The organism is Mesorhizobium sp. WSM4810, assembly GCF_055811235.1.
Genome location: NZ_JBVVQV010000020.1, coordinates 1 through 55,950 on the forward strand (window position 1 = coordinate 1; position 55,950 = coordinate 55,950).

A 55,950-nucleotide genomic window follows, 5' to 3' on the forward strand; every position below is an offset into this window, starting at 1 on the left:
AAGATGCTGCATCTCAAGGGCATCTATGGCCGCGAAATGTTCGAGACCTGGTACAAGATGATCGCGCTGGTGCAGGGTCCGCTCGATGTCGGCGGCCTGATCACCCACCGCATCGGCGTGGACGACTATATTTCCGGCTTCGAGGCGATGAAGAGCGGCAATTCCGGCAAGGTTGTCATGGATTGGTGAGGGCGGCCTTGGGGCTGGACTACAGGGCTCGCCATTCGCGGCGTGAACGCCCGGGAATAGCGCGATTTTTGAGTTCGTGAGGGCGATGATGACGCTTCTTTATCATTCAGGGCTATCGAATCCAGGACTTGATTGCCATCCGGCGCACCAGCCGTTGACAGGCGGTTGGTCATGTCGAGAAGCATTCCGCTACGGACCGGGCAAGCACGAATGAAGACCCAAATTGTCGTCGTTGGCGGTGGGGCTGGAGGTCTTGGACTCGTGCGCCGGCTCGGAGCACGTCTCGGCCGCAAGGATTTCGATATCGTTCTTGTCGAGCGGAACCACACCCATGTCTGGAAGCCGCTGCTCCATGAGGTTGCGGCCGGATCACTCGACGCAAATCTTGACGAAGTGGGCTACCGCGGCCACGGGCACCGTTGGGGCTACCGCTTCTTCTACGGGTCGCTGGAGGCCATCGATCGCACCGCGCGGCAGGTCACAGTGGCGCCGATATTCGACGATGACGGGTCGGAACTGGTCGGTCGACATCGGCTCCGATACGACTACCTCGTTATCGCAATCGGGTCGGTTTCAAACGACTTCGGCACTCCCGGAGTCAAGGATCATTGCCTTTTCCTCGAAGACCGTCACCAAGCGGATCGCTTTCGATTGAAGTTGTTGAATCATTGTCTTCGAGTTTCCAGGACAATGTCAGCTGATTCAACCGACGACGCCTTTGTTGATATAGCTATCGTAGGTGGCGGCGCGACAGGCGTCGAACTCGCTGCTGAACTCTACAATGCTGCATCATCTCTCAGACATTATGGCCTGGAAGTCTTCGACGAGACCCGGCTGAGGGTCACTTTGATAGAGGCCGGGCCGCGGATTCTTCCGGCTCTCCCAGAAGCTTTAGCAAAGGCCGCGCATCAGGAACTTGAGGCCCTCGGCGTCCGGGTGCTCGCAAACACGGCTGTATCCGAAGCAACGGAACAGGGACTGCGGTGTGCTACCGGGGAGCAGATACACGCCAATATTTGCGTCTGGGCTGCAGGAGTGCAGGGGGCAAATATTCTGGGAGAGCTCGACGGACTTGAGGTGGCGCGCAGCAGGCAACTTGTCGTCCTTCCCACCCTCCAAACGAGCCGGGACGAGCGCATCTTCGCTATCGGCGATTGCTGCTTTTTCAAGCCGGAAGGGGCGGGCGGCCCGGTGCCGCCACGCGCTCAGGCCGCCCACCAGATGGCATCGACCGCTTATCGCAACATTCTTCACTTGATTGCCTGGGAAACGCCGGAAGCATTTGTCTATCGGGACAAGGGCTCGCTCGTGTCGTTGAGCCGGTTTTCCACCGTCGGCAGCTTGATGGGAAATCTCGTCGGAGGGCGGATGGCGATCGAAGGGCGGCTGGCCAGGATGATCTACGTGTCTTTGTACCGCATGCACCTGGTGGCCATACATGGCTGGATCAAGGGCCTGGCTCTTATCCTGGTCGGCCATGTCAACCGGGTTGTCCGTCCGCGTCTCAAATTGCATTGAGGTTGGTCAGGCGAGTGGCAGGCTGCGACCGAAAGATGCCGCTGAGGTCTGCATTGCACCTCGCCTGACGACGCCCGAGTGGTCTTGCCGCGTTCCTCGCCCGATTTGCGCCATATGGCATGCCGACGGACGGCTCAAAACGAATGATCCCGCTGAATTGAAGGGGCATAACAGCAGCGAAATCTGCCCGCCGGTCGCCACTCTAAGGTCCGACTACAAATGTGACTTTGGATCAAGCGACAGCGTTGCACCTATGGCCGTTGATCATGACAGGGATAGCGTCAGCGCCCCGACCGAGCTGATGAAATTCGAGACCCGCCATGTGCCGGGCGCGCTGAAGCTGTCGCAGGAGATGGGCTGGCCTTATCGCCAGGAGGACTGGGAATTTGCCGTGAAGGTCGGCAATGGCCTGGTCCTCGAGCGGGCAGGACAGGTGATCGGCACTGCCATGTCCTGGAATTACGGACAGGCCTATGCGACTGCCGGGATGATCATAGTCACTGGCTCCGCGCAAGGCGGCGGCAACGGCTCCCGGCTTTTTGACGGGTTGCTTCAGGAAACGGACGGGCGCAACGTGCTGCTCAATTCGACGGAAGAGGGGCTCGCGCTCTACAAACGACGCGGCTTCAATGCCTGGGGCACGGTGATTCAGCACCAGGGCCCGCTGACCGTTGCCGTGACGCAGGGTGCGCGCGACGACATCCGTCAGGCGACGGTCTCCGACCTCGCGGCGATCCAGGCTTTTGACGAGCGGGCGACAGGCATGCCCCGGCCGTCGATGATGGCTGCGCTCGCTGATGCTGGCAATGTTTCGGTCATCGAACGCGCGGGGCGTATTGCAGGCTACGCCATCGCCAGGCGGTTCGGCCGCGGCTACGTGGTCGGCCCTGTTGCAGCCGAAAGCGCCCAGGACGCGCGGCTCCTGATCCTGGCGCAGCTTGCGACGCTTCACGGCCAATTCGTGCGCATCGACGTCTATGCCGAACACGTATTGGGCGACTGGCTGGAGAGCCTGGGCCTCGCGCGTGTCGGGGATGTGATCGCGATGGTCAAGGGGCGACGGCCGGTCTGCGACGGGACGGCCCGCATGTATGCCTTGGCAAATCAGTCGTTCGGTTAAGGAATGAGGTAGGGTAGCGATGGATACGAATGTAAATATCCGTGAGGCGGCACAAACGATCGATGCCCTCATCACCCCGTCGCTGCTTCTGGACCGGGGGCGGATCGAGCGCAACATCCAGCGTCTGGCCGAGCATGCCAGAGAGCTTGGCGTAGTGCTGCGCCCGCATATGAAGACGGCCAAAAGCATCGACGTCGCCCGACATGTGTTCCCCGGCGAACCCGGCCCGATCACCGTCTCGACCATCGCCGAGGCGGAGTATTTCGCCGGCCACGGCTTTCGCGACATCACCTATGCAGTCGGCATGTCGCCGGCGTCGGCCGTCCGCGCCATGGAACTTTGTCGCCGCACCGGCGCTGATGTGAAACTGCTGCTCGATTCCGTGGAGCAGGCCGACGCCCTGGCCGGTGTACGCGAAGCCACCGGTATGATGCCGTCCGTCTTCATCGAACTGGACTGCGACGACCATCGCGGCGGATTGAAGCCGGACGATCCCAAGCTGCTCGAGGTGGCCGACAGGATCGTCGCAGCTGGCGCCAACCTGGTCGGCGTCCTCGCCCATGCCGGCGAGTCCTATGGCTTGAACACTCCTGATGCACTGGTCAAGGCAGCCGAGGACGAGCGTTCGGCCACCGTGGGCGCCGCCGAAACTTTGCGCGCCAACGGCCATGCCTGCCCGATCGTCAGCCTCGGCTCGACGCCGACGGCGCACTTCGCCGAGAACCTCGAAGGCGTCACGGAGCTGCGCGCCGGGGTCTACATGTTCTTCGATCTCGTCCAGCACGGGGTAGGGGTCTGCCGTCTCGACGATATCGCGATTTCCGTGTTGGCCACGGTGATCGGGTCCAAGCCGGAAAAAGGATGGGTGCTGGTCGACGCGGGCTGGATGGCGCTTTCGCGCGACCGCGGAACCGCAAACCAGCAGGTCGACCAGGGTTACGGTGTCGTCTGCGATGAAAAGGGGCGGGTGCTTGAAGATGTGATCGTGGCGCAGGCCAGCCAGGAACACGGTATCCTCGCCATTCGTGCCGGTTCTGGAAAGTCCATGCCCGATTTGCCGCTCGGGGCTCGGGTCCGGATTCTGCCCAACCATGCCTGCGCGATGGCCGCCCAGCACCACTTCTACAGCGTCGTCAACGGGGACAGTCCCCGGATCGAAGCCCGTTGGGAGCGGATCCGCGGATGGTAGGGGCTGCAATCGCAACGCTTTGCATGGCGCCCGTGCAAACTGACGCACTGGTGGTGCAATCATGAAGTTTACATCTTATTGGCTGGATACCTCTCAGCCGTTCAATGAGGGCGCGTCCAAACCGCTCGAAGGCCACTACGATGTGGCGGTTGTGGGCGGCGGCCTGACCGGATCCTCCGCGGCGCTTGCCCTCGCCAAAAAGGGCGCCCGGGTTGCACTGTTGGAGGCCGAAACGATCGGCAACGCCGCTTCCGGCCGCAATGGCGGGATGTGCAACAACGGTTTTGCCCAGAACTATGCAATCATGGCCGGCAAGCACGGCAAGCCGGCCGCAAACGCCCTCTACAAGGCTTTCGACGCCGGCGTCGATATGGTCGAGCGGTTGGTGCAGGAAGAAAAGATCGACTGCAGCTTCTCCCGGGTCGGCAAGCTCAAGCTTGCCGCCAAGCCTGAGCACTACGACATGCTGGCGCGCAGCCAGGAACTCTTGGCGGCAAATGTCGATCCCGGGACGAGGATGATCGCGCGCGCCGACCTGCGAACTGAAGTCGGCACCAGCCGCTACCATGGCGGGCTGCTGTTTCCCAAGAGCGCCAGCATGCATGTCGGCCGTTTCGTCCGGGGCCTGGCGACCGCCGCCGCACGGCGGGGCGCAGAGGTCTATGAAAACGCCCCCGTCATGGCTCTGCGCAAGGTCGCCGACGGGCATGAGGTCGAGACCCCGCGAGGCAAGATCGTCGCGCGTCAGGTCCTGCTGGCGAGCGGCATTTCCCAGGTCGGTCCGCTCGGATGGATCCGCCGCCGCATCGTGCCGGTCGGCGCCTTCCTGGTCGTGACGGAACCGCTGTCGCCTTCGCAACTCGAGCGCCTCATGCCGACCCGACGCAATGTCGTCGACACGCGCAATCTCGTCGTCTACTGGCGGCTGACGCCGGACAATCGCATGCTGTTCGGCGGGCGGGCCCGGTTTGCAGTATCCAACCCGCAGTCCGACGAGAAGAGCGGCCGGATCCTGAAAGCGGCGATGGTCGAGGTCTATCCGGAACTGGCCGACATCCGCATCGATTACTGCTGGGGCGGCATGGTCGACATGACCCGCGACCGCCTGCCGCGCGCCGGGGAGCGCAACGGAATCTACTACTCCATGGGCTATAGCGGCCACGGCACCCATATGTCGACGCTGATGGGCAGCATCATGGCCGATGTCATGGACGGGCGCCCCGACCTGAACCCCTGGAAGGATTTCGACTGGCCGGCGATCCCTGGATACTTTGGGCGTCCCTGGTTCCTGCCGATCCTCGGCGCCTATTACCGCATGAAGGACCTTGTCACATGATTTCGCCCCTCGAACACCTGTCCCGCAACGGCCGCCTCGACAAGTTCTTCATCGACGGTCAATGGGTCGAGCCGAGAGGCACCGCCCAGAGCGTCGTCGTGAATCCCGCCACCGAAGAGATCGTGGCCCGGTTTCCGCTCGGAACCAGCGCTGACGTCGACGCGGCCGTTGCAGCGGCCCGCCGGGCGTTCGCCACCTGGAGCCGTACCAGGCCGGAATACCGCGCGGGTCTGCTTGATCGCCTGCAGGCGCTGCTCGAAGCGCGCAATGAACTGCTTGCGCAATGCTTGAGCCTCGAAATGGGCGCGGCGATCGGATATGCGCGCACCGCGCAGGTGCCGCTCGCGATCGCCCATGTGCAAGTCGCTCGCGATGTCCTGAAAACCTTCCCCTTCGTCGTGCAGCGCGGCCACACCGCCGTCACCCACGAACCGATCGGTGTCTGCGCCCTGATCACGCCCTGGAACTGGCCGCTCTACCAGATCACCGCCAAGGTTGCGCCGGCGCTCGCCGCAGGCTGCACGGTCGTGCTGAAGCCAAGCGAACTCTCTCCTTTGGACGCCCTGCTGTTCGCCGAGGCGATTGAGGAAGCCGGCTTCCCTGCCGGTGTCTTCAACCTCGTCAATGGTGACGGCCCAGGCGTGGGCATGGGTCTCGCCTCCCACACGGATGTCGACATGATCTCCATCACCGGCTCCACCCGTGCCGGCATCGCGGTGGCCCAGGCCGCCGCGCCGACGGTCAAGCGCGTCGGACAGGAGCTCGGCGGCAAGTCGCCGAATGTGATTCTGCCCGACGCCGACCTCGATCGTGCCGTTTCGCTGGGCATAGCCGCCGCCTTCCGCAATCTCGGCCAGTCATGCAGCGCGCCGACGCGTATGATCGTGCCGCGCGAGCGGCTGTCCGAGATCGAGGCGGTCGCCAAGAGGGCCGCAGCCCAGATCATCGTCGGCGATCCGCTTTCAGAAGCCACCACTCATGGTGCAATCGCCAACCGTTCCCAGTTCGACCGCATCCAAACCATGATCGGCATCGGCATTTCGGAGGGCGCCAGGCTCCTCACCGGCGGGTCGGGTCGCGCGAACGATCTGAGCGTCGGGTTCTATGTCAAGCCGACCATCTTTTCCGACGTGCGCACAGGCATGCGCATTGCCCAGGAAGAGGTTTTTGGGCCAGTTCTGTGCATCATCCCCTACGACACAGTCGAGGAGGCCGTCACTATCGCCAACGATACGGTCTACGGCCTGGGCGCCCATGTGCAGGGCGCGGATATGGGCGCCGTCAGGGACGTCGCCTCGCGGATCCGCGCCGGTCAGGTTCATCTCAACTACCCGGCCTGGGATCCGCACGCCCCGTTTGGCGGTTTCAAACAGTCCGGAAACGGACGCGAATATGGCATCGAAGGCATGTCGGAGTATCTCGAGGTCAAATCCATCCTCGGCTATTTCTAGGCGACATTTTTGCAGGGCGCAGAGGGCGCAGCTGCCGTCTACGCCTGTAGGCTGAGCGGATCGCTAATCAGTTAGAACATGTCGATTGATGACTGAATCGGATTTGGTGACGTCTGCGTCGGTTTGACTCATCAGGTTGCGATTCTATTCGGTCGCTTTGTGGGTTACCGATCGGGCATGATCGACCGACGCGGAATCGAGCAGCGGTGGAGGCGGACCGCTCGAAGCGGACGAGCGTGGCCGCCGGGTATTCGCTGCGAGTGAGGCTCGTGCTGCGGGTTGTGGGCTTGCGGTGGTGTCTGAGATCACCGGTCTGGCCCGTTCGACGATCGGGCGTGGCATCAAAGACCTCGATGTTGCGACGGCGCGCGGGCAGGTGCGTCGACAGGGCGTTTGTCTATGCGATCGAATGGAGTGGCAGAGAACTCTGGTCTGGAGCTTCCTCGATTGTTCGAAGCTCCGCCGTGCTGGGTTCAATTTGTGACTATTTTGACCAGGACTAACCTCCCACGCTCTCTTGATGTCCTTCGAGGCACGCCGAAATCGCCCGCAGCTGGAATTCCAGTGCGGGACCCTCCGCCGGGAACCGGCCGTCCATCGCGGAGGTGCCGACGGTAAATCCCGCTGCGCCACTGTTGCGAATGGTGTTGATCTGATCCGGCCGGTCCACCGATCCCGCGACGATAACGGGCTTGGGCACGGCCCGGCACACAGCGTCGATCAGAGACGGCGCATTGCCTGCCGAACGGTAGGCGAGAAGGTCGAGACCGGCGACACCGGGATGGCTGGCGAGCGCGACGGCGCTTTTGACGATCTCGGCCTGCGATCCTTCCAAAATGCTCGGGTGGCCGACGATGCGACCTGGAAACGGATAGTAGCGGATGGGCGTCCCTTCCAGCAGCGGCAGCACGTCGTCGGCATGGGTGCCACCGAGAAGATAGTCGACGCCGAGGTCGATCGCCGCCTTGACCGAGCGGATCTCGCTGTCGCGGTCGAGCGATACGACTTCGAGATAGGTGCTGGCTCCGCCCTCGCGGATCTGGCGGGCGAGGGCGGCGAGCGGCAGGCCGATGTCCTTGAAGCCGATGTGGCGGATTCCGGCCCCGAGCGCCGTTTCGGCGTGGACGGCGGCGTCGGTCACGGTGCGGTCGTTGCGTGTCAGCATGAAGATGAAGTCGAATTGGGTCATGGGGTGTCGGCTTTCTGGTTCGGGAGGGAAGCCTTCAGCCGAAGGGCGTAGTCGAAGGCGGTCTCCAGGCTGGAGGGGTCGGCAACGCCGGACCCCGCGATGTCGAAGGCGGTGCCGTGATCGGGGCTGGTGCGCACGAATGGCAGGCCCAGCGTGACGTTCACGCCATGGTCGAGGCCCATATATTTGACCGGGATGAGACCCTGGTCGTGATACTGGGCGACCACGATGTCGAACCGGCCCTTGCGGGCCTGCATGAACACGGTGTCGCCTGGCCATGGGCCGGAGGCGTCGATGCCTTCGGCACGGGCCGCCTCGATCGCCGGCCGGATGATGCGGATTTCCTCGTCTCCGAAGAGACCGCCTTCGCCGGCATGCGGATTGAGGCCGGCTACGGCGACGCGCGGATGGGAGATGCCGAGCGCCTTCGCACCGGCATCGGCCAACCGGATGGCATCCATCTGCGCCGCGAAATCGCCTTTGCGGATCGCCTCGGACAGCGAACAATGGATGGTGACGAGGACCGTGCGAATGTCCTCGTTCGCCAGCATCATGGCGACCTTGGGAGCCCCGCCATGATCGGCCAGGATTTCGGTGTGGCCGGGATAGTGCAAACCGGCTGATGCGAGGGCCTCCTTGTGAATCGGCGCCGTTACGATGCCGCCCACCCAACCGTCCCGCGCCAGTCCGATCGCGACAACGATGGCGTCGAACGCCGCGCGTCCACTGACGGCCGAAACCTGCCTGACCGGTGGCAGGGCGGAAAGCTGCGAGGAGCAAAGCACGTTGAGGGTTCCGTCATCGAGCACGGTCTCATCGACGGAGGCGATCGGCCGGATCCGCACATCAGAATTGAGTGCGCAAAGGGCGTGGGTCATCACCAGCGGATCACCGACGACGATCCAGTGTCGCTTGTCCGGTCGACGGAGATACATTTTTGCGATGATCTCGGGGCCGATGCCGGAGGGATCACCCATGGTCACGGCGAGAGGAGCGTCATGGGCGGTCATCGATCAGAGCCTTTCGTGAAAGCGGTTTGCCAGCAGGTCGCGGGCGGCATCAAGGAGTGCAGAGGGTGAGCCGAAGCCTCCCGCCTTCATGGCGATGGTGAGCGGCTCTCCATCCGCCCGTTCGGCGCGGCCAACCGGAAAGCCGGGCTCCAACTCGCGGGTGAGAAGGAACCGGTTGATGCCGAGGCGGTCGAGGATCGCCGCCATCGTCTCGCCGCCGGTGGCGATCACCGCGTCATAGTCGCGCCGGGCGACCGCTGCGGCTGCTTGTCCGGCGAGGTTCGTCATCACCGCGCTGGCATTCTCCTGCCGTTGCAGCGGTGCCCGAAGACAAATCACACGGGCGTCGCCGGGAGCGTCGGCAAGGTCGCCGACGACGGGAACGCCTCGTACACACAAGGTCTCGCATTGGACGCGCGTCACCGGATTGGCGCTTCCTGCGACGATCACCACCCGCCTGGCGGTTTGGTCGGTTACCGGGCGTCCATCCGGCACGGCAGGGACCAGCAATGCCAGCGCGATGGCGAGACCAGGAGAGCCCACCCAAAGAACAGTCTCAGGATCGGGGATGCTGGCGACCTGTCGGTTCAGTATGTCCTGGCTGTCGGCGTCGAGGATCAGAATGGACGCGTTCGTCGCCGCATCGCCGGAATTTTCTGGGGCGATAACGATCGGTCTTCCCAGGGACGGGTCGACCAGATCGGCAATGTCCGAGGTGCCTGCGGGATGGACTGGATCACGGCCGTAGACGCTTTGACTCACGGGAATGCCGTTCACCGTCTGGATCCCGCCGACGGTGAGCCGCCCCGCTGCTGGAAAGGCTGGAGCGATGACAAGCCTGCTCCGGCCGCTGGCGCGAAAGGCGGCGGCGACTTCCACGCGGATATGGCCGCGTAGGGTCGAATCGATCGTTTTGAACAGAAGGCGGGCATGCGAGAGGGCCGACACGGCGTCGGCGATAGCCCTTGTCGCCTGCCAGATGTCGGAGGCGCGGCTGTTGGTATCGATAGAAGTGATAGCTCCATTCTCCGCGCCGTCGACCTGTCGCTTGATCACAGGTGCATAGCCTCTCGCGAGAAAGGCCGCCGCGCCGTCGGTAGCGCTGGTCAGGTCGTCGGCGATTATCCCGACCAGGAGAGATGTGTTCCGTTTCATGTCGGTGATAATAGCAGAACGATCGGCAACGATTATCCATATGATCTGACGATTAGCAGTGATAAATAATCACCAATGAAACGATCTGAAGTACCTTCTTTGGACGATCTGCGTGCCTTCCAAACAGTGGCGCGTCTGGGATCTGTTCGTGCTGCGGCCGCCGAACTCGCTCTGACGCATGGTGCAGTCAGCCGCCGCGTCTCCAAGCTTTCCGCCGATCTTGGTCTGCGTTTGCTCGAAGCGGACGGGCGAGGGGTGCGTCTGACCTCCGATGGCGCGAAGCTGGCAGAGGCAACCGGCAAGGCGTTCCATTTAATCACTGATGCCTTGGCAGAAATCAGAACCAGCTCGACGCCGATTCCGATCATCCTGTCCTGCGAGCGCTCGCTGGCGATGCGCTGGCTGATCCCGCGTCTGTCTGGGTTTCAGGATCGATATCCGGATGTCGAGGTGCATCTGTCGACCGGCGGCGGAGGGCTCGACTTCGCGCGTGACCGGGTGACGCTTGCGATCCGCCGACTCGATTTTCTGGTCGACCCGGAATGGACCATCATCAGGCTGATGCCCGAGCGCGTCGGTCCGGTCATGCTGCCATCCCTGCGCAAACGGTTCGAGAGTGGCGACTATGTGGCGCTCGGATCACGGACGCGACCGGATGCCTGGGAAGCGTGGCTCGACGCGCACATGGATGCGCCGCGTCCTCGAACGACCCGATTGCTGGATCACCATTTCCTGATGACAGAAGCGGCCCTGGGTGGTCTTGGCGTTGCTCTTGCCCCCCAGGCGATTGCCACGGATGACGTCGCGAATGGGCGATTGGAAGCACCACTCGGCTTTGATCGCGACGGGACGGACTACGGCCTGATCCATCCGAAGTCGATCATTGTTTCAACCGGCCTCTCCGCATTGCGCGATTGGCTGACCGCAGAGTCCGAGAGATCGTTCAAGCGGCAGGTGCTTGAGAACAGCTAAACCAGGAAAATAGGTCGCCTTTGCGCACGTATCGGCTCAGGCGGGGCGAAAGAGACAGCACTGCCAAAGGGCGTGCTGGTTTGGCGGTCGACCTGAGGGCCTTCTGCTGAATGACCATGCATTGCGGCACATTCTGCCAAACGCCTGCGATTATGCTCGGGCAATAGGGCAGATTGACAGGAACCAGGGACATGGATCGCTTCCGGCCGAAATACGTGACTTTTGATTGCCACGGCACGCTCATCAATTTCCAGATGGCGGACGCCGCCAGGGATTTGTTCGGTCATCTTCTGGATGGGCCGCGCATGGACGAATTCATCAAAAACTTCCAGGGCTACCGCCTCGACGAGGTGCTGCAGGACTGGAAGCCTTATGCAGATGTCGTTCACAACGCACTGGAACGCACCTGCCGCCGCAACAGCGTCGCATTCCGTGCCGAAGACGCCGAAACGATCTACAACCGCATCCCCACCTGGGGGCCGCATCCGGACGTGCCCGAGGGATTGGCCAAACTGGCCAAGGAAATTCCGTTGGTCACCCTGACGAACTCCATGGTGGCCCAGATTCCGTCGAACGTGGCAAAGCTCGGTGCGCCGTTTCATGCCATCTTGACCGCTGAAGAGGCGGGTGCCTACAAGCCGCACTTCAAGGCGTTCGAGTACATGTTCGACACGCTGGGTTGCGGCCCGGAGGACATCACGCATGTGTCCTCGTCTTTCCGCCACGACCTGATGTCCGCCTATGATCTGGGGATCAAGAGCAAGGTCTGGGTCAACCGCGGCCACGAGCCGGCCAATCCCTTTTACGAGTATACGGAAATCCGTGACGTGACGCAGCTACCGGGCGTTTTCGGACTCTGAGGGCGAGGATAGGCCGGAGACCCGCAGAGCACTGCGCCCATTTTGCGAGGGCGGCCAGCGGCGCCGTCTGAAATACCGCGAGAAATAGACCTGCGGGGCGTCATCGCTGGAGCGCTCCATCTGTCGAAGCATGAAGAACAACCGTCTCAACAGGCGAGGATCTTTCGAATTGGGTGCTTATGGTGATCTGGTCCCCGATGAAGAAGCTGGTCAGCTCAATGGCTCTATGACGGCAGGATGCGACCATCTGCCTAACGCGGCAGCTTCAACCGAAGCCTATTTTCGCGCTGCCGCTGCAAGCCTGGCGATGCGGCCGGGCGCTTCCGAACCGGACATGTCGGCGGCACTACTGAAGCGCCACTACGGATTGACGGGATCGATCGCGACATTGTCCTCCGAGGTTGAGCGCACCGTTGAGGTCAACCTGCCGGATGGCCGCCGGTTGATCCTGAAGACGTCGGCAACAGCGGAGGCGGTCGACAGCTTTCGTTTTCAAACCGCCGCCATGGCCGGATTGCAAGGGTTCACGGGCTTCGTTGCACCCGAAGTGCTCCGCACGACCAGCGGCGCATTGATGTTTGAGCAAGAGGGGACATGCGGGTACTTGCAGACCCGGATCGAGGGCATTCCGCTGCACCAGGCGACACCAACTCCCGACCTGCTTTTTCGAACCGGCAGTGCTCTCGCCCGGCTAGACCTGGCTCTTGAGCTGGTCAGTGTGCCGGCGGCTCGCCGTCCCGTTCTTTGGCATGTCGGTTGCTGGTCGAGGTTGATGGAACTGGAGCATTACCTGCCATCCGGGAGCATTGCCAATAGCGTACGCGTCGCGATGGCGGAGTATGCGGAGTTCGTTGAGCCGCAACTCTCTGATGTGGCGTGGCAGGTAACGCATAATGATCCCAGCCCATTCAACATGATGGTGACCGGCCAGGGAATGGGTTTCATCGATTTCGGCGACGGCTGCTGGAGCCCCAGGATCCAGGACCTGGCGATCGCAGCAAGTCACGTCGTAGGGGATTCGACACTTCCTTTGGGTGGAGCCGAGCATCTGATTGCCGGCTATGCCTCTGTCATTGCACTTTCGGCACTGGAAGCAAAACTGCTCGTCGGACTGATGCGGGCGCGACAAAGCGCATTGATCCTGGTCAACTACTGGCGGTCCCACCTTTTTCCGGCCGATGCCCAGTACATCAAAAAGAATGTCGCGCGTGCCGAGCACGGACTGTCCATCCTGGCGCCTCTTGGTGTCGCATCGGGCGAGGCGGCCGTCCTGGCGGCAATGTCGTCGTTTCAGCCCTAACGCATTTCGGTTTGCCTCGACCGGCACGCTAACCCAAAGACGAACCGCGAAATGATCAAGGTAACTCTTTCAGATAGGCAGCAGCACATGTCCACAGATCTCATGCCTAATCGCTACAGGCCCGGCGAATCCGACCTTCCGAGGCGCGAGTCCGAGCTAATTGCTCGCCGTGACGAAGTACTTGGGGCCTCCTATCGGCTCCAGTACCGCCGGCCTGTGCACTTCGTTCGCGGCGAAGGCATGTGGCTCTACGACCCTGACGGGCATGCCTATCTTGATTTCTACAACAACGTGCCGTCGCTCGGCCATTGCCACCCTGAAGTAAACGCCACAATGGCTGAGCAGGCGGGCCGGATAAGCGCCAACACGCGCTATCTCGAGCCAAAACTTGTCGACTATGCCGAGCGACTGGTCGACACTTTCCCAAGCGAGCTCGACCGGGTGGTTTTTACCTGCACGGGAAGTGAATCCAACGATCTGGCCCTGCGTATCGCGCGATTTGCGAGCGGCAATGAAGGCGTGATCGTCTCGAGCTACGCCTATCACGGCACCAGCGCGGCTGTCGCCGCGGTTTCCCCGAACCTGGGCGACGCCGTCAAGCTCAGCCCATTCGTGCGCATGGTTTCCCTGCCGGGGCCGGAGGGTGTGCCGGAAGCCCAGGCTGCGGACTTTTTTGAGGCGCAAGTACGCGCGGCCATCGTAGATCTGAACCGTCGTGGCATCGGCGTTGCGGCCCTGCTCATCGACAGTATTTTTTCCAGCGATGGCGTATGGGTCGATCCCCCCGGCTTCATCGCCGGCGGAGTTGCGGCGGTGCGGGAGGCAGGTGGTCTCGTCATCGCCGACGAGGTTCAGCCGGGTTTTGGGCGAACCGGCGCTCATATGTGGGGCTTTGAACGGCACGGGATCGTTCCCGATCTCGCTACCCTCGGCAAGCCGATGGGCAACGGATTTCCAATTGGCGCGGTCGTTGGTCGCAAAGCACCGATGGAGCAATTTGGCGCAACCGCTCGCTACTCCAACACGTTCGCCGGAAATACGGTTGGCATAGCGACCGCCGACGCCGTGCTGGCGATCCTGCAGCGCGACCAGATCCCCCAGAAAGCGCTTGCCATGAGCCAGCGCCTCCGAGCCGGGCTGGAGAAAATCGCACAGCAGCCATATGGAGTTCGCGCTATCCGAAACGCCGGTCTGTTCTTTGGCATCGACATCGGGCGTGAGGGTGCCCCGGCGGCAAGCCGGCGGGCAATGGCGCTGGATGTCGTGAACGCACTGCGCGACGACGGCGTCCTTGTCAGCACGACAGGGGCCAACGAGGATTCGCTCAAAGTGCGCCCGCCGCTCGTTTGCCAGGCCGAGCATGTCGACATCTTCCTTGCAGCCATGGAGCGGGCGCTCATCAAGATCGCAGGCTAGACCGCATGCCTGCGACCAGGTGGCCAGGTCCTGGTTGCCAGCTGCGGTAACCGACCGGGATCGTCACGCCATAGATCGGCGAGGCTTCCGCGTTCTTAGCTCGAACGCTGTCGATCTCAACGCAGCCGATAGCGAAAGCGATCGACACGGCGATGACGGCTGCAATTGCAAGATTGCGTCTCATGCGCTCGCTCCGTCCGCGTTCAGAACTTGTCGACATCGATGATGGCCGTGGCGAAGGCATCAGGCGCCTCCTGCGGCAGGTCATGCCCGATGCCGCCGGTGATCAGCCGATGCTCGTACTTGCCGGAGAATTTCTTCGCATAGGCGTCGGGATCGGGATGTGGCGCACCATTCGCGTCGCCCTCCAGCGTGATCGTTGGCACGTCGATCTCCGGGCGCTTGGCAAGCTTTTCCTCCAGTTCGTCATAGCGGCGCTCGCCTTCAGCAAGGCCGAGCCGCCAACGGTAGTTGTGGACGACGATGTCGACGTGGTCGGGGTTTTTGAACGCAGCGGCGCTTCTGGCGAAGGTCGCATCGTCGAAGTTCCAGCGCGGCGAGGCGAGCCGCCAGATCAGTTTGGCGAAGTCGTCCGTGTATTGCGCATAGCCGGCACGGCCACGATCGGTCGCGAAATAGAACTGATACCACCATTGCAGTTCGGCCTGTGGCGGTAGCGGCGCCTTGTTGGCCGCCTGGCTGCCGATTAGATAGCCGCTGACCGAAACCATGGCCTTGCAGCGCTCCGGCCAGAGCGCGGCAAGGATATTTGCCGTCCTCGCGCCCCAGTCGTAGCCGGCGACGATCGCTTTTTCGACGCCCAGGGCATCCATCAGGTCGATGATATCGACCGCCAGCGCAGCCTGCTGGCCGTTGCGAAGAGTGGCATCCGACAGGAACCGCGTCGTGCCGTAGCCGCGCAGATAGGGCATGATGACCCGATAGCCGGCTCCTGCAAGCAGCGGCGCGACATCGACATAGCTGTAGATGTCGTAGGGCCAGCCGTGCAGCAGTATGACGGGTGGCCCATCCGCCGGGCCGTCCTCGGCATACCCGACGGTGAGCAGACCAGCCTCGATCTGCTTCAGCGATGCGAATGAGTTTCGCGATCGTGTCCCGCCGGCTAATGTCGTCTGCGTCCCGCCCTGAGCAGTGGAGGTTCGGACCGCTCCTAACTGAGCCAACGCCACGGTCGCGGCCGCGATGCCGAACAGGCGTCGGCGATGATGGTCGACGACTTCCGGAATTTTGATTGCGTTCATGGGACTACTACCTTTGTTCATGTTTCCAGGGCAGTCGCGGCAGTGCCGAAACCGAGGGACTAGATCAGGTTAATTTCGACTTCGATGTTGCCGCGCGTGGCCTTCGAGTAGGGACAGGTCTGATGAGCAGCATCGACAACGGCCCGGGCGTCGTTGCGATCCATCCCTGGCAGGCTCACATTGAGCCGGGCGCTGAGAAAGAAGGCGCCGTCGCCGCTGTTGAGATCAACCTCCGCATCGATCGAAAGGTCTGCTGGCAGCACGACGTTCATTTTGCGCGCGGCGATCGCCATCGCGCCCTCGAAACATGCCGACCAACCGGCAGCAAAAGGCTGTTCGGGATTGGTGCCGCTGCCCGCGCCGCCGGGCGTCGAGAGCCTGATGTCCAGCCTGCCGTCGGAACTGCGTGAGCCGCCCTCCCGGCCGCCCGTTGTGTGCACCTTCGCTGTGTAGAGTCGTTTTGCTTGGGTAGTCATGGCATGCATCCTGTATGACATCGGATCTTCGATCAGCGCAGCGATCTGAAAGCTGCACGGACCTCCTGCGTGAAGATTTCCGGCTGTTCCCAGGCAGCGAAATGCCCGCCGGCCTTGGCCTCATGGAAATAGATGAGGTTGTGGTAGCAGCGCTCGGCCCAGCTTCGCGGCGCGCAGTAGATTTCGCCGGGGAATACCGTCACGGCGACCGGAAGATCGGCAATGTCCACGGCATTGAAATTGTTGGAGTGGTCTTCCCAGTAGATCTGCGCCGCGGAGGTTCCGGATTCAGTGAGCCAGTAGAGCGAGATGTCGTCGAGCATCTCGTCCTTGGTCAGAACCCGCTCGGGGGTCGCCACCGCTATAGGTCCACTGCGCGAACTTTTCGTAGATCCAGGCGGCAAGACCCACAGGTGAATCCACCAGGGAGTAGCCGATGGTCTGTGGCCGCGTCACCATCATGGCGGCATAGCCGGAACTGTCCTTGTAGAAGGTGTCGAGCGCATCGAATGCCGCACTTTCCTTCTCGGTCAGTCCGCTCGGCGTCGGCCCGCCGGCCGCCAGCACCGATGCAATTTCCGGCGGCACGGTCCCCGGCATGTTGACGTGTATGCCAATGAGCCCAGGCACCTTCTGCAGCGCCATGCGATGGGAGATGACCGAACCGCAGTCGCCACCCTGCGAGACGTAGCGGTCGTAACCCAGCCGCCTCATCAGCACGCCCCAGGCACGGCCGATATGGTCTGAGCCCCAGCCAGCCTCCGTCGGTTTCCCGGAGAAGCCGAAGCCAGGTATCGACGGCACGACGAGATGGAATGCGTCTTCCGCCGCGCCGCCATGGGCCGTGGGATCTGTCAGCGGACCGACGACCTTCATGAATTCCAAGATCGAGCCGGGCCAGCCATGCGTCATGATCATCGGCATAGCATTCTCATGGCGGGACCGGACGTGGATGAAGTGGATAGCGAGGCCGTCGATTTCGGTGACGAACATAGGCAGAGCGTTGAGCTTCGCCTCGACCTTCCGCCAGTTGTAATCGGTCATCCAGTATCGAAGGAGATCCTGGAGCTTTGCGAGCTGCACGCCTTGGGACTGATCCGTAACTGTTTCCCGCAAGGGCCAGCGCGTCGTTGCCAGACGTCGGCGGAGATCGACGATTGCCTCCTCCGGAATGCCGGCGCGGAAGGGACGGACGGCTTCACTATCGACGCTCGCGCGCGCCATTGCTGGAAGCAGGCTCAAGGCGCCTGTGGCCGCTGATGCGGCAAGCAGGCTTCGTCGCGTGAGCGATGGCGATGATGCGGGCATGGTCGTTTTCCTTGGGTCCGTCGGCAGAGAGGTTCTTGCTGCTTTCGACACATAGAAGGAGATCGCCCGAAGCGCCCGTTATGCATTATGATGCAACGTTAGCGCTCGTCGGCGAATGCAGGCTTGCAGCGAAGCCCCCACTTTTGTTGTTCTCATAGGTGAGTGGTCGCCTGCATGAGCAGGCTGCGAAGGGAGTGTCATGACAGGGCCTGCAGCCGACACGATATCATTTGGTCCCTTTACGCTTGCCGTCCGCGAACGGCTGCTCTTGCGGCAAGGCACCACCGTCGATCTGGGCGGGCGCGCTTTCGATATCCTGGCTACTTTGGCTGCCCGCTCCAACGAGGGTGATCAGCAAGAGGGATTTATTGGCGAACGTCTGGCCCGACGTCACCGTCGAGGAGGGTAGTCTGCGGTTTCATATGGCCAATCTCAGAAAGGCGTTGGGCGACGGCAAGGACGGCGCGCGCTACATCGCTACCTTGAAGGGCCGGGGCTATTGCTTCGTGGCGCCGGTCTCGCGATCGGGTGGTCGCAACGATGCGCGAAGCGAGGCTGCCGCCAGCTACCCGCAGGCCAACCTCCCGAGCCGACTAGCTCGCATGGTTGGGCGAACCGACGACACGGCCGCGCTTTCCGCGGAGCTGGCGGCCGCGCGCTTCGTCACGATCGTCGGCACGGGTGGGGTCGGCAAGACCACCGTTGCAGTGGCGGCCGGGCATCACGTCGTCGATGCGTTTGCCGGCGCTGTGCATTTCGTCGATCTTGGCGCGCTGAATGATCCCAACCTGGTTGCGCCGACTGTAGCCTCGATGCTGGGCTTGTCGCTTCAGTCTGACGACGCCACGTCCGCTCTCATCACATACCTGGCTGACAAGAGAATCCTCCTGATCCTGGATACCTGCGAGCATGTCATAGACGCGGCGGCAGACCTGGCCGCCCGTATCTTCGCTTCCGCGCCGCAGGCCCACATCCTGGCGACGAGCCGGGAGGCTCTCCAGGTCGAAGGCGAGCACGTCTACAAGCTGGCGCCGCTTGCTTACCCGCCGGACGATCTGGAACCCACCGCGGCAGTCGCGCAGGCGTTCCCTGCGACCGAGCTGTTCTTGGAGCGCGCAGCAGCGAGCGGTGCTCGTCTTGACCTCGACGATTCGGATGCGGGGGTCGTGGCGCACATCTGCCGGAAGCTTGATGGCGTACCACTTGCCATCGAACTGGCAGCAGGACGGGTTGCGAGCTACGGCCTGCAGAAGACCGCGATGCTTCTCGACGAACGCCTGGCCCTCATGTGGCCGGGGCAGCGCAGCGCACCGCCGCGCCAGAAGACACTTCAGGCTACTCTGGACTGGAGCTTCGGGCTTCTGTCCGAATTCGAGCGCCTGGTGCTTCGCCGGCTTGCCGTTTTCGTCGGTCTTTTTTCGATCGATGCCGCGCTGACAATAGTAACGAGCCCGACCGTGGACGATGCGCTCGTATTCAGCGCCATCGATAGCCTCGTGGCGAAGTCGATGGTCGCGGCGAGGCCAGCCGGTGCAACGATGCGCTATCGACTGCTCGATACGACGCGGGCTTACGCCCTTCAGTTCGAGGTCCAGGATGCGGAACTCACGGAACTGGCCGCCCGGCACGCGACCTACTGTCTGCGATGGCTGGAGGACACGGGGAATGAGTGGCCTACGTTGTCGAGCGCGTCGCAACGATCACTGCACCTCGCGGGCCTTGCCAATGTGCGTGGGGCTCTGGATTGGTGTTTCGGATCCAACGGGGATGCCAGGCTCGGCATTCGTCTTGCCGCCGCCGCTGCTCCGCTTTTCCTGTCGATGTCCTTGCTCACCGAGTGCCATCGCTGGAGCTCCCGGGCAATTTTCGCTCTCGACGACTCCATGCGCAGCGGACGCGAGGAGATGCACCTTCAGCCGGCCCTTGGAGTTTCCCTGATGTTCACGCACGGGGGAAGGGACGCAGCGCGCGTGGCGCTGAACAGAAGCTTCTCCATTGCCGAGCAGCGCAGCGATGCGCTCGACCAGATTCAGGTTCTCGGGCCGCTGCAGATGTTCCATTTGCGTACGGGAGATTTCAGGACCGCGCTCCGCTACGCGGAGCGTTGCACCGTCATTGCCGACGCGCTGGAAGACTCCGTCTCCACGACATTGGCGCATTCGTTGATGGGAATATCGCTTCACCTCAATGGAGAACTAGCTCGCGCCCAGACCTCGCTTGCGGCAGCATTGCGATACGGGCCGCGTTCCGGTCGGACCACGACCAACTATCTCGGCTTCGACGGGAGAATCCTGGCCGGCGCGATCCTGGCAAGAACGCTTTGGCTGCAAGGCCATCCGGATCGGGCGGTGGAACGCGCGCTGCTGACGATCAAGGACGCCGAGATCCTGAACCATCCGCTGACGCTTTCGATCGCTCTTGTCTGGGCCGTTTCCGTGTTCCTTTGGGTCGGCGATCTCGACCGCGCGGACGAGCATATAGACCGTCTCTGCTTGCGTGCGGAACCCCACTCGCTCGGACCGTATCTGGCGCTAGGACGAGGCCTCAAGGGAGAACTGGCCATTCGTCGAGGCGATGCGGAAAAGGGAATCGAGAGCCTGCAAGGCAGTCTCGCGGAGCTCCACGCAGCACCCTACGAACTGCTCACCACTCCGCTCAACGTCGCGCTCGTTCAAGGCCTTGCCGCCACGGGCCGGCTCGCGGAGGCCCTCGCACTGCTCGACGACACGATCCTGTCGGTCGAGGCAAACGGAGATCTCTGCTATATGCCGGAGTTGCTGCGCGTGAAGGGCTGCCTTGTTTTGGCGTCAGTGCAGTCTGGCGACGAGACTGAAACCTACTTCAGCCGGTCACTCGAAATGAGCCAGGGTTGGGGCGCGTGGGGGTGGGAGCTGCGCGCCGCGGTCGACCTGGCTACCCTTCTGATCGATCGCAGACAACACGAAACCGCCCGGGCGCATCTCCAGCCGCGGTTCGAGCGCTTCGTTGAGGGTTTGGATACTGCTGATCTGAAGTCAGCTGCACGTCTGCTCGCGACGCACAGTTAGTCTGGCTCGGCAATCGCGACGGACCTCATCGAGCGGAATGGTGGCCCTACCATTATATTGTGTCATGAGCAGAAAAGCGGTGTGAAGTGACATTGATGGTTACGCTTTGAAAAAAGAATGAAATGAGTCACATATCATAGAGGCCGGCAGTGTCCGTCCAATCTCGTGGTTTAAAATCTGTGTGTAAATGATTGAAAAATATAGAAAATTCGCCATAGCGCCCATGATGGACTGGACGGACCGGCATTGCCGGTTCCTGCATCGCCAGTTGACGCGCCGGGCCTTGCTCTACACCGAGATGGTCGTCGCCGACGCGGTCATCCATGGCGAGCGCGAGCGCTTGCTCGGCTTCGATGGTACGGAACATCCGGTCGCGTTGCAGCTCGGCGGCTCCGATCCGCAGAAGCTTGCCGAGGCGGCCCGCATCGGCGAAGTCTTCGGCTATGACGAGATCAACCTCAATGTCGGCTGCCCGTCCGATCGCGTCCAGTCGGGTACGTTCGGCGCCTGCCTGATGAAAGCACCGGTTCTGGTCGCCGATTGCGTCGCGGCGATGAAGGCTTCTGTCAGCATTCCGGTTACCGTCAAATGCCGCATCGGCGTCGACGAGCAGGATCCCGAGCCGGCGCTCGATACGTTGGCGGACGGGGTTTTCGCGGCCGGCGCCGACGCGCTGTGGGTGCATGCCCGCAAGGCGTGGCTGGAAGGGCTGAGCCCGAAGGAAAACCGCGACATCCCGCCGCTCGACTACAACAGGGTGTATCGGCTGAAGGCCAAAAATCCAAACAAATTCATCGGCATCAACGGCGGCATTCAATCCCTTGAAGAGGCGCTTGACCACATTGATCATGTCGACGGCGCCATGCTCGGCCGCGCCGCCTATCATACGCCGGGCATTCTGGCAGGCGTCGATGCGGCGTTTTACGGCGACAGGTCCAAAACGTTCGATTTTGCCGCGCTGATCGATGCGATGGCGGATTATGCGGCACGCCATATCGAGCGGGGCGGGCGGCTTGGCCATGTCACCCGTCACATGGTCGGCCTGTTCCACGGCCTGCCTGGCGCGCGCCGCTACCGGCAGATCCTTTCGACCGATGCGACAAGGCCCGGCGCCGGACCGGATGTGCTGAAGGCGGCTTTCGCTGCAGTCGATTTTAGCGGGACGGACGCCGAAGCAGCCTGACTGTCCAGTCGCGCAAGATCATGTGGAGGGCGTCGCGTTGAAGGTACGCCAAACAACGCTGAGCGAGAACAAATGACGATTCTGTTGGGCGTTCGTTTCGAAAGACTGCCCAAGGTCGCTCGCAATCAACTGTAGCGGCCACCTGAACGGGCAAGTAGCGCCAGAAACGGACATTAGCGAAAGCGATTCCAGGGCAGCTTTGGAAGAGCGGACATTGGACGTCCTCATGTCCATTCATCAGCTTCGGCTCCGAGAATACCCATGTGCGATCTAAAATTTGCGTGCGGGGTGATAGAGGCGGACCCAGCAACTCCAGCCATGTGTATTCGAAATACAGGTTGGCAATCTTTCCGTCGCAGCCAACGAACTGGATATCGACCGATCCACCCGCCCCGGGCGAGGGCCCAAGTCCACGCGGGAGCAAGCGAGAGGACACGAGTCCGACCGTGCACTGCCGGAGGTTCCTCGTTAGCTCGGGAATGCCTGTTGTGCTATCGTCCTAAAGTCTCTCGGGCCGCCGAGGGTCTCGCATGATCTTCCCGTTCGAGGGAGAGAGCATCTGTGACGGAATTTGCAACGAAACTGAAGTTGGCCGCCAAGCTTGCCGCGAAAGGCAGCGTTTCGCGTCGCGACTTTGTTCAGCTGGCGTTCGCCGCCGGCCTTACCGCCACGGCCGCCAATGCGATGTTCGTCCAGGCGGTGCGCGCCGAGCCCAAGAAGGGCGGCACCTTGAAGATCGGAATCGGCGATGCCGCCGCCACCGATTCACTGGACCCGGGTAGTACCAGCGTCAACCCGTTCACCGGCACCGCGCTATTCGGAACCTTGTCGAATGGCCTAACCGAGATCGATTCCAAGGGCAACGTGGTCCCCGACCTCGCCGAGAGCTTTGAGCCGTCAGACGGCGCCAAGAAGTGGGTGTTCAAACTGAGGAAAGAAGCCACCTTTCACAATGGCAAGACGGTTACCGCCGACGATGTCGTGGCCTCTGTCAGGCACCATAACGTCAAGGGCACGAAATCGGTGATGAAATCGCTCTTGGCTTCGGTCAAGAATGTCGTCGCCGACGGTGCCGAGACGGTGGTGTTCGAACTCGACGGCGGCAATGCCGACTTCCCCTACATCATGTCGGACATCCCGGTCATGCCGGCGAAAGAGGGCGGCGTCGACTGGGAGTCGGGCATCCGCACCGGCCCCTACATGCTCGAGAAATTCGAGCCCGGCGTCATCGCCACCTTCAACAAGAACCCGAGCTACTTCAAACCCGACAAGGGCTGGTTCGACCGTGTCGAATGCCTGGCGATCAACGATGTGAAGGCGCGCACCAACGCGCTCAACACCGGCGAGGTCCACTACATGGATCGCTGCGATCTGAAGACGCTCGACATCCTGAGGCAGAACCCCGATCTCGTGATCTCGGAGACGACGGGCTACGGCCACTACGTTTATGTCATGAACGTCCAGAAGGCGCCCTTCGACAATCCCGATGTGCGCAATGCGATCAAGTACTCGCTCAATCGCGACGAGATCGTGCGGAAGGTGTTTCTCGGCCACGGCGCCGTCGGCAACGACAATCCGGTCGCACCGACCGTCAAGTTCGCGATCGATCCGCAGCCGAAGCATGTCTACGACCCCGATATAGTCAAGAGCCTTCTCAAGAAGGCGGGGGCCGAGAACACCCAGTTCGACCTGTCGGTCGCGGATGCCGGGTTCACGGGTGCGACCGACTCGGCTCTCCTGTGGCAGGAGCATGCCCGGGCGGCCGGGCTCAACCTGAATGTGATCAGGGAGCCCAATGAAGGCTACTGGGACAATGTCTGGTTCAAGAAGCCGTTCTACGCCTCTTACTGGGCCGGCCGGCCGACGTGCGACTGGATGTTCACCATCGCCTATGCGGCGGAAGCGGTGTGGAACGAAACGTCTTGGAAAAATCCGCGCTTTAATGAGCTGCTCGTCGCCGCCCGCTCGGAGACCGACGATACCAAGCGTGCCGGCATGTATGCCGAAATGCAGCAATTGCTGCATGACGACGGCGGGCTCATTAATGTCGTCTTCAACTCCTATGTCGATGCCCACACCAAGGCTCTCGCCCATGGCGAGGTGGCGTCGAACTGGCCGATGGACGGGCTTAAGATCGCCGAACGCTGGTGGTTCGCCTAGGCCGTCTACTCATAAACTGGGATGGCGGACTGGACGCGTCTAATGTCTCCTTGCCCCCACCAGCGGCTCCCGAGCGGACATCGCAGCAGGTCCGCGTTGGACCACAAGCGGAAATCCCGGGCGCGCGTCCAGGGTCGATCAATTGCCTCTGATTTTGGACAGTGCGTCCTTTGCGTGAATGCCAATTAGAGCTTCATTCTGGAGTGCCACGAGCGCAGGTATCGCAGCTCGTGCCGGAGGCCCGATCTTTCCCAGCGCCTCGATGGCATCCCGGCGGAGATATTCAACCTTAAGCGCTTCAACCAGAGCCGGAACGGCTTGTGCTGCCGCTGGTCCAAACCAGCCCAGTCGCTCTGCCGCATATTGCTGGGAAAAGGGATTGCCGGTCTCAAGCTCTGTTTCCAGGCTCGTAACGGTGATGGCCAGCGGCAGCGCAGCGATACGGAGACCATCATACAGGCGCTCCCGCACGCCTGCGTGTTCATAATCCCATTGGAACGAGAAGATATAGGTGTCGGGAAGATTTTCGAGCCCTTTCTGGTCTGCACCCGGTCGGAACTTCAGGAGCATTTGCCTGGCTTCTTCCCGGCGCCCGAGCTGCGCCAGCACGGAACTGAGTGGTAGAAAGAGCGCAGTTGCGTCTGGGTTTCGCCTGACGCCGTCTCCGAACACCTCCGCCGCTTGTTTCAGATCGCCCATTGCAAAAAGCGCCAATCCACGAGCGAGAACGTAGTGGCTTGGATAGGTCGGGTTGAGCCGCATGGCGGTCGCGACGAAATTCAGCGCCTCGGCAGGTTCGCCTGAGATCGTCAGCGCCCAAGCCATTGCGATGTGTGCTTCGGGGTCGTTGGGATCCAATGCAATCGCTCGACCGGCATTCCTGCGTGCATCTTTGGCCAGACCTTGATAAACGTTCCGCAATGCCTCGACCGTATAAGACAGTGACGTTGGATATTTCTTGGCCAGCTCTACGTAATCGTGAGCTCCCCACCAGAAATATGGTTCGTCCCTACCGAGTTCTTTACCCCAGAGTGAGTCAACGACGCGGAAGTAGGCCAGCGCCAGGGCGGCATAAGCTCGCCCATATTCGGGATCAAGTTCGGTTGCTTTTTTCAAGGAAGTGATGGCGGCAGCTGTGTCCTTTGCGTTGTAACGGAGATAAAGGCTCCAACCCTCTTCGAAAGCTTCCTTGGCTGCGATATTGTCCGGCTTGGCGCGGGCAATTTCCGTTTTTTCGGTGGTGGTGAGATTGACCTTCAACGCTTCGACGATCTTTGCGACAAAAATGTCCTGGACCGCAAAAATATCGGCGACGTTTCCATCGAACCTGTCCGCCCACACATGCCCGCCGGTGAGGGCATCGATGAGCTGGGCGTTGACTCGCACCTGCTCGCCGGCTCGCCGTACGCTTCCCTCGAGAACGTAACGCACGCCAAGTTCTTCGGCGACCTGGCTGATTTTTACCGGCTTGCCGCGGTAAACGAATGTCGAGTTTCGCGCGATCACGAAAAGGCCGGAAAGCTTGGAAAGGTCGGTGATCAAGTCATCGGTCATGCCGTCGGCGAAGTGCTCCTGGCCGGCGTCGCTCGAGATGTTGGTGAATGGCAATACAGCGATCGATGGCTTGTCAGGTAGCGGGAGCGCCATTCTTTCCCTGGAGGCCACCTCGACCGGCGGTCCTGAACCGTCCCCAACGACCTTCCAAAGTGCTACACCTCCGGCGATCAGGATCAGCGCCGTCGCCGCGACCGCCGGCCGGCGCCATTCGATATAGCGCTTGCGTTTTGCTGGAACTGTTCCGGATGCGGCGCGTGCCCGCGGGCCTGCCCGATACAGACGAATAGGTTTTTCGATGTTCTTGAGCTTTTGTTCACCCAAGAATTCGAACTCAAAATCCAGCTTTCTCTCGACCTGATCGAACGCCGTTCCTGAAATAAGGACGCCCCCGGGTTCGGCCAATCCTTCCAGTCTCGCTGCGACATTCACGCCGTCGCCATAGATATCCTGCCCTTCGACAATCACATCGCCAAGGTTTACGCCAATGCGGAATTCGAGTTGTTTTTCCTTCGGCAGTTCGGCGTTGCACTCCGCCATCGTCCGCTGGATTTCGACGGCGCAACCGACCGCGTCGACCACGCTGGAGAATTCTATGAGCGCGCCGTCGCCCATGAGCTTCACGATGCGCCCCTTATGAGCGGCGATCTTCGGATCGATCAGGTTCTCGCGGGTGCTCTTCAGGCGCGCGAGGGTATCCGCCTCATCGGCTTCCATAAGGCGGCTGTAGCCAACGATGTCAGCGGCAAGTATCGCCGCAAGCCTGCGCTCCATGGTAGTTTCCGGCGCTGGGCAACTGTTTCCATGATAAAAGAGTATCGCTTCGGAGCCTAGTCCTGCTCTCGTCGGCTTTGGGTCACGATTTGCCTTGAAGTTCCCAGATCGCGTGCCGCCGAGTGGCACGCCGCCGACCTACAATGCCACCAAGGCGGCGATCCATTCCTGTACGGTGTCGTTGCGCGAGCAACTCAGGGGCAAGGTCGAAGTGATCGAGCTTGCGCTGCCAGCGGTTCGCACTGAACTCACGCCCGGCCAGTCGAGGCGCGACGACTACATGCCGCTCGATGCGTTTGTCGACGAAGCGATGGCGTTGTTCAGCCGGGAGCCGACGCCGAAGGAGATCCTGGTGGAGTGCGTGGGCTTCCTGCGCTGGGCGGAGCGGGACGGCCGGTTTGATCAAGCGGTCGAGATGCTTAACGCTCACTGAGCGGCGCAGTGGCCTGACTGTTCAATCGCGCAAGATCATGCGGTCGCCGCGCACGTCGAATCCGGACAATGAGCCGATGAAGTTCATGCCGAGCAGGCTCTGGCCGAGCATGCCGGGCGCGGCGATCATGACCGGCATGTCCTTGCGCACGATCCCGCCGATCGCCAATTCGTCGGTTCTCACGACGGCGGCGCGCGCCATGCCGTTGGCGGTCGAAACCGGGATGGTGAAATTGAGAGCGGCTGGATTGAAGCCGGCCGCTTGCGCGTCCTGCGCGGTCAGCACGGTGCTGGTTGCGCCGGTATCGACCACGGCCCGGACCGGCGTGCCGTTGACCATGATTCGTGCTTCAAAATGGCCATTGCCGGCCTTGTCCAGGGTCACCGTGGCGTGGCCGTCCTCAAGGCTCAACGCCAGCGGACTGCCGGGAACAAGGCCGGCCGTTACCCGGCTGGCGAAATCCTGCAATTCATAACGATACTGGTAGCCGGCGATCAGTGCGAGCACGATGACGGCCCAGGCGCCCATGCTGCGGGCCATCGTGCCCAAGGGTCTGCCTGATCTGAGTAAGCCGGCGGCGATGAGTGCAACCAGTGCGGCAAGCCAGATCAGCCGGCTGAAATCGTAATTCTCGACGCCGAATGTGCTGCCGGCGGGATCATTGAGCATGAGCAGGACAACGCCTACCCCGATCAGGATCATCAAAACCCAGAAAACCCGGTTCATATGTGGCTCACGAGAGAGCGTCGCGTTCGCGCGCGAGGCGGGTGCGGCGGGTTTCGCGGCGCGGTCTGCGTTCAACCGTTTCCAGCCGGGCCGGCAGCTCGGCCATCACGCTGCGGCGGATTTCAGGGGTCATCTCGATCCAGGCGCCGATTTCCTCGCGCGTACGGCCGCAGCCGAAGCAGAAGCCGGTTTTCATATCGATCGAACAGACCAGGACGCATGGGGATTCGATGGCCGTCATGTTTATCTCTCAGGATTCCCAAGGAATCCCTTGTCTCGCTTCCACATGGTGTAACGGCAAGGCCAATGCAAGACCTCCGGAATGCGCCGCCGGCAGCCGCGTTCGCGTCAATGCAGGCAGTTGTGCCGGCCGAGCAAGGCGGCTATGCCGCTCACCAACCCCGGGAACGATCATCGACGACATGACCAGCGCGCTGCCCTTCGACGATTTTCGCAATCTTCTGGCGACCCTGCCGCAGGCCGACGCGGCAGCCGAAGCCCGCGTCCGTGCGCTGTTTGCCACGGCCGACAAACCCAAGGGTTCGCTCGGCCGCATCGAGGACATCGCGGCCTGGCTGGCCGCCTGGAGCGGCCGCGCGCCGCCGGCAGTGAACCGGCCTCTGGTGGCGATCTTCGCCGGCAATCACGGCGTCGCTCGCCACGGCATTTCGCCACGGCCCGTCGCTGCCACGGCGAACGCCGTCGAGCTTTGCGCGGCCGGGGGTGCGGCGATCAACCAGATCTGCATCGCCAATAATCTCGGGCTGAAAGTGTTCGATCTTGCGCTGCACATTCCAACCGCCGACATCACCGAGGAGGCGGCACTTGACGAACGCGGCTGTGCCGCCACCATGGCCTTCGGCATGGAGGCGATCGCCGGCGGCGCCGATCTGCTTTGCCTTGGCGACCTCGGCGTCGGCAATTCCACCGTCGCCGCGGCCTTGCTTGCCGCACTGTTCGGCGGCAGTGGCGCAGATTGGGTCGGATCCGGATCGGGCGCCGATGCATCGATACGGGTGCGCAAGGCGGAAGTGGTCGATGCCGCGCTAGCCTTCCACGGCACAGGTCTCAGGGACCCGCTGGAAGCGTTGCGCCGGGTTGGCGGCCGTGAGTTCGCAGCGATTGCCGGCGCCATCCTCGCCGCCCGGACGCAGAAGATCCCCGTCCTGCTCGATGGGTTGGTGGCGACAGCCGCTGCGGCGGCGCTGCATGCCGCCGACGCCACTGCGCTCGATCATTGCCTGCTTGCCAGCCTGTCGCCAGAGCCTGCGCATGCTCGGGCCGCCGAGCGGCTCGGCTTGCGCCCGCTGCTTGATCTCGGCGTCAGCCACGGCGAGGGGGCAGGGGCGGCACTTGCGGCCGGCCTGGTCAAAGCCGCTGCGCTCACCGCCTCGGGCATGGCAGCGGCGCTGCATTAAAGCGCGTCGCGTTCGACCCGCCTCATGCGACGCGCTTCAGGTTGTTGTTTTGCGGCGACATGCATTAAGCGTCTATCGCCGGCGCGCAGCAACGGCCCTGGTCGGCAGCGCCGGCAATTCCTCCATCACCCGGCTCAACGGAAAGATGGCGATCGCCTCGGTGCCTTCGCGCAGTTTGGAATGGAGTTCGAACTCGCCGCCATGCATGGCGAGCAGGCTTTGGACGATCGGCAGGCCAAGCCCGGTGCCTTGCTCAGCGCTCTTGATGGCGATGGAGCCCTGGCCGAAGGCGGACAGCACGACCGGAATCTCGTCTTCCGGAATGCCGGGCCCATTGTCTTTGACGGAGAGGTATTGGCCGCCGCCCGCCGTCCAGCCGACGCGCACGCGGATCTCGCCGCCAGTTCCGGTGAACTTGATGGCGTTCGACAAAAGATTGAGCGCGATCTGGCGCACCGCGCGTTCGTCAGCGAACAGGCGCGGCAAGGCGTTTTCGAAATCCTGGACGATGCGGATGTCCTTGTTGCGCGCCTTCAGCTCCATCATGTGACAGCAATCCTCGACGACGGAAAGCAGCATCATCGGCTCTTCGTTGAGCTGGTAGCGGCCCGCTTCGATGCGCGACAGGTCGAGGATTTCGTTGATCAGGTCGAGCAGGTGCTGGCCAGAGTCATGGACGTCGCGAGCATAGTCGCGATAGGTCGGATTGCTCATCGGTCCGAGCACTTCGTTCGCCATCACCTCGGAGAAACCGAGAATGGCGTTGAGCGGCGTCCGCAACTCATGACTCATCGAGGCCAAAAACCGCGACTTTGCCAGGTTGGCGTCCTCCGCCCGTCGGCGCGCTTCGTCCGACATCGATTTAGCCGTGTCCAATTCGGCAATCAGCGCGTCCTTTTCGGAGCGGAACGAGAGCAGCATCAAGGACGAGCGATTGAGGCGGCGCGCCACATAGGCGAAGAAGGGCAGCGAGACAATCAGCAACCCGGCCATGATCAACTCGACCGGCATCCACTGCCTGGCGCCGGCATAGGCATAGGCGGCCACCGGAACGGCGAAAGTCGCCAGCAACGCACCGCGCAACGATGACGCTGTGATCGCCGTCGCCGCCATGGCAAGCAGCAGCACCACCGCCTTGATCAACTGGAACTGGTCGACCTGGCAAGCGTCGCAACCGAGCCAGGCAAACCAGGCCCAGCCCAGGCCGCAAAGGAAATGGCCTATCAGGAAATCACGGTGCGTTTGCAGCGGGTTGAGTTCGGCAGCTTCCGTTCGGTCGACGCGCCTCGCCATGAACACGACGATGGCGTAGCAGATGAGTATAAGAAGCGCCCAGACGCCAATTGCCTTTCCGACGCCAGCGAACAGACCGGTCGCGGCGGTCGCCAGGACGAGAAGCGGAACTATGATCGCGCCGCCTATCATCGCACGGGCGTGCAGTTTCAACAGCTCGCGGTCGAAATCAGGATTTCCGGCCTGCTGCGAAAGACGGTCGCGCGTCTTGCGCACCGCGCGCGCCACATCGCTGTTGCGATGGGGTTTCCGGCGGTCCACAATAAACTTGTCCGCTGTGGTCGAACGTTGCGAGGGCATGGAGACTTCAATTTATGCGGGCAGCGCTTTCAAATTGTTAAGCTACGTTCGAATGATTAACCAACGGTTTGCCATATGAGCCGTTCGTGGTCGCGGCGGCCGGGACTGCGATACGTCCCGCCGCAGCCGCGAAGCCTTTGGCGCCGGCTGGTGGACTATGCACTGGCCGTGCTTGTCCTCGGTCTGCTTATCCTTCTGGCGGCGCGCCTTGATCGGATCGAGACGCGCAAGGCTGAGGGTGCCGCCGTCGTCAATGACGGCGATACGATCACGCTCGGTACCGAGCGCATCCGCATGCGCGGCATTGATGCGCCAGAATATTCGCAGATCTGCCGCAAGGACGGCGCCGACTATCCCTGCGGCAAGCTGGCGCGGCAGTCGCTGGTACGTCTGATATCAGGCAAACCCGTCTCCTGCACCGGCTGGCAGCGCGATCGATACCGCCGGCTGCTCGGCGATTGCAACGCCGGCGGCAAGGATTTCAACCGCGCCCAGGTCGAGGCCGGCTGGGCAGTTGCCTATGGCGATTTCGAAAACCGAGGAGGCCGCTGCCCGATCAGGCAAGGCCGGCATCTGGGCCGGCACTTTCGACGAGCCGCACGATTGGCGCGAGAGCCGCGATCACGAAGTGGTCGAAAGAAAGCACGGTCGCTTGGCTTCGATCGGCGATGGCTTACGAGAAATTTTTCGCTTCTGGTGATGGTCAATCCTATAGTGTTGCAACAGAGCGACGTGCGTCCAGTCGGACGCACAAGCCATGCGCTGAGATTTTTGGATCTTCGCGTCGTGCTTTCCGGCAATCGATTCCGGTTGTCGGGCCGGTGCGAAAGGAGGATGGGATGAAACTCTTCGACGGCGGCCGGGCGCCCAATCCACGGCGGGTTCGCGTCTTCCTCGCTGAAAAGGGGCTTGAGGTTCCGCTGGTGCCCGTCGACATGGGCGCACTGGAGCACAGAGAGCAGCCGGTCAGTTCGCGCAACCCGCTGCAGCGCCTGCCGGTGCTCGAACTCGACGACGGCACCGTCATCACCGAATCCGTCGCCATCTGCCGCTATTTCGAGGAACTGCACCCGGAACCGGCGTTGTTCGGCCGCGGCGCGCTCGGCAAGGCGCTGGTCGAGATGTGGCAAAGACGGATGGAGCTCAACTTGCTCAACTGCGTCAGCGCCGCGTTCCGCCACGTCCATCCGGCGATGAAGGAATGGGAAATTCCGCAAATCCCCGAATGGGGCGAGGCCAACAAGCTGAAAGCCGTTGAATTCCTGAAACTCCTCGACGACGAACTGGCGAACCGCGAATTCGTCGCCGGCGACGCCTATTCGATCGCCGACATCACCGGGCTGATTGCCATCGACTTCATGAAGCCGGCGCGCATCAAGGTGCCGGAAGACTGTGTCAACGTGCTGCGCTGGCATCAGGCGATCTCCAGCCGGCCGAGCGCCTCGGCCTGAGGATGAGCCCCAGGCATGATCGAGACCTGGAAAACTTCGCGGCGAGGGTGCGCGCCTGCCGAATCTGCGTCGAAAACCCGGTCGGCCAGCCGCTGCCGCATGAGCCGCGCCCTGTGCTCAGGCCGTCGTCGAGCGCCCGTATCCTGATTGCCAGCCAGGCACCGGGCACCAAGGTGCATATGTCAGGCACGCCGTTCACCGACGCCTCCGGCGATCGGTTGCGGGACTGGCTGGGCGTCAGCAGCGAAGAATTCTACGACACGACAAAATTCGCCATCGTGCCGATGGGCTTTTGCTTTCCCGGCCAGGATGCCAAGGGCGGCGACCTGCCGCCGCGCCGCGAATGTGCAGCGGCCTGGCGTGCGCCGCTGATGGCGCTGATGCCGCATATCGACCTGGTGCTGACGATCGGCCTCTATGCGCAATCCTGGCACATGGGCGCCGCGCGCCGGCCCTCGCTGACGGAGACGGTGATGGATTGGCGCACCATCTGGGATGCGCCCACCATCCCGAAAGTGCTGCCGCTACCGCATCCGTCGTGGCGCAACACCGGCTGGCTGAAGCGCAATCCGTGGTTTGAAATGGATTTGCTGCCGTTTCTGAGATCAGAAATCCGCTATCGCCTCGGCTGACCCGTAAGCAAGAAATCACTCGCTTTTGCGCCATCTGACAGAATTTCTTTCTTGTGAATGGCCCAAATAAGAAGGACTATAGCCAATCTATTCCTGATCTATCCCCGTGGGAGCACCCAAATGGACCGCCTTGACAGAAAAATCCTCCGCCTCTTGCAGGAGGACGCGACGCTCGCGGTCGCCGATGTCGCCAAGAAAGTCGGACTGTCGACCACGCCCTGCTGGCGGCGCATCCAGAAGCTCGAGGAGGAAGGCGTCATCAAGCGGCGCGTCGCCATCCTCGATCATGAAAAGGTCAATGTGCGCGTCACCGTGTTCGTGTCGATCCGCACCAATTCGCACAGCCATGAGTGGCTGCGCCGCTTTTCGGAGGTCATCCAGGAATTTCCGGAAGTGGTCGAGTTCTACCGGATGAGCGGCGACGTCGACTATCTCTTGCGCGTGGTGGTGCCCGACATCGCTGCTTACGACGCCTTCTACAAGCGGCTGATCGCCAAGATCGAGATCCGCGACGTCTCGTCGTCGTTTGCCATGGAGCAGATCAAATACACGACCGAAATGCCGCTCGACTACATGGTCCTGGACAAGGAATCGGGCGCCAACGCTGCCTGAGGAGTTGTTGCTTAGTTCTTCTTTTTGTTGAGGAAACTCCACGGCGAGTTTGCCGGCAGCGTGATCGTGTCCGGCACACCATCGACATCCGTCACCTCCGCCTTGCGCACGGTGTAACCCGACTGGATCACGCTGACACCGTCGAGGATGAACAGCTGACTTTTCTCCATGCCCGGCTCCAGCGCGCCGGTCACGGCAACCGGCTGATAGGCTTGCGACATCCTGTAGGGGCGGGCGGGCGTGACGAGGACGATCTGATTGGGCGGCGGCGTCGGCATGTGGCTGCACGCACCTGTCCACGGCACCAGCAGGAACTGATAGACTAGATCGCCGTCCCGATCGAGCGGCAGCGCGTAGCCCGCCAGTTGGACGGCCTTGTCTCGCAAATTGACAGACAGCGTCTCGCCGCGGTCAGGCATTTTTGCCGCGCCCATCGGCAATCCGACACTTTCGGCAGCGGGTTGGGTCGCCGGGCGCAGGTCCTTCCAGAATATGCGCGCGGTTTCGGCGGAAGCGCTGCCCGCCACTATGGAACTCAGCACGGCCGCCAGCGCCGCTGTCGATTTGAAACGATTGCTCACCGTGTGCTCTCCATTTGACAGGAGTAAAGCTGCCGTCGCCGACAGCGTCAACGTTCGAGCCGCATCACATGCCGGCGCGAGCCGGCCATGCCGATCTCGTGAAATCCGCGGGCCACGAACATCTCTCGAAAGCCCATGAAACGGTAACTCGGTGATGCCTGATCGACCGGATAGGCCTCGATGGTCCTGGCGCCTTTGGCGAAGGCGTGATCGATGGCTGCGTCGAGCAGGGCGCTTGCCAGTCCAAGGCCGCGCGACGCCCTCGGCACATAGAAGCAGACGATCGACCATACACCCGCCTCGCTGTCGTCCTGCGCCTGCGACAGCTTGCGATAGGTCTCGCGTGGCGCCACGGAGCACCAGCCGACGGTGTTGCCTTCGGCATGGGCAACGATACCGACCGGCGTGCCGGCTTCGATGAGCGCCATCATGGCCCGTCTCCGCTCATCGTTGGACGCGTGCTCGCGGTTTTCGAGGTGGCGCCAGGCCATGCACCAGCAATATTTCGGGCCGCCCGCCTGCTCGAACAGGTTTTCGAAATCGGCGCGCGTCGATCGCGTCACCTCAGTAAAGCGGATTTGGCTCCGGTCAGCCTTTCTTGGCGAGCCGCTCGAGCGTCTTGGCATCGGAAAGCTCCCGTGCAGCGTCCTTGCCGATCCAGCGCGCCGTCTTGTCGGTCGATCCGGCCAGCTTCTGTGCCAGGGCAAGGGCAGCGCCGTGCAAATTCAGCGACCGCTTGCCGATAGAGCGAAGCGCCCAGTTCACTGCCTTCTTCACAAAATTACGGGCATCGCTGGCGTGCGCTTCGATGATCGGCAGGAAGTCGAGGAAGGTCGTCTCTGGCTCCTTCTTCCGGTGGACGACCGACCAGGCCATCATGGCAAAGGCCGTGCGTCGAACGAACTCGCGTTCGTCGGCCGCGAACTCTTATATCAGCTCCTTCCAGCAATCCGTATCGACAAAGAGATCGGAGACGCCGTCGACGATATCCCACGAGTCGAAAGTCGCCGCCCATCGTCTTGCATCCGCAGCAGAAAACCGCTTCGGATCGGCTGTGACGGAAGCGATGAACTGCGCTTCCATGATGCCCGACTCCCATAGTTCGAAGGCACGCTCATGGTTGCGCTTGATTTTCTTGGCAATCTGCCTCTGCACGCCATGCGAGATTCCGAGCGCACGTTCGATCTTGATGCCGTAGCGCAGCATGCCAAGGCGGTTCTCCTGCGAGCCGATCGAGCGCAGATGGGCGACAATCTCCTCGGCGCTGGATTGAGGCGAAAGCTCGGCCACGACAAAACCTACTTCTCCAATCGCGCCAGCAGCGAAGACGTGTCCCAGCGTTTGCCGCCCATGCCCTGCACATCCTTGTAGAACTGGTCGACAAGTGCCGTCACCGGCAGCTTGGCGCCGTTGCGGTCGGCCTCCGCCAGGCAGATGCCGAGATCCTTGCGCATCCAGTCGACGGCGAATCCGAAATCATATTTGCCGGCATTCATCGTCTTGTGGCGGTTCTCCATCTGCCATGAGCCGGCCGCGCCCTTGGAGATCACCTCGATGACCTTTTCGATGTCGAGCCCAGCCTTCTTTCCGAAATGAATACCTTCGGCCAGCCCTTGGACAAGGCCGGCAATGCAGATCTGGTTGATCATCTTGGTGAGTTGGCCCGAGCCGGCCGGGCCCATCAGCCCGACCATGCGGGCATAGGCATCGATGACAGGCTTCGCCTGCTCGAAGGCTTTCTGTTCGCCGCCGACCATGACGGTCAGGATGCCGTTTTCGGCGCCGGCCTGACCGCCGGAGACCGGTGCGTCGAGGAACGAAAAACCGCGAACTTGCGCCTTCTCCGCCAGTTCGCGCGCGACTTCAGCCGAGGCCGTGGTGTTGTCGATGAAGATGGCTCCCTTCTTCATCGACTGGAACGCACCCTCGGCTCCAATCGTCACCGCGCGCAAATCATCGTCATTGCCAACGCAGCAAAAGACAAAGTCCTTGCCGTCGGCGGCCTCAGCCGGCGTGTTGGCAACACCGCCGCCATACTGGGCAACCCATTGCTCGGCCTTTGCTTTGGTGCGGTTGTAGACGGTAACGTCGTGGCCGCCCTTGTTCCTGAGATGTCCGGCCATTGGATAGCCCATGACGCCAAGACCGAGAAATGCCACCGATGCCATGTTTTCGAATCCCTTCAATCCTGTTTTCCGGCCTTCTTAGCGGATCAGGCAAAGCGATGGGAGTCAGCGTTGCAGATGGATCGTAATGCGCCGTTCGATCCATTCGACTACGTGGCGCAGCGTTTCGACAATGATCAGATAGATGATCGCCGCCCAGACATAGGACTGGAAGTCGAAAGTCCGCGAATAGGTAAGCTTCGTGATGCCCATCAGATCATAGACGGTGATGAGGGCTACGATGGCCGAGCCCTTGATCATTAGGATGATCTCGTTGCCGTAGGGGCGCAGCGCCACGATCAATGCCTGTGGCAGGATGATCTTGCGCAGTGTTTGCAATTTGTGCAGGCCAAGCGAGGCAGCGCCTTCCCACTGGCCCCTGGGCACGCTCTCGATTGCGCCGCGCAGGATCTCAGCCTGATAGGCTGCTGTATTGAGTGTGAACGAGAAAATGGCGCAGTACCAAGCTTCGCGAAAAAAGCCCCACAGGCCGACAGCTTCAAGTGCCGGTCGAAACGAACCCACTCCATAGTAGATAAGAAAGACTTGGGTCAAAAGCGGAGTGCCGCGGAAGAAGTAGACGTAAGCGTAGGCAAAGCTGGACAGGGTCCGGTTCCTGGACATCCGCGCGTACGCGACAGGAACTGAAAGAACGGCTCCCAATACGATCGACACAGCGACAAGCGTGAGGGTCACTCCCAGGCCAGAGATGTAGCCCGGGGCGTATTTTTGGAAGAGTTCGGAATTCCAAGCCTCGACCAAGTATACAATCATGCCGATGCCGAGCACGATCCAGAGACCGACCAACGCATATCCCAATACACGTTGCCGGGACCAGCCGCGCGGGATTGCCGGCGGTTTTTCGACCTTGGTCGCCACGTCGGCCGCTGCCGCACTCATCGTTGCACCTGTTGTCGGCCAACCCTGCGTTCAATGGCATTGATGCCGAAAGACGATATGATGGCGAGGAGCAGATAGATAAGGGCCGCAAATCCATAGAAAAGGAAGGCGTGCTTGGTCACGCGGGCAGCAACACCGGTCTGCCGCAGAATATCGGCAAGGCCAATCGCCGAAACTAACGCAGTGTCCTTGAGCAAGATAAGCCACAGATTGGCAAGACCCGGCAGGGCGATGCGGATAAGCTGCGGCAGCACCACCAGTCGCATCGTCTGCCCGCCCGACAGGCCAACCGAATAGCCGCCCTCATACTGTCCCTTCGGGATGGCGCGGAATGCCGAGAGGAAGACCTCGCTGGCGTAGGATGAGAAGACGACGCCGAGCGCGATCATGCCGGAAACAAAAGCATTCACTTCGACCGCGGCGGTCGGGTCATACAGGCGCATCAATTGCTGGATGCCGATTTGCGCGCCGTAAAAGATCATGAACAGGGTCAGCAGCTCAGGCAATCCACGAAAGATCGTGGTGTAGATATTGCCGGCCAGCCGCAGCGACGGTTCGTTGGATTGCTTGGCCAGTGCGACCAGAAAGCCGATCATCAGACCGACAGGCAGGGTCGCGGCTGCAAGCAAAACGGTGATGAAGACACCATAGGCGATGTCGTCGAGCCAGCCTTCGGGTCCCCAACTGAGCAGCGTCCAAACGCTTTGCATCCGCCTGCCTGTTCTCCTCTATGCTTTTTTTGAGAGCGCGGCGTCAGCCCCTGGCGCGCCGCGCCTTGCGCAAACGGCGGGGATGTCCCGCCGTTCGCCGTCAACCCGGAAGGATCAGGACTCGCCGCCGTAGACGTCGTACTTGAAGTACTTGTCGTTGATTTCCTTGTACTTTCCGTTGGCGCGGATGGCGTCGATCGCCTTATTGAACTGATTGACCAACGCGGTATCGCCCTTGCGTACCGCGATGCCGGCGCCCGGACCATGGATCTCGATGTCGGGCGTGATCGCGCCGATCAGCTTGCAGCAGGCGCCGTCCGGCGTGGCAAGCCAGCCTTCGATGACAGTGATGTCGTCGTTGACCGCATCGACGCGGCCATTGGCGAGATCGAGCTGGTATTCCTGCGCGGTCGGGTACGGCTTGATTGTGCTGTCGGCATAAGTCTTGGTTGAATAATTGAAGTGGGTGGTGGACGCCTGCACGCCGATCGTCTTGCCGGCCAGGTCCTCTTTGGTCACGCCTTTGATATCGCTGTCCTTGGGCGCGGCGATGGCCGGCGGCGTGTTGTAGTATTTGTTGGTGAAGTCGACCTTCTCGGCACGCTCCGGCGTAATCGACATCGAGGCGACGATGGCGTCGAACTTGCCGGCCTGAAGCGCCGGGATGATGCCGTCCCAATCCTGCGCGACGAAAGTGCACGTCACCTTCATCTCCTCGCAAAGCGCCTTGGCGATATCGATGTCGAAGCCCACGAGCTGGCCATCAGCGGTCAGGTTGTTGAACGGCGGATAGGCTCCCTCCGAGCCGATCCTCAAGGTTTTCTCTTGAGCCTGGGCAACGCCCAATGTCAGCAGCGCCGCCGATGCGGCGAGCGCTATACGCAGTGCAGTACGCATGATAGTCCTCTCTGTATGTCCCCGGCCGTCGTTCTAAACGGCTCTGTGGGCGGTTCTGTTGACCGCCCGCTGGCGCGATACTCCCATTCTTTCCCAAGAAAAAGCAACTGTAAAACCGTTGCTTGCGGGTTTCGCATTGCCGGACAATGCTGACGTTGCGGCAGGTATAGCAACGGGAAGACAGGGGGCGGCTGATCCTTCTTCGGCAGTACCCTCAGCGCGCCAAACCTGTCGCGCGCTCGATGAAGTCGGCTATCGATCTGGTGTCGTCGAGATCGAAGACGGGCAGGCTTTCGTCGGCTATGGTGAAGTCGGCGGCGATGGCGACGATGTGCGGATCATTTGCCGAAAGCGGTGCCTGGTCCTTGGCCTCCAGCCGCCGCGTCTCGATCTTGCTGTGCGCCTCGCGCTTGTAGCCTTCGACCAGCACGATGTCGGCGGTGCCGAGCCGCGACAGGATCGCATCGAGCGTCGGCTCGTCCTCGCTGCGTAATTCGTGCATCAGCGCCCAGCGCCTGTCCGACACGATGGCGACTTCAGTGGCCCCGGCCTGCCTATGGCGAAAACTGTCCGCCCCCGGTTTGTCGATGTCGAAGGCATGATGGGCGTGTTTTACCGTCGAGACTTTCCAGCCACGCCGGACGAGTTCGGCGACCAGCTTTTCGGTCAGTGTCGTCTTGCCGGAATTCTTCCAGCCGGTGATACCGAAGACGCGTCTCATCATGGCTTCATGCTCTGCAACAGACCCTCGACACGGACAAGGTCACTCGTGGCGAATGGCAAGCCTATATGCCGTCCGGCGCCATATCAGGTCCAGCGCTTTCGGCGGCTGTCTTGCGCCGGCCGACGATCCGTTCGCGGTAAAGTGCGTAGAGGCCGGAGCAGACGATGATGCTGGCGCCGAGGATCATCGGCAGGTCAGGAACGTCGCCGAAGATGAACAGGCCAAGCAGGATCGACCAGAGCAGGGCCGTGTAGCGGAACGGCGCGATGAACGAGATGTCGCCCACCCGCATCGCCATGATGATGAACTGGTAACCGATGACCACGAGCACTGCCGCCAATGCCAGGAACGCCGTGCTTTCCCCCGTCATCGGTGTCCATCCGCCCATCGGCAAAAGCAGCGCCGCGCCGAGCACGGTCATGGCGACTGCCGTGGTGGTCGACACCAGCAATGTCGGAATGGCTTGCGGTATCCGCTTGGTGGCGAGGTCACGCACCGCACAACAGGCGACACAGGCCAGTGCCAGCAGCGAATAGATGCTGAACCCCTCGAAGCCGGGCCGCACGATGATCAGCACGCCGGCAAAGCCGATGGCGATGGCCAGCCAGCGCCGCCAGCCGACGCCTTCCTTGAACACAAGTGCTGCGCCCATCGTCACCGCCAGCGGCAGCGCCTGCAGCACGGCCGAGACATTGGCAATCGGCAGATGGGCAAGGGCGATGAGAAACGACGCGGTAGCGCCGGCTTCGCCGATCACGCGTATCGCCACCATCGGCTGCAGCATCGAGCCGGGCAGGGCAAGCGCACCGCGTTGCCAGGCAAGCAGGCCTACGAAAAGCGAAGCGAAGGCGCCGCGGATCAGCATGACCTGCGCCATGTTCATGGATTCCGACGCGACTTTGGTGATCGCGTCGTTGAGGGTGAAACCACTCATCGCCACCACCATGAACAGTGCACCGCGAAGATTTGGGGAAAAAAGCAAAGGCGTTACCACTGTGGTCCTGCATCAAGCCTCTACCAGCCGGCGGCAAGACAGCAACGTCAAAGGGCTGGTCCACGGCCTCGGAGGCTCGTTACAACCTCCTCGCAAGAGCGGCAGGATTTATTTCGGCGGTGCGACCAGGAAGATCAGCCGCCGGTCACGCTCATGTGCCGCGATACCGACGGACGGTTGGTGCGGCGGTCGATGATGAAATCATGGCCCTTCGGCTTGCGGCCAATGGCTTCGTCGATGGCGTCGGCGACCAGTTCGTTGCCTTCGGATGCACGCAACGGTGCGCGCAGGTCGGCGGCATCTTCCTGGCCGAGGCACATATAGAGCGTGCCGGTGCAGGTCAGCCGGACGCGGTTGCAGCTTTCGCAGAAATTATGCGTCATCGGCGTGATGAAGCCGAGCCTGCCACCGGTCTCGGCGACGTGGACGTAGCGGGCCGGGCCACCGGTCTTGTAGGGGATGTCGGTCAGCGTGAACTGCCGCTCGAGTGCTGCGCGCAGCAGCGACAGCGGCAGATACTGGTCGGTGCGGTCGGCGTCGATCTCGCCCATCGGCATGGTTTCGATGACCGTCAACTCCATGCCGCGGCCGTGCGCCCAACGCAGCATCTCGGGCAGCTCGGCGTCGTTGAAATCCTTCAGCGCCACCGCATTGAGCTTCACCTTCAGCCCCGCTGCCTGCGCGGCGTCGATGCCGTCCATGACCTTGTCGAGATTGCCCCAGCGGGTAATCTGGCGGAATCTTTCCGGGTCCAGCGTGTCCAGCGAGACGTTGATGCGCTTGACCCCGCAATCGGCGAGTTCAGCGGCAAAGCGCGAAAGCTGCGAGCCGTTGGTGGTCAGCGTCAGTTCTTCCAGAGCGCCGCTTTCGAGATGACGCGAAATCTGACGCACCAGATGCATGATGTTCTTGCGCACCAGCGGCTCGCCGCCGGTAAGACGCAGTTTCCTGACTCCCTTTTCAATGAAAACCGTGCATAGCCGGTCGAGCTCTTCCAGCGACAGCAAATCCTTCTTGGGAAGGAAAGCCATGTCCTCGGCCATGCAATAGGTGCAGCGGAAGTCGCAGCGGTCGGTGACCGAAACGCGCAGATAGCTGATCGTGCGACCAAAAGGATCGATCATGTCCATGCTGGTGCGTTTCCCGTGGCTGCGAACGGCTTCGTTATATATGGCTATGTGATACGATCCAACCAACCATTCAAGTCAAGAAGTTCCGATTCCTAAAGCGCGTCGCGTTCGACCGGCCTCATACGACGTGCTTTAGGTTGTTGTTTTATGCATCTCGTTATCGCAAAAACCGCTGCACAATTTTGCGCGACATGCATTAGGCAACATCACACCGCCGACAGATCGTGTCGGAAGTTTCGAAGCGGCCTTTTCCCGCTGCGCGAAGCGGCGTAGGGAAAGGACAGATGATGTGGAACCTATCACCATGACGGCGCCGAAGGAACTCAGGGTCTCGAAGGACCGCAGGCTGCTTACCGTAACGTTCCCTGGCCATCAGCCGTTCGAGCTGCCGGCGGAGCTGCTGCGGGTTGCCTCGCCATCGGCCGAAGTGCAGGGCCATTCGCCCGAACAGCGCGTGACCGTTCCCGGCAAGCGCAACGTTGCGTTCCTGAAGATCGAACCGGTCGGCAACTATGCCGTCCGCATCACCTTCGACGATTTCCACGATACCGGCATCTTCACCTGGAATTACCTGCATACGCTGGGTCATGAGAAGGACGCACGCTGGGCCGCCTATCTCGCCGAGCTGGAAGAGAAGGGGCTAAGCCGCGATCGTTGAATGGTTCGGGCGGGACGCTCCGGTCAACGCAGGATCGCCAGTATTTCGCTGGTGTCGTAATAAAACGGCGTGCCTTCGATCAGCCGGTCATCCTTGAAGCGCAAGACTTCGGCAAATGGCTGTTTGATGGTTGCACCATTGGCCCGCGATGTCAGCGCAAGTGTGCAGCTCATGAATACCATGTCATCGTTTTGGGCGGCCTGAAGGCTTTCCACGGTCACGTCGCTCCAGATTTCCCGCATCTTGCGAAAAAGGGCGCCAACGCCGTCGAGGCCATTCCAGTCGCCGGCATAGGGCAGGGACTGCGGCTCATGCACGACAACTTCCGCGTGAAACGCGCTGGCAAGGATATCGAGGCTCTCCGACCCTGATTGCAGGAAGCGCATCTCAGCCTCGAACATATTTTCGAGAAGTTCCAAGGCGGTACGTCGCCGATCGAAGGGTTTATCCATTTTCCGTCTCCGTTTCAGGATCGTGCTATCAACGTGGCTTACCCCTTAATATTGGGGGATCGACACCCGTTTCCAGACGGTCGAAATGAGGTGCAGCACGTGTCGTCAAGACGTCACGGAATTGGAGTAGCGGCTGCGGATACTCGGAGGCGAAAACATGTCCGTCATCACCACGGTCGAGCAGCTCGAAGCGCTCTATGGCCTGCCCGGCGAGACCTCGATGGTCAAGGAACTCGACCATGTGATCCCCGAATACGCCGCCTTCATCGAGGCCTCGGCTTTTGCCGCGCTCGCGACCAGCGGGCCGGAAGGCCTGGATTGCTCGCCGCGCGGCGATCTCGCCGGCTTCGTCCGCATCCATGATCCGAAAACCCTGATGATGCCGGACCGGCGCGGCAACAACCGTGCCGATTCGCTAAAAAACATCATTCGCGATCCGCGCGTCGGCCTGTTGTTCCTGGTCCCAGGCTGCGGCACGACGCTGCGCGTCAACGGCCGCGCCCACATCACCACGGATGCGGCGCTGTGCGCCTCGTTCAGCGTCGACGGCCGACCGGCGCGTTCGGTCACGGTCATCCATGTCGATTCGGTCTATTTCCAGTGCGCCCGCGCCATTGTCCGATCGGAACTGTGGAACCCGGCGAGGCATGTCGACCCGAAGTCGCTGCCGACACCCGGAAAAATCCTGGAAATAACCAGCCGGAAAGGCATCGACGGCGAGGCTTACGACAGGGAATGGCCGGAGCGCGCGAAAAAGTCGATGTGGTGAGCGGGTCGCTCCGCGAGCGCCATCCTTTGTTTGAGCATCGGATTTTCCCAAAACCGATATCCACCCCGGGGCGGGCTCGAGGGCGGGCTTTTGGGTCCGATGCTCCAGTCATGCTTCCTTGAGCACGTCGGCAATCTTTTGCATCTGCTCGCCGATCATGTCGCATTGCTCCGGCGTCGACTGGCTCATCGCTTTCTCGATCAGCGCCATGTGGACCTTCAGCGCCTGCATCAGCAGTTCCGTGCCGGCTTCGGTCAGGGTCAGGCGCAGCACGCGCTTGTCCTTCTGATCGCCTTCGCGGCGCAGCAGGCCGCGTGTCTCGAGTTGCGGCAAAAGCATGGTGATGTTGGAACGGCCGACCAGCAGCCGGCGGGCGAGATCGTGCTGCGACATGCCGGGATGGCGGTAAAGGTTCATCAGCACGTCGAGCTGCGCCGGCTTCAGGTCCAGCGGCGCGAGCTTCACTGCCAGCGTGCGTTCCAGCGCATGGCAGGCGCGCGCCACCGCGACCCAGTTGCGAAAACGCGGGTTGTCCCAGGGCAGCTCTTGTTTAATGTTCATGTTTGAACTATTATGTTCATGCTTGAACGAATGGATGGATCGCCACTATGGCATCATTTGGATTGAAGGTCATCCGGGGCGTGTTTGCCGCCGCCGAACATGTGGCTCCCCGCCTGACCGGTCGCGCGGCATTCGAACTGTTCTGCCGCACGCCGAACGCCAAAATCCTCAGCGACGGCGAGCGGCGCGCCGTCGACCGCGCCGCCGGCTTCATGGCCGAGGCGCGCCATCATCGGCTGAAGACCAAAAACGGCTGCGTCATGGTGCATGAATTCAGGCCAGAGCCGGGCAGGCGGGCCGCCGGCACGGTGCTCGTCATCCATGGCTGGCGTTCGCGCACCGAATATATGCGCACGCTGATCGAAGCCTATCGAGACGCCGGCTACAAAGTTGTCTCGCTCGACCTGCCGGGCCACGGCCAGTCGCAGGGCCGCCGGCTCACATTGGTCAGCGCTGTAGAGGCCGCCCGACTCGCTGGCGAATGGTTCGGCCCGTTCGTGGCGGTCGTCGGCCATTCCTTCGGCGGTGCCGTCGCCGCCAATGCCGTCGTCGGTTCGGTCAAGGACGTTCCGCCGCTGGCGGCCGAGCGGCTGGTGCTGATCGCGGCACCGAGCTCGCTGCCGGAGATCTTCAACGATTTCAGCCGCATGCTCAGTGTCGGCCCACGCTCGCAGGCCGCCATGGCCGACCGGGTCGAACGCATCGCCGGCCGGCCGCTGCACGAATTCACCGGCGACCGCCAGCTTGCCGGCACGCCGGTGCCAACGCTGGTCATCCATGCGCCGGACGACCGCGAAGTGTCCGCCGACCATGCAAGGCTCTATGCCGGCGCCGGCGACCATGTGCGGCTTTACTGGGCCGACGGGCTCGGCCACCGCCGCATCCTCGCCGACAAGGGCGTGGTCGAGCGTGCGGTCGGCTTCGTTGCCGAACACCGGGAGCCGGTATCGCTGCATTAAACAGCGACGGCTTCGACCTGCGTGTAGAGATCGACCGCTTCGAGGAAGAGCGCTTCCTTGCAGCCGAATGCTGCTTAGAGGCTGGTTGAGCTGGCTCCCATCGCCGCGGCGCCATCGCCCGACCTGAGCGCTATTTGCTGGAACCGGAGCGGACCCAATTCGCTTCGGTTGCCACCGTTGTGAAACTGTTCTGCAACAGACCTCCTGAAATTTATGAAAGCTTAACGAAATCAGTATGAATCGGTGTAGTCGCGCCCTACATCCATGATGCGGTGGGCGAGACCGTCAAGCGATGCGGAACGGAGCCGGTTGCAGCCGGAGCGGGTGATCCCATGAAATTCCTCGGAAACAAAGCAACCGTGATGCCGCTTGCGGCGGTCGCGGCAATGCTGGCCTTCGGCGTGCCGCAGGCAGACGCGCAAGGGTTTTTCGAGAGGCTCTTCGGCGGTGGTGTCAGGCATTCGCCGCGAGCTGATTTCCCCCTGCCGCCATCAAGGCAGAGGCCGAAATACAAGCCATATGCAGCAGCGCCCGCTGCCTCTCGGATCCGCGGCCCGTCCTATTACACCTACAAGAGCGATCCGCTCGTGCGCGTCGACTTCTCGACGCTGACGGCAGCGCCGGAGCCGGCAATGCCACAAGACGCCGCATTCCAGCCTTCTTCCGCCACCGGCGCGGCCTTCCGCGAAGCGATTGCCGGACTGAACGATTACGAGCTCTACGCCGAGAAAGACATCGCCAAGGCGCTCGTCGCCTATTACGCGGCCAATCCGGATTTCATCTGGGTGACGGGAGCCAATGCCAACAGCCGCGCGCAAGATGCGGTGCGGGTGCTTGGCGAGACGACGAGCTATGGCCTCACGCCGGCCGACTATACGGTTGAAGTGCCTGCCGCCGGCGCATCGACCGGCAGCGCCGATGCGCGGTTGAAGGAACTTGTCCGCTTCGAGATGGCGCTGTCAGCGCGCGTCTTGCGCTATGTCCACGACGCGCAAAGCGGCCGCGTCGATCCCAATCGCATCACCGGCTACTATGATTTCCCGGTCAAGCCGCTCGACATGGAAGGCGTGCTGAAAACGCTGACACGCACCCAGCAAGTGCGCACCTATCTCGAATCGCGGCATCCGCAGAACGCCGAATATCAGGCGCTGCGCGTCGAACTGGAATCACTCCAGGCCAGCGCCGACGACGAGATCGTCGTCGATCCCAAGCTGTTGCTGAAGCCGGGGGAGACCAGCCCCGAACTACCGAAGCTTCTGACGAAGATAGCGCGCAATCTCGACGACGAGACGGGCGGCGCCTATGGCGAGATATTGGCCAGGCTCGCCACCAGCGAGGTCTATGCCCCGGAACTGGTGCCGGTCATCAAGGCGGTGCAGAAAAAGGCTGGCATGAAGGGCGACGGCGTCATCGGTCCGCGCACCGTCGCGGCGCTGGTCGGGACGTCCAAGGCCGACAAGATTCAAAAGGTGCATGTCGCGCTGGAAGAGTTGCGCTGGCTGCCATCCGATCTCGGCAGCCCGCGTGTCTTCATCAACCAGCCGGCCTTTACCGCGAGCTACATCGAGAATGGCGAGGAGAAGCTGAAGACCCGCGTCGTCATCGGCAAGACCACCAACCAGACTTCCTTCTTCTACGATCAGCTCGAGCAGGTCGACTTCCACCCCTATTGGGGCGTGCCGCAGTCGATCCTCGTCAACGAGATGCTGCCCCGGCTGCGCAGGGATCCCGGCTATCTCGACCGCGCAGGCTACGAAGTGGTCAACGCGCGCGGCAAACGCATTCCCTCCTCCTCGGTCAATTGGGGCGCCTATGGCGCGAAGATACCTTATGGCGTGCGCCAGCTGCCGAGCGAGGCCAATGCGCTGGGCGAACTGAAGATCCTGTTCCCCAACAAGCACGCCATCTACATGCACGACACGCCGCAAAAGACGTTTTTCGAGCGTGACATGCGCGCGCTCAGCCATGGCTGCGTTCGCCTGCAGGATCCGCGCGGCATGGCGGCGGCCGTGCTCGGCACCTCGGTCGATGACATCGCGGAGAAGCTGAAGCACGGACATGCGACGGAGAAGGTAGCGCGCAGGATCCCGGTCTATGTCGCCTATTTCACCGCCTGGCCTGATATGTCCGGCAAAGTCGAATATTTCAGCGACGTCTACGACCGCGACACGCGGCTGCAGCAGGCGCTCGACAGCACGCAAGCAGTGCGCTCGCCGGCGATCTGAGGACGCTAACGCGGGGGAGAGCGGGCGCCCGACCCGGCCGCGCCGCCATCAGTGTCGCCGACCTGGGCACCTATTGCCTGGAGTGGCGATCTATTTGGGCTCGGCTGTTACCGGATCGTAGGTGATTTCGACCTTCGCCTTGTCGGTCGTGTAATAAGTAACGGTGTAGGCACCGCTGTCCCAGGCGACCTCGTCGACGTAGCGGAAGTCGTCGCGCTGCTCGACCTTGGCGATTATTTCCGACAGTTTCCTGGCATTCTGCGGCGGCAACGGACTTCCGTCTGCGGCAAGGGCCGGTTCACCGAAAAAGAGAACTACGACGCCTGTCGCCAAAACAAGTCTGAACATGGCTTTCCCTCACTTCTCGCAAAAGTAGAAACTCGCGGCCATGCAGGTTTGTTCCGGGCAGGTTTGTTTCGGGTTCCGGAACGGACACCCGCGAAATTGGCAGACGCATCTTGTTGTCGTTGCTCATGCTAATGCGTCTGCAACTCACCTTCGTCGGGGAAGAGGTGGGCCAAGGCCGTGTCGAACGTGAGCTCCAGAGCGTCACCCGGTTCAAAGACCTTGTCTTCATTGAAGGCCGCAATGAGTTCGCTGTTATCGCGAAGGGTCAGGTCGACGACCGTCTCGCTGCCCAATCGCTCGGCATGTGCCACGATGCCATGCAGCAAGCCTTTTCCAGATTGCACCGGCCGCAGGTACTGCGGACGGACACCCAGGATGGCCTTGCCGTCTTTCCGGAAGGCGCGCCTTCTGGTCGCTACCCTGATCGGCTCCAGGGATTGGTTGCCAACCATTGCCGCTTCGCCATCGAGGGCGAGGACGTCGACGTTCAGGAAATTCATCGACGGGGCTCCCAGAAAGCCGGCTACGAACCTGTTGGCCGGCTCGTGATAGAGCTCCATCGGCGCTCCGATCTGCATGACTTGACCGTCCTTCAGCACGACGATCCTGTCAGCCAGCGTCATCGCCTCGACCTGGTCGTGGGTGACATAGATCATCGTTGTGCCCAGTTGCCTGCGCAGCCGGCCGATTTCCATGCGCATGTCCATGCGCAGTGCGGCGTCGAGGTTGGAGAGCGGCTCGTCAAACAGGAATACGGCCGGTTTCCGGGTGATTGCGCGCCCGATGGCGACGCGCTGGCGCTGGCCGCCCGAAAGCTGACTTGGCCGGCGGTCGAGCAAATGTTCCATTTGCAGGATGCGTGCGGCCTCGGCCACCTTCTGCTGCTTTTCCTGCCTGGAAGCGCCCGCGATCGTAAGGCCCAACGCGATATTCTCGCGCACGGTCATGTGCGGAAAGATGGCATAGCTCTGGAACACCATCGCAACACCGCGTTGCTTGGGCTGCAGCTGGTTGACCACCCGGCCTCCGATCTCGAGGGTGCCTTCGGTTATGTCCTCGAGTCCGGCGATCATGCGCAGCAAGGTGGACTTCCCGCAGCCCGACGGTCCAACAAAGACGACGAACTCGCCGTCGTTGATGTGGATATCGACGCCTTTGATGATTTCGACGCGACCGAAGGATTTCTTGACGCCCTTGAGTGAGACCTCAGCCATGAGCGATGGCTCCCGTTTCCTGATTCATGTGCGGCAATTCGGGGTCTCCGATCGATTGGTCGGCCTTGAGGAATGGGGCTGACCGGCCGTCCCAGATCCACTGGCGTTTGAGCGCGAGAGCCATGCAGTCAGCCCTTCACGCCGGTCGAGGCGATCGACGCGATGAAGGCGCGCTGCAGCAACAGGTAGAAGACCAGCACCGGGACGGTGATAAGGGTGAGATAAGCCATGACTTCGCCCCAGGCGACGTTGAGTTGAAAGAAGTAGCCGAGGCCGACCATGACCGGGCGATAGCCTTCCTGCTGCACCACGATCAGCGGCCAGAGATATTGGTTGTACATGACGAGGAATTTCAGGATGGCGGCAGTCGCCAGTACCGGCCCTGAAAGCGGCATGACGACGCGATAGTAGACCTGCCACCAATTCGCGCCCTCCACCCGGCTTGCTTCAATCAGTTCGCCCGGCAGCCCTTTGAAATACTGCACGAACAGGAAGATCGTCAGTCCGTCGGCGATCCACGGGATGATCTGCACCCGGTAGGTATTGAGCCAGCCCCAATGCAGCCCATCAAGCCCAATCCAGGGCAGTTTCGAGACCAGGAGCAGGAGCGGGATAGCGATGGTCTCGAAAGGGATGATCAGCGTCGCGATGACGATCGAGAGCAGGACATCGCGCCCCTTCCACCGCAGGAAAGCAAAGGAGAACGCGGCCAGCGAACAGATCAGCAGCGAGAGAAGGACGGTCACCCCGGTGACCAGAACCGAGTTTAGGACGAACAGGCCGACAGGCGCCCGCCGAAACGCACCGAAATAGTTGTTGAGGCTGATGTCCCCGACGGGCAGGAATGCACGCAGGCTGGAAGTGTCCGCGAGAAGCTGACTGTCCGGCTTGAAGCTCGAGTTGATCATGAACACGAGCGGAAAGACGAAGATCAGCGCGATCAGGCACAGCACCAGATAGCGGACGAACAGCCTGAGGCCGTAATTGTCGGGATCGAAGGCCATCCTAACGCTCCCGTGTCAGCCAGCGCTGGATGAGTGAGATCGCCAGCACGATCGCGAACAGGATGACCGAGATGGTCGAGCCGCCGGAGATGTCCTGCTTGCCGTAGCCGCGCTCGACCGCCTGGAAGACGAGGGTCTGGGTGCTGTCGAGCGGACCGCCATTGGTCATCACGTCGATCTGGGCGAAAAGCGCGAAGCCCTGCATGGTGATCACGACAAGGACAAGCACGGCGGTGTTGCGCAGGCCCGGCCAGGTGACATAGCGGAAGGTCTGCCATCTCGAAGCCCCCTCGATGGCGGCGGCCTCGTAGAGCGTGGGGCTGATCGTCTGCAACCCCGCCAGCCAGATGACCATGTGGAAGCCGACGGCCTGCCAGATCGACATGGCCATGACTGCGGACAGCGCCGTCGAGGGATTGCCGAGCCAGTCGACGGGCTGGAAGAGGCCGAAGGTGAGGGCCTGGAGGATGCTGTTCAACAGCCCGTTCTGGCCGTCATAGATGAACCGCCAGAGGAGCGAGACCACGACGATGGAGACCACCACCGGCATGAAGTAGATGGTCCGGAACAGGTTGATGCCCCTGACCTTGTGGTTGATCAGCAAAGCAAGCATCAGCGCGAGGCTGCCCTGTACCGGCGCCACGACCAAAACGAACAGGAAGGTGTTTACCAGCGCCTTCATGAACACAACGTCGTTGGCGATGACGACCATGACGTTCTCGCCGGACTGCCAGCGAAACCACTCGCGCATGCCGCGATACTGAGGATAGTCGTCGCTACGGGTGATCTCGCGCAGGCGGGGATACTGGATTTCGCCGGCCTCGTTTCGGATCACTTCGCCAGCATCGTTGCGCTCTGGCTCGAGGGTCACCACCGCAAGGCCGAGGAGCTGCCGATAGTTTTCCAACCCGACGAACTGGGTGGGGTTTGGTGACAGCAGCCGCTGATTTGTCAATGACAGCCCGATCGCGAAGAAAAACGGCAGCACGATGAATGTGAAGATGAGTGCGAAGCCCGGCAGGACGAATGTCCAGCCCGCCCGGTTCGACAGGGTCAGTTTCGACGCCATCCGCGGTATCCGCCCAGCAAGCCAGAGAGGGTGGAGTCCGCGGCTGGCGAGGACCCCGGCGCGACAGAACTAGCGGTGACCGTAGCCACCATTGCTTTCGATGTCGGCGTCGATCTCGTCGACCGCCGCGTCAAGCGTGTCGGCCACGTCGGCGCCATTGGCGATATCGGCCAGTGCCTTGGTGAAGACCTTGGCCTGGACCACGTAGCCCGGGGTGACCGGGCGCACCAGGGCTTGTGCTTTGGAAAGGTCGAAGAACACCGCGAGCGGGCCGCCATCCTTGTAGTTCTTCGTCATCTGCGCCGCCGACGGCGTCGGCGGGATCAGGCCGATGCCGTCGGAGAAGGCGGCCAGGTACTTGTCCTGCGCGGCGAACTTGATGAACTCGGCAGCGCCTTCCGGATGTTTTGACTTGGCCGACACGCCGAATTGCCAAGATCCCGCGCCGATCTTGTTGCCGGCGCCGAAATCGGGGGCTGGAAGGAAGACAACGTCATCCACGGCTTCCATCGTTGCCACCGCGCGCCAGTTGCCGTTCCACTGGAAGGCGAACTTGCCGCCGATGAAACCGGTCTGCTGATCGGCCGGGTCCTCGCTGGTGCCCGGCGCATAGCCTCCGGTAAACAGCGCTTGCCACCATTTGCCGAACGCCTGCGCAGCCTCGCCGTTCAGCGCGCCTTCCGCCGTCTTGTAGGTCGAACGGTCGACGATGTCGCCGCCGAAGCTCTGCAGGAACGGCGAGAAGGCGTAGGAGTACCACTCGGCCTGGTCGTTCATGCCGAGATCAAGGGCGAATTCATACTTGCCGGAGGCCTTAGCGGCATCGAGCGCGGCCATGAATTCCTCGCGCGACCAGGGCTTGTCGAGGGTCGGGGTGCGCAAGCCCAGCGCGTCCAGCGTGGATTGGCGTGCGAAAAGCGCCACCGCCGCGTCCCACAGACCGACCGAATAGAGCTTGCCGTCCCACACGCCCTTGGTGCCGGGCAGGAAGTCGGCGAACTCGCTCTCGTCGATCGGCAGCGGCTGCAGATAGGCGGCCCAGGCCCAATTGGGCATGACCGGCCCGTCCACATCCAGGATGTCGGGCAGGTTGCCCGCGAGGGCCGCCGCCGCGACGGAATCGTTGTAGCTCTTCTCGGGAAAGCTCTCGATGGTCACCGTGCAGTCGGACTGGCTGGTGTTGAAGTCGGAAATGATCTGGTTGAGGATTCGCGACTCCACCTCATTGCCGGCGCCGTGATACCACATGGTCAACTTGGTCTGCGCCAGCGCGGGTGCACACAGACAGGTCGACGCGATCACCACACCGGTGAGGTGTTTTGTCAGTTTCATCTGATATTCCTCCCTTTTGACTTTAAGGACGCTGGCTGGATCCAAGGCGAGGCCGCCAGGACAGCGGGCCGGGAAGCCAGCGCTCAGTTTCGGGTCGGCCGCTACGGGCCCTTGATGGGGTCCAGCAATGTTCGCGGAAGCCGGACGCATTTGCAATTGCGCAGTTTTACTAATCGAGCAGGAGGTCGACGGCGATTTCCCCTCGTCAGTTCCCGGGCCACTGAGATAGCAGTTCACCTAGGACGATTTTATCGTCCGTCAACTTTCTCCCGGCCGCGTTCAATGTGCAGCTTGAGCGATTCCAAGGGTAACGAGCGCCTTGTGATGTGTCCCCGGCTGCCTGGCGAGTCGTATGACCAAGTCATGGCAAACCTGGCGATGAGGCGGAAGTTCGAAGCGTAGGCGGCTCCGAAGCGGATGGTAACTTTGTACGGGAAGCGGGTATTGGTGGGCGATGCAGGGATTGAACCTGCGACCCCACCCGTGTGAAGGGTGTGCTCTCCCGCTGAGCTAATCGCCCGCTCGTTGCCCGAAGGCCAAGCGCGCCGCGATATAAGGGAGGCCGGCCGGGGAAGTCAAGGCGATGTGCTGGCGTTCCGACGAACACCGAATGCAACCACGCCGGGAGCGGTCCGGTCGCCGTCGCGCTCAGTGCCCGGCAGCGGCAATCAGGCGTTCGGCCAGACCAAGCGTCAGCGCATCGAAATGCGAGATCACCGCCGACGGTTCGAATTCGCGCACATGGCGGTCGGTGTAGCCGAAATCCACCGCCACCACGGGAATGCCGGCCGCCTTCGCCGTATCGATGTCGGTCTGCGAATCACCGACCATCAGCGCGCGGTGCGGATCGCCGCCGGCGAGCACGATGGTTTCGGTCAGATGGCGCGGGTCGGGCTTGCGGAACGTAAACGTGTCCTGACCGCAAATCGCCGCGAAATGCTTCGCCAGGCCGAGCGCCTCGATCAGCGCCACCGAGTTGGCTTCGTATTTGTTCGTGCAGACGGCCAGGAGATAGCCGGCTGCCTCGAATCGCGCGATCGCCTCGACGACGCCGGGGTAGGGGCGCGATTTGCCCGGAATGTTGTCGGTGTAATGATCGAGGAACAGTTTTAGCAATCGGTCGTGTTCCTCCACCACCAGCGATCTCTGCTGCGCGGCGTGCGCGCGCTCGATCATCACCCGGCCGCCATGGCCGACGAAGCGCTTGAAGCCAGCCTCATCGACGGCAGCGAGTTCGCTGGCGGCAAGGCTGTGGTTGAGGCTGTCGAGCAGGTCCGGCGCTGTGTCGACCAGCGTCCCGTCGAGGTCGAACACGATGATCGGTCGGGTCATGGCCTGTCCTGTGACGATTGCGCTGCCGGCAGGCGATAGCCGCTGCAGCCCATCCAGGCAAGCCGTGCCTGGTCAATCCACAGGGCAAAGTCTTTGACCGGACGGGCAAAGATGCTAGGAGCGCCGAAACAAGCGAAATCCGGGGCAAAGCATGGATGCGAGGCAACTGAAGGTCGAGGCCGCGTGGGCGGCACTTGCCCATGTCAGCGATGGCATGCGGCTTGGCATCGGCACCGGCTCGACGGCCGACGAGTTCGTGCGGCTGCTCGCCGAAAAGGTCGCCACCGGCCTTACCATTATCGGCGTGCCGACCTCGGAGCGCACCGCTATCCTCTGCGGCGAGCTTGGCGTGCCACTGTCGACGCTGGAAGAAACGCCCGAGCTCGACCTTACCATCGACGGCGCCGACGAGATCGATCCGGAGCTGACATTGATCAAGGGCGGCGGCGGTGCGCTGCTTCGCGAAAAGATCGTGGCGGCGGCTTCCGCCCGCATGATCGTCATCGCCGACCGTTCGAAGATGGTCGAGACGCTCGGCCGTTTTCCACTGCCGATCGAGGTCAACCCGTTCGGCCTGCGTGCCACGGAAATCGCCGTCGCCGCGGCAGCCGGAAGGCTCGGCCTTTCCGGCCCCGTCACATTGAGGATGACGGGAAGCCAGCCTTTTGTTACAGACGGCGGCCATTTTATCCTCGATGCATCTTTTGGCCGCATTCCGGATACAAGAGCGCTTTCGAATGCTCTCCATGCCATTCCGGGCGTGGTCGAGCATGGTCTTTTCATCGGGCTGGCATCAGCGGCCATCATAGCCGGCGACGGCGTCCAAACCGTCCATGCCGCCCGAAAACCAGGGAGTTCTATCGATCATGATGTTGCATAACCGGGTTCGCCGTTTTTCTGCAATTCTGGCAGCTTCAGCCGTCTTTGCGTTTTCATCGCCGGCGTTCTCGCAGGACGTCAGCGAAGGGCATCTTAAGGCAGCCCGCGCCGCAGTCGCGGCGATCGACGCGACGGACCCGTTCGACAACATCCTGCCGCAGGCCGCCGCCGCGCTTCAGCAGCAGCTTATCCAAAAGAACCCGGACATGCAGGAGCTGATCGGCAGAACGGTTAGCGAAAAGGCTCTGGCGCTGGCCTCGCGCCGCGCCGATCTCGAGAAGGAAGCGGCCCTGGCCTATGCCAAGGTATTTTCCGAAAAAGAGCTTACCGAAATCGCCGCTTTCTACAATTCCGATACCGGCAAGAAACTGCTCGACAGCGGCCAGGCCGTGACGCGTGAGCTGCTCAAGGCCGCCGAGATATGGCAGAACGGCCTCGCTCGCGATCTCGCCCAGCAGGTCGGCGAAACGCTGGCCGCGGCGGCAAAGGCCACAGCACCGTCAAATGCCGCGGCTCCTGCTGATGGCACGCAGCCGGAAGCACCGAAGAACTGAGCCTGTTTCCGGCGGCGTCATCGCTGCTGGACCGGAAAGCCCGCCTCCGTTGCGCGTCCGACAGGATGCGCTGCGTCCGGGCTTTTCTTTTGGTGGTTTGCAGCCTACCTGTCTCGGACATTTTTGAAGGGCAAGGAGCTGCGCCATGGCCGTCTATGACTACGATCTTTTCGTCATCGGCGGCGGCTCCGGCGGGGTGAGGGCGGCGCGCGTGGCGGCGGCACTCGGCAAGCGCGTCGGCATTGCCGAGGAATACCGCTATGGCGGCACCTGCGTCATCCGCGGCTGCGTGCCAAAAAAGCTCTATGTCTATGCCTCGCAATTTCCCGAGCACTTTGCCGACGCCGCCGGTTACGGCTGGACCGTGCCGCAGGCGAGCTTCGACTGGCAGAGACTGGTTGCCAACAAGGATCGCGAGATCAGCCGGCTGGAAGCCATCTACAGGAAAAATGTGCAAGGCGCCGGCGGCGAGACGTTTCAGTCACGCGCCATGCTGGTCGATCCGCATGCGGTGCATCTTCTCGGTGAGGACCGCACCGTCACCGCCGACCAGATTCTCATCGCCACCGGCGGCCGCCCGGCACCGCACCCGGCTCTGCCCGGCCATGAGCATTGTATCTTTTCCAACGAAGCCTTCGATCTCAAGGAATTGCCTGACGCGATCATGATCGAGGGCGGCGGCTATATTGCCGTCGAGTTCGCCAACATCTTTCACGGCCTCGGCGTCGACACAACGCTGGTCTATCGCGGCAAGGAGATCCTCTCCCGCTTCGACATGGATCTCAGGCGCATGCTGCACGAGACGATGGAAAAGAAGGGGATAAAAATCCTCTGCCATGCCGTGTCCGAATGGGTCAGGAAGCGTCCCGACGGGCGCCTCGACGCTGTCGTCACCGGCGGCAAGGTGCTGACGGTCGATCAGGTCATGCTCGCCATCGGCCGTCTGCCCAATACCGAAAACATGGGGATTGAGGGGGTCGGCATCGAGATGACCAGGACCGGCGCTATCCATGTGGACCAATATTCGCGCACCAGCATCGACAACATCTGGGCGATCGGCGACGTCACCAACCGCGTGCAACTGACGCCGGTGGCGATCCATGAGGCGATGTGTTTCGTCGAGACCGCCTTCAAGGGCAACCTGACCGCGCCCGACCAT

51 protein-coding genes, 1 tRNA gene and 5 pseudogenes (1 of these 57 only partly in view) are annotated in these 55,950 nt (G+C 61.9%); 27 read left to right on the plus strand and 30 right to left on the minus strand.

Annotated elements, in window-relative coordinates; translation table 11 throughout:
• The 7 genes and pseudogenes from tdh to AC0L3O_RS24485 all read left to right on the plus strand — a co-directional run.
• Positions 1-189: pseudogene (tdh, locus tag AC0L3O_RS24455) on the plus strand (L-threonine 3-dehydrogenase); the annotation flags it as partial.
• Between the two features lie 210 nt (positions 190-399).
• Entirely contained in the window at positions 400-1,707 is a 1,308-nt protein-coding gene (locus tag AC0L3O_RS24460; RefSeq protein ID WP_473616852.1) for an NAD(P)/FAD-dependent oxidoreductase, read from the plus strand.
• A 322-nt stretch (positions 1,708-2,029) separates the two neighbouring features.
• Positions 2,030-2,827, plus strand: a complete 798-nt coding sequence (locus tag AC0L3O_RS24465) for a GNAT family N-acetyltransferase (RefSeq protein ID WP_473616853.1) — start codon at positions 2,030-2,032, stop codon at positions 2,825-2,827.
• Between the two features lie 19 nt (positions 2,828-2,846).
• Positions 2,847-4,016, plus strand: coding sequence for an alanine racemase (locus AC0L3O_RS24470; RefSeq protein ID WP_473536584.1), 1,170 nt, complete (start codon positions 2,847-2,849; stop codon positions 4,014-4,016).
• A gap of 61 nt (positions 4,017-4,077) precedes the next feature.
• Positions 4,078-5,352 carry an NAD(P)/FAD-dependent oxidoreductase gene (locus AC0L3O_RS24475; RefSeq protein ID WP_473616855.1) on the plus strand — a complete coding sequence of 425 codons (1,275 nt, stop codon included), beginning with the start codon at positions 4,078-4,080 and terminating at the stop codon, positions 5,350-5,352.
• Positions 5,349-6,803: an aldehyde dehydrogenase family protein gene (locus tag AC0L3O_RS24480; protein WP_473536583.1), complete on the plus strand. Its 1,455-nt coding sequence runs from the start codon at positions 5,349-5,351 to the stop codon at positions 6,801-6,803. Before AC0L3O_RS24475 ends, AC0L3O_RS24480 begins: the two co-directional genes overlap by 4 nt.
• A gap of 177 nt (positions 6,804-6,980) precedes the next feature.
• A pseudogene (locus AC0L3O_RS24485) lies at positions 6,981-7,194 on the plus strand (ISAzo13 family transposase); the annotation flags it as partial.
• Positions 7,195-7,302: 108 nt separating this feature from the next.
• On the opposite strand, the gene AC0L3O_RS24490 reads toward AC0L3O_RS24485, so the two are convergent.
• Genes AC0L3O_RS24490 through AC0L3O_RS24500 form a run of 3 tightly spaced genes read right to left on the minus strand, consistent with a single transcriptional unit; the run spans position 7,303 to position 10,157 of the window.
• Complete coding sequence (locus tag AC0L3O_RS24490) at positions 7,303-7,992, minus strand: 4-hydroxythreonine-4-phosphate dehydrogenase (RefSeq protein ID WP_473616856.1); 690 nt, start codon at positions 7,990-7,992, stop codon at positions 7,303-7,305.
• Positions 7,989-9,002 (minus strand): 4-hydroxythreonine-4-phosphate dehydrogenase PdxA, encoded by a 1,014-nt coding sequence (gene pdxA / locus AC0L3O_RS24495; RefSeq protein WP_473536581.1) that lies wholly within the window; start codon positions 9,000-9,002, stop codon positions 7,989-7,991. The genes AC0L3O_RS24490 and pdxA overlap by 4 nt, the downstream gene beginning before the upstream one ends.
• Before the next feature lie 3 nt (positions 9,003-9,005).
• The gene (locus AC0L3O_RS24500) at positions 9,006-10,157 is read right to left on the minus strand and encodes a four-carbon acid sugar kinase family protein (RefSeq protein ID WP_473536580.1); all 1,152 of its coding nucleotides are present in this window, start codon (positions 10,155-10,157) and stop codon (positions 9,006-9,008) included.
• Between the two features lie 99 nt (positions 10,158-10,256).
• Between AC0L3O_RS24500 and AC0L3O_RS24505 the strand changes: the two genes are divergently transcribed.
• The 4 genes from AC0L3O_RS24505 to AC0L3O_RS24520 all read left to right on the plus strand — a co-directional run bounded on the left by AC0L3O_RS24505 (position 10,257) and on the right by AC0L3O_RS24520 (position 14,705).
• A complete protein-coding gene (locus AC0L3O_RS24505; RefSeq protein ID WP_473616857.1) occupies positions 10,257-11,129 on the plus strand; it encodes a LysR family transcriptional regulator in 873 nt (290 codons plus the stop codon).
• Between the two features lie 191 nt (positions 11,130-11,320).
• Entirely contained in the window at positions 11,321-11,989 is a 669-nt protein-coding gene (locus AC0L3O_RS24510) for a haloacid dehalogenase type II (protein ID WP_473536577.1), read from the plus strand.
• A gap of 130 nt (positions 11,990-12,119) precedes the next feature.
• Positions 12,120-13,289, plus strand: coding sequence for a phosphotransferase enzyme family protein (locus AC0L3O_RS24515; RefSeq protein WP_473536576.1), 1,170 nt, complete (start codon positions 12,120-12,122; stop codon positions 13,287-13,289).
• A gap of 87 nt (positions 13,290-13,376) precedes the next feature.
• Complete coding sequence (locus tag AC0L3O_RS24520; RefSeq protein WP_473536597.1) at positions 13,377-14,705, plus strand: aspartate aminotransferase family protein; 1,329 nt, start codon at positions 13,377-13,379, stop codon at positions 14,703-14,705.
• Here the strand turns inward: AC0L3O_RS24520 and AC0L3O_RS24525 are convergent.
• From AC0L3O_RS24525 to AC0L3O_RS24540, 4 genes and pseudogenes are all read right to left on the minus strand, one after another.
• Positions 14,689-14,889: a hypothetical protein gene (locus AC0L3O_RS24525; protein WP_473536575.1), complete on the minus strand. Its 201-nt coding sequence runs from the start codon at positions 14,887-14,889 to the stop codon at positions 14,689-14,691. The two genes, AC0L3O_RS24520 and AC0L3O_RS24525, sit on opposite strands and share 17 nt — an antisense overlap.
• A 19-nt stretch (positions 14,890-14,908) precedes the next feature.
• Positions 14,909-15,952, minus strand: a complete 1,044-nt coding sequence (locus AC0L3O_RS24530; RefSeq protein ID WP_287260415.1) for an alpha/beta fold hydrolase — start codon at positions 15,950-15,952, stop codon at positions 14,909-14,911.
• A 74-nt stretch (positions 15,953-16,026) separates the two neighbouring features.
• A complete protein-coding gene (locus AC0L3O_RS24535; protein ID WP_473616859.1) occupies positions 16,027-16,443 on the minus strand; it encodes an organic hydroperoxide resistance protein in 417 nt (138 codons plus the stop codon).
• Positions 16,444-16,475: 32 nt separating this feature from the next.
• Positions 16,476-17,751 (minus strand): annotated as a pseudogene (locus AC0L3O_RS24540) (epoxide hydrolase family protein).
• A 199-nt stretch (positions 17,752-17,950) separates the two neighbouring features.
• Between AC0L3O_RS24540 and AC0L3O_RS24545 the strand changes: the two are divergent.
• The 3 genes and pseudogenes from AC0L3O_RS24545 to AC0L3O_RS24555 all read left to right on the plus strand — a co-directional run bounded on the left by AC0L3O_RS24545 (position 17,951) and on the right by AC0L3O_RS24555 (position 24,141).
• Positions 17,951-20,798: pseudogene (locus tag AC0L3O_RS24545) on the plus strand (ATP-binding protein).
• Positions 20,799-20,985: 187 nt separating this feature from the next.
• Complete coding sequence (gene dusA, locus AC0L3O_RS24550; protein WP_473536573.1) at positions 20,986-21,981, plus strand: tRNA dihydrouridine(20/20a) synthase DusA; 996 nt, start codon at positions 20,986-20,988, stop codon at positions 21,979-21,981.
• Between the two features lie 561 nt (positions 21,982-22,542).
• Complete coding sequence (locus AC0L3O_RS24555; RefSeq protein WP_473536572.1) at positions 22,543-24,141, plus strand: ABC transporter substrate-binding protein; 1,599 nt, start codon at positions 22,543-22,545, stop codon at positions 24,139-24,141.
• Between the two features lie 138 nt (positions 24,142-24,279).
• On the opposite strand, the gene AC0L3O_RS24560 is transcribed toward AC0L3O_RS24555, so the two are convergent.
• Positions 24,280-26,469, minus strand: a complete 2,190-nt coding sequence (locus tag AC0L3O_RS24560) for an adenylate/guanylate cyclase domain-containing protein (protein WP_287234122.1) — start codon at positions 26,467-26,469, stop codon at positions 24,280-24,282.
• Positions 26,470-26,563: 94 nt separating this feature from the next.
• On the opposite strand from AC0L3O_RS24560, the gene AC0L3O_RS24565 reads away from it, so the two are divergent.
• Positions 26,564-26,902, plus strand: coding sequence for a hypothetical protein (locus AC0L3O_RS24565; protein ID WP_473616860.1), 339 nt, complete (start codon positions 26,564-26,566; stop codon positions 26,900-26,902).
• Between the two features lie 21 nt (positions 26,903-26,923).
• On the opposite strand, the gene AC0L3O_RS24570 is transcribed toward AC0L3O_RS24565, so the two are convergent.
• Together AC0L3O_RS24570 and AC0L3O_RS24575 are read right to left on the minus strand one after the other, a co-directional pair.
• Positions 26,924-27,628 (minus strand): TIGR02281 family clan AA aspartic protease, encoded by a 705-nt coding sequence (locus AC0L3O_RS24570; protein WP_473616861.1) that lies wholly within the window; start codon positions 27,626-27,628, stop codon positions 26,924-26,926.
• A 7-nt stretch (positions 27,629-27,635) separates the two neighbouring features.
• Positions 27,636-27,869, minus strand: a complete 234-nt coding sequence (locus AC0L3O_RS24575; protein ID WP_027151770.1) for a DUF1289 domain-containing protein — start codon at positions 27,867-27,869, stop codon at positions 27,636-27,638.
• Positions 27,870-28,050: 181 nt separating this feature from the next.
• Here AC0L3O_RS24575 and AC0L3O_RS24580 point away from each other — a divergent pair, with 181 nt between their 5' ends.
• Positions 28,051-29,046 carry a nicotinate-nucleotide--dimethylbenzimidazole phosphoribosyltransferase gene (locus AC0L3O_RS24580; protein ID WP_023801875.1) on the plus strand — a complete coding sequence of 332 codons (996 nt, stop codon included), beginning with the start codon at positions 28,051-28,053 and terminating at the stop codon, positions 29,044-29,046.
• Between the two features lie 72 nt (positions 29,047-29,118).
• Here AC0L3O_RS24580 and AC0L3O_RS24585 read toward each other — a convergent pair whose 3' ends face one another.
• Positions 29,119-30,639: a sensor histidine kinase gene (locus tag AC0L3O_RS24585; RefSeq protein ID WP_023801874.1), complete on the minus strand. Its 1,521-nt coding sequence runs from the start codon at positions 30,637-30,639 to the stop codon at positions 29,119-29,121.
• 150 nt (positions 30,640-30,789) lie between these two features.
• Here AC0L3O_RS24585 and AC0L3O_RS24590 point away from each other — a divergent pair, with 150 nt between their 5' ends.
• The 4 genes from AC0L3O_RS24590 (at position 30,790) to AC0L3O_RS24605 (ending at position 33,334) form a co-directional block, all read left to right on the plus strand.
• The gene (locus tag AC0L3O_RS24590) at positions 30,790-31,482 is read left to right on the plus strand and encodes a thermonuclease family protein (RefSeq protein ID WP_473616863.1); all 693 of its coding nucleotides are present in this window, start codon (positions 30,790-30,792) and stop codon (positions 31,480-31,482) included.
• Positions 31,479-32,090, plus strand: coding sequence for a glutathione S-transferase (locus tag AC0L3O_RS24595; RefSeq protein ID WP_473616864.1), 612 nt, complete (start codon positions 31,479-31,481; stop codon positions 32,088-32,090). Before AC0L3O_RS24590 ends, AC0L3O_RS24595 begins: the two co-directional genes overlap by 4 nt.
• Positions 32,030-32,722, plus strand: coding sequence for a uracil-DNA glycosylase family protein (locus AC0L3O_RS24600; protein WP_473616904.1), 693 nt, complete (start codon positions 32,030-32,032; stop codon positions 32,720-32,722). Before AC0L3O_RS24595 ends, AC0L3O_RS24600 begins: the two co-directional genes overlap by 61 nt.
• Positions 32,723-32,842: 120 nt before the next feature.
• Positions 32,843-33,334: an Lrp/AsnC family transcriptional regulator gene (locus AC0L3O_RS24605; protein ID WP_006333679.1), complete on the plus strand. Its 492-nt coding sequence runs from the start codon at positions 32,843-32,845 to the stop codon at positions 33,332-33,334.
• An 11-nt stretch (positions 33,335-33,345) separates the two neighbouring features.
• Here AC0L3O_RS24605 and AC0L3O_RS24610 read toward each other — a convergent pair whose 3' ends face one another.
• The 10 genes and pseudogenes from AC0L3O_RS24610 to moaA form a co-directional block, all read right to left on the minus strand.
• Positions 33,346-33,915, minus strand: a complete 570-nt coding sequence (locus AC0L3O_RS24610) for a DUF3299 domain-containing protein (protein WP_473616905.1) — start codon at positions 33,913-33,915, stop codon at positions 33,346-33,348.
• 47 nt (positions 33,916-33,962) lie between these two features.
• Positions 33,963-34,541, minus strand: coding sequence for a GNAT family N-acetyltransferase (locus AC0L3O_RS24615; RefSeq protein WP_473616866.1), 579 nt, complete (start codon positions 34,539-34,541; stop codon positions 33,963-33,965).
• Positions 34,504-35,205: pseudogene (locus AC0L3O_RS24620) on the minus strand (DNA alkylation repair protein). Before AC0L3O_RS24620 ends, AC0L3O_RS24615 begins: the two are co-directional and overlap by 38 nt.
• 8 nt (positions 35,206-35,213) lie before the next feature.
• A complete protein-coding gene (locus AC0L3O_RS24625) occupies positions 35,214-36,083 on the minus strand; it encodes an NAD(P)-dependent oxidoreductase (protein ID WP_473616907.1) in 870 nt (289 codons plus the stop codon).
• 63 nt (positions 36,084-36,146) lie between these two features.
• A complete protein-coding gene (locus AC0L3O_RS24630) occupies positions 36,147-36,980 on the minus strand; it encodes an ABC transporter permease (RefSeq protein ID WP_287241947.1) in 834 nt (277 codons plus the stop codon).
• Positions 36,977-37,690, minus strand: coding sequence for an ABC transporter permease (locus AC0L3O_RS24635; RefSeq protein ID WP_023801867.1), 714 nt, complete (start codon positions 37,688-37,690; stop codon positions 36,977-36,979). Before AC0L3O_RS24635 ends, AC0L3O_RS24630 begins: the two co-directional genes overlap by 4 nt.
• Positions 37,691-37,804: 114 nt before the next feature.
• Positions 37,805-38,587, minus strand: coding sequence for an ABC transporter substrate-binding protein (locus tag AC0L3O_RS24640; RefSeq protein WP_023801866.1), 783 nt, complete (start codon positions 38,585-38,587; stop codon positions 37,805-37,807).
• A 214-nt stretch (positions 38,588-38,801) separates the two neighbouring features.
• Positions 38,802-39,311, minus strand: coding sequence for a molybdopterin-guanine dinucleotide biosynthesis protein B (gene mobB, locus AC0L3O_RS24645; RefSeq protein ID WP_128169521.1), 510 nt, complete (start codon positions 39,309-39,311; stop codon positions 38,802-38,804).
• Positions 39,312-39,372: 61 nt separating this feature from the next.
• Complete coding sequence (locus tag AC0L3O_RS24650) at positions 39,373-40,293, minus strand: DMT family transporter (RefSeq protein ID WP_287241942.1); 921 nt, start codon at positions 40,291-40,293, stop codon at positions 39,373-39,375.
• Between the two features lie 146 nt (positions 40,294-40,439).
• Entirely contained in the window at positions 40,440-41,435 is a 996-nt protein-coding gene (gene moaA, locus AC0L3O_RS24655; protein WP_031256000.1) for a GTP 3',8-cyclase MoaA, read from the minus strand.
• Positions 41,436-41,739: 304 nt separating this feature from the next.
• Between moaA and AC0L3O_RS24660 the strand changes: the two genes are divergently transcribed.
• Positions 41,740-42,093, plus strand: coding sequence for a gamma-butyrobetaine hydroxylase family protein (locus AC0L3O_RS24660; RefSeq protein ID WP_473616908.1), 354 nt, complete (start codon positions 41,740-41,742; stop codon positions 42,091-42,093).
• Between the two features lie 23 nt (positions 42,094-42,116).
• Here AC0L3O_RS24660 and AC0L3O_RS24665 read toward each other — a convergent pair whose 3' ends face one another.
• On the minus strand, positions 42,117-42,479 hold the full coding sequence (locus AC0L3O_RS24665) for a nuclear transport factor 2 family protein (RefSeq protein ID WP_287227961.1): 363 nt from the start codon (positions 42,477-42,479) through the stop codon (positions 42,117-42,119).
• A gap of 223 nt (positions 42,480-42,702) precedes the next feature.
• Between AC0L3O_RS24665 and AC0L3O_RS24670 the strand changes: the two genes are divergently transcribed.
• Positions 42,703-43,314, plus strand: coding sequence for a pyridoxamine 5'-phosphate oxidase family protein (locus AC0L3O_RS24670; protein WP_287241934.1), 612 nt, complete (start codon positions 42,703-42,705; stop codon positions 43,312-43,314).
• A gap of 108 nt (positions 43,315-43,422) precedes the next feature.
• On the opposite strand, the gene AC0L3O_RS24675 is transcribed toward AC0L3O_RS24670, so the two are convergent.
• On the minus strand, positions 43,423-43,875 hold the full coding sequence (locus tag AC0L3O_RS24675; RefSeq protein ID WP_023801859.1) for a MarR family winged helix-turn-helix transcriptional regulator: 453 nt from the start codon (positions 43,873-43,875) through the stop codon (positions 43,423-43,425).
• A 47-nt stretch (positions 43,876-43,922) separates the two neighbouring features.
• On the opposite strand from AC0L3O_RS24675, the gene AC0L3O_RS24680 reads away from it, so the two are divergent.
• Both AC0L3O_RS24680 and AC0L3O_RS24685 read left to right on the plus strand, forming a co-directional pair.
• Positions 43,923-44,834 (plus strand): alpha/beta hydrolase, encoded by a 912-nt coding sequence (locus AC0L3O_RS24680; RefSeq protein WP_023801858.1) that lies wholly within the window; start codon positions 43,923-43,925, stop codon positions 44,832-44,834.
• 332 nt (positions 44,835-45,166) lie between these two features.
• Entirely contained in the window at positions 45,167-47,059 is a 1,893-nt protein-coding gene (locus AC0L3O_RS24685; RefSeq protein WP_473616867.1) for a L,D-transpeptidase family protein, read from the plus strand.
• A gap of 90 nt (positions 47,060-47,149) precedes the next feature.
• Here AC0L3O_RS24685 and AC0L3O_RS24690 read toward each other — a convergent pair whose 3' ends face one another.
• The 7 genes from AC0L3O_RS24690 to AC0L3O_RS24720 form a co-directional block, all read right to left on the minus strand.
• Entirely contained in the window at positions 47,150-47,407 is a 258-nt protein-coding gene (locus tag AC0L3O_RS24690) for a PepSY domain-containing protein (RefSeq protein ID WP_027151749.1), read from the minus strand.
• Between the two features lie 128 nt (positions 47,408-47,535).
• Positions 47,536-48,621, minus strand: a complete 1,086-nt coding sequence (locus tag AC0L3O_RS24695; protein ID WP_473616869.1) for an ABC transporter ATP-binding protein — start codon at positions 48,619-48,621, stop codon at positions 47,536-47,538.
• 128 nt (positions 48,622-48,749) lie between these two features.
• Positions 48,750-49,625 carry a carbohydrate ABC transporter permease gene (locus AC0L3O_RS24700; protein ID WP_128172529.1) on the minus strand — a complete coding sequence of 292 codons (876 nt, stop codon included), beginning with the start codon at positions 49,623-49,625 and terminating at the stop codon, positions 48,750-48,752.
• Between the two features lies 1 nt (position 49,626).
• On the minus strand, positions 49,627-50,694 hold the full coding sequence (locus AC0L3O_RS24705; RefSeq protein WP_473536553.1) for a carbohydrate ABC transporter permease: 1,068 nt from the start codon (positions 50,692-50,694) through the stop codon (positions 49,627-49,629).
• Between the two features lie 69 nt (positions 50,695-50,763).
• Positions 50,764-52,026 carry an ABC transporter substrate-binding protein gene (locus AC0L3O_RS24710; protein WP_473616870.1) on the minus strand — a complete coding sequence of 421 codons (1,263 nt, stop codon included), beginning with the start codon at positions 52,024-52,026 and terminating at the stop codon, positions 50,764-50,766.
• A gap of 445 nt (positions 52,027-52,471) precedes the next feature.
• Positions 52,472-52,546: transfer RNA gene (locus AC0L3O_RS24715), tRNA-Val, on the minus strand.
• A 128-nt stretch (positions 52,547-52,674) separates the two neighbouring features.
• Positions 52,675-53,358, minus strand: coding sequence for a phosphoglycolate phosphatase (locus AC0L3O_RS24720; RefSeq protein ID WP_419693241.1), 684 nt, complete (start codon positions 53,356-53,358; stop codon positions 52,675-52,677).
• Positions 53,359-53,509: 151 nt separating this feature from the next.
• Between AC0L3O_RS24720 and rpiA the strand changes: the two genes are divergently transcribed.
• The 3 genes from rpiA to gor all read left to right on the plus strand — a co-directional run.
• Positions 53,510-54,238 carry a ribose-5-phosphate isomerase RpiA gene (gene rpiA / locus AC0L3O_RS24725; protein WP_473616872.1) on the plus strand — a complete coding sequence of 243 codons (729 nt, stop codon included), beginning with the start codon at positions 53,510-53,512 and terminating at the stop codon, positions 54,236-54,238.
• Positions 54,225-54,791 (plus strand): DUF2059 domain-containing protein, encoded by a 567-nt coding sequence (locus tag AC0L3O_RS24730; protein ID WP_023801849.1) that lies wholly within the window; start codon positions 54,225-54,227, stop codon positions 54,789-54,791. The genes rpiA and AC0L3O_RS24730 overlap by 14 nt, the downstream gene beginning before the upstream one ends.
• Positions 54,792-54,936: 145 nt before the next feature.
• On the plus strand, positions 54,937-55,950 hold the 5' portion of the coding sequence (gene gor, locus AC0L3O_RS24735; protein ID WP_473616873.1) for a glutathione-disulfide reductase. Its footprint extends 375 nt past the window's final position; only the first 1,014 of its 1,389 coding nucleotides appear in the window; its start codon is at positions 54,937-54,939; its stop codon lies off the right edge, out of view.

Coding starts and splice junctions, on each gene's coding strand:
- AC0L3O_RS24630 (WP_287241947.1), bottom strand. CDS start 36,980: ATGAGTGCGGCAGCGGCCGACGTGGCGACCAAGGTCGAAAAACCGCCG.
- AC0L3O_RS24515 (WP_473536576.1), top strand. CDS start 12,120: ATGAAGAACAACCGTCTCAACAGGCGAGGATCTTTCGAATTGGGTGCT.
- AC0L3O_RS24510 (WP_473536577.1), top strand. CDS start 11,321: ATGGATCGCTTCCGGCCGAAATACGTGACTTTTGATTGCCACGGCACG.
- AC0L3O_RS24480 (WP_473536583.1), top strand. CDS start 5,349: ATGATTTCGCCCCTCGAACACCTGTCCCGCAACGGCCGCCTCGACAAG.
- AC0L3O_RS24670 (WP_287241934.1), top strand. CDS start 42,703: ATGTCCGTCATCACCACGGTCGAGCAGCTCGAAGCGCTCTATGGCCTG.
- AC0L3O_RS24575 (WP_027151770.1), bottom strand. CDS start 27,869: ATGACGGCCATCGAATCCCCATGCGTCCTGGTCTGTTCGATCGATATG.
- AC0L3O_RS24475 (WP_473616855.1), top strand. CDS start 4,078: ATGAAGTTTACATCTTATTGGCTGGATACCTCTCAGCCGTTCAATGAG.
- AC0L3O_RS24585 (WP_023801874.1), bottom strand. CDS start 30,639: ATGCCCTCGCAACGTTCGACCACAGCGGACAAGTTTATTGTGGACCGC.
- AC0L3O_RS24700 (WP_128172529.1), bottom strand. CDS start 49,625: ATGGCCTTCGATCCCGACAATTACGGCCTCAGGCTGTTCGTCCGCTAT.
- AC0L3O_RS24470 (WP_473536584.1), top strand. CDS start 2,847: ATGGATACGAATGTAAATATCCGTGAGGCGGCACAAACGATCGATGCC.
- rpiA (WP_473616872.1), top strand. CDS start 53,510: ATGGATGCGAGGCAACTGAAGGTCGAGGCCGCGTGGGCGGCACTTGCC.
- pdxA (WP_473536581.1), bottom strand. CDS start 9,002: ATGACCGCCCATGACGCTCCTCTCGCCGTGACCATGGGTGATCCCTCC.
- AC0L3O_RS24570 (WP_473616861.1), bottom strand. CDS start 27,628: ATGAACCGGGTTTTCTGGGTTTTGATGATCCTGATCGGGGTAGGCGTT.
- AC0L3O_RS24680 (WP_023801858.1), top strand. CDS start 43,923: ATGGCATCATTTGGATTGAAGGTCATCCGGGGCGTGTTTGCCGCCGCC.
- dusA (WP_473536573.1), top strand. CDS start 20,986: ATGATTGAAAAATATAGAAAATTCGCCATAGCGCCCATGATGGACTGG.
- AC0L3O_RS24535 (WP_473616859.1), bottom strand. CDS start 16,443: ATGACTACCCAAGCAAAACGACTCTACACAGCGAAGGTGCACACAACG.
- AC0L3O_RS24490 (WP_473616856.1), bottom strand. CDS start 7,992: ATGACCCAATTCGACTTCATCTTCATGCTGACACGCAACGACCGCACC.
- AC0L3O_RS24625 (WP_473616907.1), bottom strand. CDS start 36,083: ATGGCATCGGTGGCATTTCTCGGTCTTGGCGTCATGGGCTATCCAATG.
- AC0L3O_RS24660 (WP_473616908.1), top strand. CDS start 41,740: ATGACGGCGCCGAAGGAACTCAGGGTCTCGAAGGACCGCAGGCTGCTT.
- AC0L3O_RS24580 (WP_023801875.1), top strand. CDS start 28,051: ATGACCAGCGCGCTGCCCTTCGACGATTTTCGCAATCTTCTGGCGACC.
- AC0L3O_RS24665 (WP_287227961.1), bottom strand. CDS start 42,479: ATGCGCTTCCTGCAATCAGGGTCGGAGAGCCTCGATATCCTTGCCAGC.
- AC0L3O_RS24710 (WP_473616870.1), bottom strand. CDS start 52,026: ATGAAACTGACAAAACACCTCACCGGTGTGGTGATCGCGTCGACCTGT.
- AC0L3O_RS24690 (WP_027151749.1), bottom strand. CDS start 47,407: ATGTTCAGACTTGTTTTGGCGACAGGCGTCGTAGTTCTCTTTTTCGGT.
- mobB (WP_128169521.1), bottom strand. CDS start 39,311: ATGATGAGACGCGTCTTCGGTATCACCGGCTGGAAGAATTCCGGCAAG.
- moaA (WP_031256000.1), bottom strand. CDS start 41,435: ATGGACATGATCGATCCTTTTGGTCGCACGATCAGCTATCTGCGCGTT.
- AC0L3O_RS24595 (WP_473616864.1), top strand. CDS start 31,479: ATGAAACTCTTCGACGGCGGCCGGGCGCCCAATCCACGGCGGGTTCGC.
- AC0L3O_RS24635 (WP_023801867.1), bottom strand. CDS start 37,690: ATGCAAAGCGTTTGGACGCTGCTCAGTTGGGGACCCGAAGGCTGGCTC.
- AC0L3O_RS24730 (WP_023801849.1), top strand. CDS start 54,225: ATGATGTTGCATAACCGGGTTCGCCGTTTTTCTGCAATTCTGGCAGCT.
- AC0L3O_RS24500 (WP_473536580.1), bottom strand. CDS start 10,157: ATGAAACGGAACACATCTCTCCTGGTCGGGATAATCGCCGACGACCTG.
- AC0L3O_RS24460 (WP_473616852.1), top strand. CDS start 400: ATGAAGACCCAAATTGTCGTCGTTGGCGGTGGGGCTGGAGGTCTTGGA.
- AC0L3O_RS24525 (WP_473536575.1), bottom strand. CDS start 14,889: ATGAGACGCAATCTTGCAATTGCAGCCGTCATCGCCGTGTCGATCGCT.
- AC0L3O_RS24520 (WP_473536597.1), top strand. CDS start 13,377: ATGTCCACAGATCTCATGCCTAATCGCTACAGGCCCGGCGAATCCGAC.
- AC0L3O_RS24685 (WP_473616867.1), top strand. CDS start 45,167: ATGAAATTCCTCGGAAACAAAGCAACCGTGATGCCGCTTGCGGCGGTC.
- AC0L3O_RS24615 (WP_473616866.1), bottom strand. CDS start 34,541: ATGCCAAGACGCTCGAGCGGCTCGCCAAGAAAGGCTGACCGGAGCCAA.
- AC0L3O_RS24720 (WP_419693241.1), bottom strand. CDS start 53,358: ATGACCCGACCGATCATCGTGTTCGACCTCGACGGGACGCTGGTCGAC.
- AC0L3O_RS24560 (WP_287234122.1), bottom strand. CDS start 26,469: ATGGAGCGCAGGCTTGCGGCGATACTTGCCGCTGACATCGTTGGCTAC.
- AC0L3O_RS24605 (WP_006333679.1), top strand. CDS start 32,843: ATGGACCGCCTTGACAGAAAAATCCTCCGCCTCTTGCAGGAGGACGCG.
- AC0L3O_RS24705 (WP_473536553.1), bottom strand. CDS start 50,694: ATGGCGTCGAAACTGACCCTGTCGAACCGGGCGGGCTGGACATTCGTC.
- AC0L3O_RS24640 (WP_023801866.1), bottom strand. CDS start 38,587: ATGCGTACTGCACTGCGTATAGCGCTCGCCGCATCGGCGGCGCTGCTG.
- AC0L3O_RS24695 (WP_473616869.1), bottom strand. CDS start 48,621: ATGGCTGAGGTCTCACTCAAGGGCGTCAAGAAATCCTTCGGTCGCGTC.
- AC0L3O_RS24675 (WP_023801859.1), bottom strand. CDS start 43,875: ATGAACATTAAACAAGAGCTGCCCTGGGACAACCCGCGTTTTCGCAAC.